The organism is Dyadobacter sp. CY323 (genome assembly GCF_021390245.1).
Lineage (GTDB): Bacteria > Bacteroidota > Bacteroidia > Cytophagales > Spirosomataceae > Dyadobacter.
On record NZ_JAJUXH010000013.1, the window covers coordinates 1 to 57,671 of the forward strand.

38 protein-coding genes are annotated in these 57,671 nt (G+C 49.0%); 13 read left to right on the forward strand and 25 right to left on the reverse strand.

Features of this window, described 5'->3' with window-relative positions; translation table 11 throughout:
* The 6 genes from LZG72_RS18750 to LZG72_RS18775 form a co-directional block, all read left to right on the forward strand.
* The coding region (locus LZG72_RS18750) for a hypothetical protein (RefSeq protein ID WP_233875942.1) at positions 1–274 on the forward strand (274 nt) is incomplete at its 5' end.
* 587 nt (positions 275–861) lie between these two features.
* Positions 862–1,458: an RNA polymerase sigma factor gene (locus tag LZG72_RS18755; protein WP_233875944.1), complete on the forward strand. Its 597-nt coding sequence runs from the start codon at positions 862–864 to the stop codon at positions 1,456–1,458.
* 284 nt (positions 1,459–1,742) lie between these two features.
* Positions 1,743–2,810: a FecR family protein gene (locus LZG72_RS18760; protein WP_233875946.1), complete on the forward strand. Its 1,068-nt coding sequence runs from the start codon at positions 1,743–1,745 to the stop codon at positions 2,808–2,810.
* Positions 2,811–2,873: 63 nt separating this feature from the next.
* Positions 2,874–6,338, forward strand: coding sequence for a TonB-dependent receptor (locus LZG72_RS18765; protein WP_233875948.1), 3,465 nt, complete (start codon positions 2,874–2,876; stop codon positions 6,336–6,338).
* 20 nt (positions 6,339–6,358) lie between these two features.
* On the forward strand, positions 6,359–7,792 hold the full coding sequence (locus LZG72_RS18770; protein WP_233875950.1) for a RagB/SusD family nutrient uptake outer membrane protein: 1,434 nt from the start codon (positions 6,359–6,361) through the stop codon (positions 7,790–7,792).
* 30 nt (positions 7,793–7,822) lie between these two features.
* On the forward strand, positions 7,823–9,208 hold the full coding sequence (locus LZG72_RS18775; RefSeq protein WP_233875952.1) for a sulfatase-like hydrolase/transferase: 1,386 nt from the start codon (positions 7,823–7,825) through the stop codon (positions 9,206–9,208).
* A 20-nt stretch (positions 9,209–9,228) separates the two neighbouring features.
* Here the strand turns inward: LZG72_RS18775 and LZG72_RS18780 are convergent, their stop codons facing one another.
* The 7 genes from LZG72_RS18780 to LZG72_RS18810 are packed head-to-tail and all read right to left on the reverse strand — an operon-like array spanning position 9,229 to position 21,706.
* Positions 9,229–10,389 carry an exo-alpha-sialidase gene (locus LZG72_RS18780; RefSeq protein WP_233875954.1) on the reverse strand — a complete coding sequence of 387 codons (1,161 nt, stop codon included), beginning with the start codon at positions 10,387–10,389 and terminating at the stop codon, positions 9,229–9,231.
* A gap of 2 nt (positions 10,390–10,391) precedes the next feature.
* Positions 10,392–11,618, reverse strand: coding sequence for an AGE family epimerase/isomerase (locus tag LZG72_RS18785; RefSeq protein WP_233875956.1), 1,227 nt, complete (start codon positions 11,616–11,618; stop codon positions 10,392–10,394).
* A 6-nt stretch (positions 11,619–11,624) separates the two neighbouring features.
* The gene (locus tag LZG72_RS18790; protein ID WP_233875958.1) at positions 11,625–13,118 is read right to left on the reverse strand and encodes a sialate O-acetylesterase; all 1,494 of its coding nucleotides are present in this window, start codon (positions 13,116–13,118) and stop codon (positions 11,625–11,627) included.
* Positions 13,118–15,721 carry a sodium:solute symporter family transporter gene (locus tag LZG72_RS18795; RefSeq protein ID WP_233875959.1) on the reverse strand — a complete coding sequence of 868 codons (2,604 nt, stop codon included), beginning with the start codon at positions 15,719–15,721 and terminating at the stop codon, positions 13,118–13,120. Before LZG72_RS18795 ends, LZG72_RS18790 begins: the two co-directional genes overlap by 1 nt.
* Positions 15,722–15,768: 47 nt before the next feature.
* On the reverse strand, positions 15,769–16,710 hold the full coding sequence (locus tag LZG72_RS18800) for a dihydrodipicolinate synthase family protein (protein WP_233875961.1): 942 nt from the start codon (positions 16,708–16,710) through the stop codon (positions 15,769–15,771).
* Positions 16,711–16,737: 27 nt separating this feature from the next.
* On the reverse strand, positions 16,738–18,315 hold the full coding sequence (locus LZG72_RS18805) for a RagB/SusD family nutrient uptake outer membrane protein (RefSeq protein ID WP_233875963.1): 1,578 nt from the start codon (positions 18,313–18,315) through the stop codon (positions 16,738–16,740).
* Between the two features lie 4 nt (positions 18,316–18,319).
* On the reverse strand, positions 18,320–21,706 hold the full coding sequence (locus tag LZG72_RS18810) for a SusC/RagA family TonB-linked outer membrane protein (protein WP_233875965.1): 3,387 nt from the start codon (positions 21,704–21,706) through the stop codon (positions 18,320–18,322).
* Between the two features lie 138 nt (positions 21,707–21,844).
* Between LZG72_RS18810 and LZG72_RS18815 the strand changes: the two genes are divergently transcribed.
* Both LZG72_RS18815 and LZG72_RS18820 read left to right on the forward strand, forming a co-directional pair.
* Complete coding sequence (locus tag LZG72_RS18815) at positions 21,845–22,597, forward strand: FadR/GntR family transcriptional regulator (protein ID WP_233875967.1); 753 nt, start codon at positions 21,845–21,847, stop codon at positions 22,595–22,597.
* A 43-nt stretch (positions 22,598–22,640) separates the two neighbouring features.
* Positions 22,641–23,081 (forward strand): hypothetical protein, encoded by a 441-nt coding sequence (locus tag LZG72_RS18820; protein WP_233875969.1) that lies wholly within the window; start codon positions 22,641–22,643, stop codon positions 23,079–23,081.
* A 94-nt stretch (positions 23,082–23,175) separates the two neighbouring features.
* On the opposite strand, the gene LZG72_RS18825 is transcribed toward LZG72_RS18820, so the two are convergent.
* The 14 genes from LZG72_RS18825 to LZG72_RS18890 form a co-directional block, all read right to left on the reverse strand.
* Positions 23,176–24,738, reverse strand: coding sequence for an arylsulfatase (locus tag LZG72_RS18825; protein WP_233875971.1), 1,563 nt, complete (start codon positions 24,736–24,738; stop codon positions 23,176–23,178).
* A 47-nt stretch (positions 24,739–24,785) separates the two neighbouring features.
* On the reverse strand, positions 24,786–26,546 hold the full coding sequence (locus LZG72_RS18830) for a sulfatase (protein ID WP_233875973.1): 1,761 nt from the start codon (positions 26,544–26,546) through the stop codon (positions 24,786–24,788).
* Positions 26,547–26,550: 4 nt separating this feature from the next.
* Positions 26,551–28,197 (reverse strand): RagB/SusD family nutrient uptake outer membrane protein, encoded by a 1,647-nt coding sequence (locus LZG72_RS18835; protein WP_233875975.1) that lies wholly within the window; start codon positions 28,195–28,197, stop codon positions 26,551–26,553.
* A 3-nt stretch (positions 28,198–28,200) separates the two neighbouring features.
* Positions 28,201–31,296 carry a TonB-dependent receptor gene (locus tag LZG72_RS18840; protein ID WP_233875977.1) on the reverse strand — a complete coding sequence of 1,032 codons (3,096 nt, stop codon included), beginning with the start codon at positions 31,294–31,296 and terminating at the stop codon, positions 28,201–28,203.
* A gap of 285 nt (positions 31,297–31,581) precedes the next feature.
* Positions 31,582–32,667 (reverse strand): glycoside hydrolase family 99-like domain-containing protein, encoded by a 1,086-nt coding sequence (locus tag LZG72_RS18845; protein WP_233875979.1) that lies wholly within the window; start codon positions 32,665–32,667, stop codon positions 31,582–31,584.
* 19 nt (positions 32,668–32,686) lie between these two features.
* Positions 32,687–33,673 carry a metallophosphoesterase gene (locus tag LZG72_RS18850; protein ID WP_233875981.1) on the reverse strand — a complete coding sequence of 329 codons (987 nt, stop codon included), beginning with the start codon at positions 33,671–33,673 and terminating at the stop codon, positions 32,687–32,689.
* 36 nt (positions 33,674–33,709) lie between these two features.
* Complete coding sequence (locus LZG72_RS18855; RefSeq protein ID WP_233875983.1) at positions 33,710–34,831, reverse strand: glycoside hydrolase family 99-like domain-containing protein; 1,122 nt, start codon at positions 34,829–34,831, stop codon at positions 33,710–33,712.
* A gap of 33 nt (positions 34,832–34,864) precedes the next feature.
* The gene (locus LZG72_RS18860; RefSeq protein ID WP_233875985.1) at positions 34,865–35,878 is read right to left on the reverse strand and encodes a DUF5627 domain-containing protein; all 1,014 of its coding nucleotides are present in this window, start codon (positions 35,876–35,878) and stop codon (positions 34,865–34,867) included.
* A 37-nt stretch (positions 35,879–35,915) separates the two neighbouring features.
* Positions 35,916–37,673: a RagB/SusD family nutrient uptake outer membrane protein gene (locus LZG72_RS18865; RefSeq protein WP_233875987.1), complete on the reverse strand. Its 1,758-nt coding sequence runs from the start codon at positions 37,671–37,673 to the stop codon at positions 35,916–35,918.
* 16 nt (positions 37,674–37,689) lie between these two features.
* Entirely contained in the window at positions 37,690–40,686 is a 2,997-nt protein-coding gene (locus LZG72_RS18870; protein ID WP_233875989.1) for a SusC/RagA family TonB-linked outer membrane protein, read from the reverse strand.
* A gap of 29 nt (positions 40,687–40,715) precedes the next feature.
* Complete coding sequence (locus LZG72_RS18875) at positions 40,716–42,557, reverse strand: RagB/SusD family nutrient uptake outer membrane protein (protein ID WP_233875991.1); 1,842 nt, start codon at positions 42,555–42,557, stop codon at positions 40,716–40,718.
* 9 nt (positions 42,558–42,566) lie between these two features.
* Positions 42,567–46,109 carry a TonB-dependent receptor gene (locus LZG72_RS18880; RefSeq protein ID WP_233875993.1) on the reverse strand — a complete coding sequence of 1,181 codons (3,543 nt, stop codon included), beginning with the start codon at positions 46,107–46,109 and terminating at the stop codon, positions 42,567–42,569.
* Positions 46,110–46,277: 168 nt separating this feature from the next.
* Positions 46,278–47,327, reverse strand: a complete 1,050-nt coding sequence (locus tag LZG72_RS18885) for a FecR family protein (protein WP_233875994.1) — start codon at positions 47,325–47,327, stop codon at positions 46,278–46,280.
* 69 nt (positions 47,328–47,396) lie between these two features.
* Entirely contained in the window at positions 47,397–48,050 is a 654-nt protein-coding gene (locus tag LZG72_RS18890; RefSeq protein ID WP_233875996.1) for an RNA polymerase sigma factor, read from the reverse strand.
* 397 nt (positions 48,051–48,447) lie between these two features.
* Here LZG72_RS18890 and LZG72_RS18895 point away from each other — a divergent pair, with 397 nt between their 5' ends.
* Positions 48,448–49,143: a hypothetical protein gene (locus LZG72_RS18895; protein WP_233875998.1), complete on the forward strand. Its 696-nt coding sequence runs from the start codon at positions 48,448–48,450 to the stop codon at positions 49,141–49,143.
* Positions 49,144–49,176: 33 nt separating this feature from the next.
* Here LZG72_RS18895 and LZG72_RS18900 read toward each other — a convergent pair whose 3' ends face one another.
* Positions 49,177–50,136, reverse strand: coding sequence for an amidohydrolase (locus tag LZG72_RS18900; protein WP_233876000.1), 960 nt, complete (start codon positions 50,134–50,136; stop codon positions 49,177–49,179).
* A 144-nt stretch (positions 50,137–50,280) separates the two neighbouring features.
* Between LZG72_RS18900 and LZG72_RS18905 the strand changes: the two genes are divergently transcribed.
* The gene (locus LZG72_RS18905; protein WP_233876002.1) at positions 50,281–50,724 is read left to right on the forward strand and encodes an energy transducer TonB; all 444 of its coding nucleotides are present in this window, start codon (positions 50,281–50,283) and stop codon (positions 50,722–50,724) included.
* Positions 50,725–50,964: 240 nt separating this feature from the next.
* Positions 50,965–52,206, forward strand: coding sequence for an inositol-3-phosphate synthase (locus tag LZG72_RS18910; protein WP_233876004.1), 1,242 nt, complete (start codon positions 50,965–50,967; stop codon positions 52,204–52,206).
* A 49-nt stretch (positions 52,207–52,255) separates the two neighbouring features.
* Here the strand turns inward: LZG72_RS18910 and LZG72_RS18915 are convergent, their stop codons facing one another.
* From LZG72_RS18915 to LZG72_RS18925, 3 genes are all read right to left on the reverse strand, one after another.
* On the reverse strand, positions 52,256–52,855 hold the full coding sequence (locus tag LZG72_RS18915) for a pyridoxamine 5'-phosphate oxidase family protein (protein WP_233876006.1): 600 nt from the start codon (positions 52,853–52,855) through the stop codon (positions 52,256–52,258).
* A gap of 37 nt (positions 52,856–52,892) precedes the next feature.
* On the reverse strand, positions 52,893–53,876 hold the full coding sequence (locus tag LZG72_RS18920) for a type I glyceraldehyde-3-phosphate dehydrogenase (protein ID WP_233876008.1): 984 nt from the start codon (positions 53,874–53,876) through the stop codon (positions 52,893–52,895).
* A 105-nt stretch (positions 53,877–53,981) separates the two neighbouring features.
* Complete coding sequence (locus tag LZG72_RS18925; protein ID WP_233876010.1) at positions 53,982–54,821, reverse strand: AraC family transcriptional regulator; 840 nt, start codon at positions 54,819–54,821, stop codon at positions 53,982–53,984.
* 136 nt (positions 54,822–54,957) lie between these two features.
* Here LZG72_RS18925 and LZG72_RS18930 point away from each other — a divergent pair, with 136 nt between their 5' ends.
* Positions 54,958–56,115 (forward strand): acyltransferase, encoded by a 1,158-nt coding sequence (locus LZG72_RS18930; RefSeq protein ID WP_233876012.1) that lies wholly within the window; start codon positions 54,958–54,960, stop codon positions 56,113–56,115.
* 137 nt (positions 56,116–56,252) lie between these two features.
* Positions 56,253–57,590: an NADP-specific glutamate dehydrogenase gene (gdhA, locus tag LZG72_RS18935; RefSeq protein WP_310590562.1), complete on the forward strand. Its 1,338-nt coding sequence runs from the start codon at positions 56,253–56,255 to the stop codon at positions 57,588–57,590.
* The last annotated feature ends 81 nt before the right edge of the window (positions 57,591–57,671 follow it).

The following is a 57,671-nucleotide window of genomic DNA, read 5'->3' on the forward strand; positions in this document are numbered from 1 at the left end:
GGCGACAAACAGGAGGCCCCGCTGGGGCCATTATCTTCTATGGTGCTATTCGTTGCTAGAAACAGGGAGCCGCTCTGCGGCTGCATGCGTCTTCTTTCTCATTATTTACTTCGTTGTTAATTTTTTCCAGAAACAGGAAGCCGCTCTGCGGCTGCGTGCGTCTTCTTACTCATCATTTTTTTCGTTGTTACTTTTCCAGAAACAGGAAGCCGCTCTGCGGCTGGACGCTTTCGTGGAACCGAAAAGCAGCTCCGGCGGAGCTTCCCGTTTCTAGAAAAAGCAATCCAAAAAGTTACAGGGCCCCGGCGGGGCCTCCTGAAACCGGCGACAAACAGGAGGCCCCGCTGGGGCCATTATCTTCTATGGTGCTATTCGTTGCTAGAAACAGGGAGCCGCTCTGCGGCTGCATGCGTCTTCTTTCTCATTATTTACTTCGTTGTTATTTTTTTCCAGAAACAGGAAGCCGCTCCGCGGCTGCATGCGTCTTCTTTCTCATCATTTTTTTCGTTGTTACTTTTCCAGAAACAGGAAGCCGCTCTGCGGCTGGACGCTTTCGTGGAACCGAAAAGCAGCTCCGGCGGAGCTTCCTGTTTCTAGAAAAAGCAATCCAAAAAGTTACAGGGCCCCGGCGGGGCCTCCTGAACTGGCGACAAACAGGAGGCCGCTCCTAACGCGCCCGATGGGCCACTTCCGCAATACAAACCCTTAACATTACCGTCATCTACGGGAAATGTTTGCGTTATACTTTTGCATTTAGTTAATAACCATAGCTCAAAGAAGGATTAGTTAATAAAAAAGCTAAAAAGTTATTAGTATTTCCCTATTGCCTTCTTTTCCTTGCAGACGAACTTTTAATGCCAAATGCCCGCAGTTGTGATCAGTGATGCCGAGTTGTGGAGTGACCTCGTGATGGGAAGTGAAACAGCTTTTTCTGCCTTGTTCAGAAAATATCATCCCGGACTCGTCAACTACGGCAAATCCATCACCATGCATCATAACATCGTGGGCGATTGCATTCAGGATGTGTTCGCGGACATCTGGCTTTACCGAAAAACCCTCAGCACGCCCGATTCTGTCCGGGCTTATCTCCTTTCGGGATTGCGGAAACGCATTGCGCGCAAGCTGGAACGGGATCCGATTTTCAGTCAATGCGCTGACATTGAAAATGTTGAATTCTCCGCCCCGGTTACCATTCTGGATGAATTGATCACAAATGAAGAAGTGCGGTCGCAGGTGGAATATCTCAACGTGCTGATTAACCAGCTCCCGCCCCGCCAGAAAGAAGCGCTGTACCTACGTTATCATCAGCAACTTTCCATGGAGCAGATCGCCGACATGATGCAGATGAACTACCAGTCGGTAGTAAATCTCCTGCACCGTGCCATCAAACAACTCCGCAGCGTCTGGAAAGGTGAAATCCCGCAACTAATGCTCCTACTTGCCCTGCTATCCATCTAACCCCCCAACAAAAGCATTCCCCACCGCACCGCACCGGCGGCCACAATCTCACATCTTACATCTCACGTCTCACATCTCACATCTTACATCTCACATCTTACATCTCACATCTCACCGCACCGGCGGCCCGGATCTCACATCTCACCGCACCGGCGGCCCAATCTCACAAATACCCCCTGAAAATCAGTAACATATAAACTAATTTAAATTTTTTCTCAAAATATTGCTGCGTTTGTGAGTATCGATTTCGGGAGCTGTCCTCTCCTCCATCACAACCCCATACCATGCAACGCAATCTTTACCAGACCATAGAAGAGTATCTTCAGGATCCCTCGTTCCGCCGCTGGGCACTGCAGGGTATTGACGACGATGGCTGGGAACAATGGATGAAGCAGGGTTCCGGTACTACGAACCTGGCCCGCGAGGCGCAGTTGATTTTGCTCGCAATGGGCTGGCAGGAATCGCAAATTCCGGAAGCAGAAACTGAAAACGCATTACAGGCTACCTGGCAAAAAATCGGGTCATCCGGGTCCGGGATACGGAGCATCGCACCCAAACGGTTCACCTGGCTGTATGCCGCAGCTGCGATGCTGCTCCTGGGGATAGGTTTGGGATGGCATTTTATGAAACAACCTTCAATGCCTGAAACAGCCGTTGAAGTTCTTTCAAAAAACAACCTTACCGTCCGGCTCAATCAAACGAAAACGCCGATGCTGATCATGCTCGAAGATGGCAGCTCCGTAATTCTGCAGCCCGGAAGTCAATTGGAATTCCCGGAAGTATTTGACCGGAATGAACGAAAAGTGTCTTTGACCGGCGAGGGATTTTTTGAAATCAGCAAGAACCCATCCCGCCCATTTCTTGTGTATGCCAACGAAGTTGTAACCCGTGTGGTGGGTACCAGTTTCCGCATTAAGGCTTATAGCAACCAGCCGGCGGTGGAAGTAATCGTCAGAACGGGGCAGGTGAAAGTTTTTGCCAAACAACCGGCTACGTCCGGAATCCCGCAGGAAATTGCATTGCATCCCAATGAATCGATCCGGTTTGTACGGCATGATGCCACCTTTGAAAAACCGGTCATCGCGGCGCCTCATGTTACTGGCCCGATCGAACAACTCCAATTCGACTTTGAAGATACTCCCGTCAGCAAAATTCTGGAAACCATCGAACTGGCTTATGGCCTGAAAATCAATTACCCGAAGGAGATCCTGAAAGACTGCTATCTCTCTACCGCATTGAGTGATCTGCCATTGCAACAGAAGTTGAAGATCATTTGTGAAAGTACCGGTGGAGAAACCAGATACGAAATACGGGCAGAACAGATTACGATTTTTTCAAACGGATGTAACTAAAACCCCAGCCCGAAATTCCTTACCCTCAATATGGATCATGTATAGAACAAATCTCAAAAAACTATGAAAAAACCTTTGACCACCAAACGATTGCATTATCAGATTGTGTCCAAGTCAATGCAACAACTCTTCTTTGCGCTGCTATTTTCCGGACTCGCCATCGGGGCTCCGGTGAATGGGCAAGACATACTGAATCGGAAAATCAACTTCCGGGCCGAGGGTATCAATCTCGAAACTGCGCTGAAACAGTTGGAAGCAGCTGAAAAGATCCGGTTTTCGTATAATTCCAGGACGATCCCATTGAAAAAACAGGTGCAGGTAAACCTCAGGAACGAACCGTTCTCCGTGGTATTGGAACATTTGTTAACTCCATTAAATATCAGTTACAAAGAAGTCGGCAGTCAGATCGTGCTCATAAAAAAGGAGAACGCCACTTCCGAAATCAATGAACGGATGGAGCCGGTATCTCCTGTCAACAATGCCCCGCAGAATGCCGACCGCTCCATCACCGGTGTGGTTCGTGACGGATCGGGAGAGGCTTTGCCGGGAGTAAGCATTGTCGCAAAAGGTTCCCAGCGCGGCACGATCAGTGATATGGACGGAAAATTCTCCCTGACTCTGCCAGACGATTATTCAGTTCTTGTTTTTTCATTTGTGGGTTACCTCAATCAGGAAATCAGCATTACAAACCAGTCTGTACTTGAAGTAAAGCTGCTTGCTGACACAAAATCGCTGGAAGAAGTCGTGGTGGTCGGATACGGTACCGTAAAAAAGAGCGATCTCACCGGCGCCGTTTCGGAAGTGAGCAGCAAAACGATCCGGGATTTGCCGGTTGCTTCCATTGACCAGAAACTGGTCGGACAAGTTGCGGGTGTGCAGATCCAGCAGGTATCGGGTGCGCCTGGCGCAGGTACATCTGTGAAGATCAGAGGTAGCGGGTCGCTTGGAGCCGGAAATGAACCTTTGTATGTGATTGACGGAATGCCTTATTCGTCGGGTTTGAACCAGAGTATCAACCCTTTAACATTTATTAATCCAAATGACATTGATAAAATAACCATCCTGAAAGATGCGTCCTCCACAGCTATTTATGGTTCCCGCGGCGCAAATGGGGTAATTATGATTACTACCAAGAATCCGGGCAAAAACACGAGTCAGGTGAATTTTTCTTCCTATGCCGGTTTTCAGAGCGTACCGCAGAAAGGTCGCCCGGATATGCTGAATGCAAGGGAATTTGCTGAGTATCAGCGCGACAGGATCGACTACGTGGTTCGCACAAGAGAAAAGAGGGCTGCTACGCTCGCCGACTACCCCGAAGCTTATCGCGACCTGGACAAGCTGAACAATGCGGGAACGAACTGGTATGACCTGATCCTGCAGAATGCATTCATCCACGACCATAACTTTGACATACAAAAAGGAATGGAAAAATCCCGGTTCAATTTCGGGTTTGGATATTACAGCCAGGAAGGAACGATCAAAAACACCGGGATCAAACGGTATTCTGCCAATTTCGGCTTCCAGAGCGAGATCCTGAGAAACGTTACCTTGCAGGCTAGTGTGAGACCTACATTCATCGACCAAAACCGGGCGGTCACCGGTGGAAGCAGGGATCCGGACGTGACGGGGATTTCACTTTGGGCCAATCCCGTGATGACTCCCTACGATGACCAGGGAAATTTGAAACCCTACATTGTTACACCTGCCAGCATTTATAACAGTACATGGAGTTTCGCCAATCCGTTGTTTGTGTTGCAGGAAAGCAAACGCAACTATCAGGAACTCCGTAACCTGGGAAATGCGGCATTGGAATGGACGCCCATTGAAAACCTGAAACTCAGAAGCGCCATCAGTACCGTGGTATCGCTTTCAAAATTCAACCAATACATCCCGAGTACAATCGGTGGCTCCAACAACCCGCCATCTGCCGGCCGGGGCGCCTCCAACCGCACTTTTGGTAACAGTTTCAACTGGCTGATCGAAAATACAGCTTCGTATTCCAAAACATTTGCCAACCATAACGTAAGTCTTCTGGCTGGTTACACGACGCAAAAATCCAAAGGAAATGGCATTAACCTCAACGCCGGGCCGTACGCAAATGATCTGATCGAGACCATCAATGCAGCACCGGGTATCACAGGCTGGGGTGAGTCGGTGGATACATGGAGCATGATTTCGTATCTGGGACGTCTGAATTATTCCTTCAAAGACCGCTATTTGTTCACAGCGACATTGCGGAGCGACGGTTCGTCACGGTTTGGTACCAGCAACCGTTTTGCATTGTTCCCGTCCGCAGCCGTAGCATGGAAACTTTCGGATGAAGCTTTCATGAAAGGCATTCCGGCCATCGAACACATGAAACTGCGGGCCAGCTACGGGAAAAGTGGTAACAACAACATTGGTAACTACTCCCACTTGTCGAATGTGAGCATGGGACAGTATACTTTCAATAACAACACCGTTTCAGCAGCTACGGTGAGTTTATTCAACCCGTTTCTGGGCTGGGAAGAATCCGAGCAGATCGATCTGGGACTTGAAACCGCTTTATTTAAAGGCAAGCTTTCAGTTACCGCCGATTTGTACAATCGTAAAAGCGTGAACATGTTGCTGAATGATGTCATTCCGGCCATTACTGGTTTTAACAACCAGCTGGTGAACAAAGGAAGCGTACGCAACCGGGGGCTGGAATTGGGTATTGAGGCCACGCCGGTTTCAAATGAATTAACCTGGGATATCAATTTCAACATCGCCTTCAACCGGAATAAGATCCTGGCAACCAACGAGAAAAACGACCGCATTCTTTCGGGAAGCATGGACGACAGGCCCACCAACGTATCAATTGTGGGGAAACCGATCGGACAGTTTTTCGGGTTTGTGCTGGAAGGCGTTTATTCGCAGGCTGACATTGCCAATCCGGCTGTGGCCAAATATCCGGGTGCTGTTGCTGGTTATCCCAGATACAAGGATATAAATGGCGACGGAACGGTGAATGAAATACTGGATTACACCGACCTCGGCAGTCCGCACCCCAATTTTATCTACGGACTTTCCAACCGCCTGGGTTACAAAAATTTCGATTTTTCGGTCAATGTGAATGGGCAGTATGGCGGATATGTAATGAATGGAATGCGCCAGACTACGGATAACCTGCAAGGGTTTTTTAACATCGGAAAAGAATGGGTAAACCGGTGGAGGAGTGAAGATAATCCGGGTGACGGCAGGCATGCATTTGGCCCGAACTCGGTTCACCGCGTAAATGAGTTGTGGCTCGAAAAGGCAACCTATCTCCGGATCACAAACCTGACGCTCGGCTATAACATTCCGTCAGATGTGTTTGGTCAAAGGAAATTTTACCGCAGCCTGCGGGTTTACATGACCGTTCAGAACCTGGCAACCTTTACGGACTACACTGGAGCCAACCCCGAAGGCCAGGCGACAAACATGGATAACACGCTCGTACCGGGTTATGACATGGGAAGCTACCCCATTCCCCGCACTGTCACCGCCGGCATCAACGTTCAGTTTTAATCTTCTTACAACAGCAGATCATGAAAAAAATAATTATAACGGGGCTCTTACTCAGCCTGTATTCCTGCTCATCCGATTTCCTGAATATTTATCCTGAAACGAGCCTTAATGAAGGTAATTTTTATAAATCCGACGATGAAATTGTCACGCTCGTAAATGGCTCTTACACCGCGCTGCGGGATATCGAAAAAAGTACGCATTGGATCATTTCCGAGTTGAAATCCGATGTTCTGGATCAGCAGATCAGTAGCGTTGCAGGGAATTTCACCACCGGCCGGATGGACGAGGTGATTGCCGGAGCAGACAACATCGCGCTGAACGACTTCTGGAATTTTTCTTACAAAGGCATTTACAACTGCAATAAAGCCATTTCGGTTCTCGAAGGCGGTACCCATACCTGGACCAATAATGCATTGAAAAGCCGCTCATCGGGCGAGGTCTATTTTCTGCGCGCCTTGTATTATTTTAACCTCGTTCGCCAGTTTGGTGATGTCCCCATTGTAACCAAACCCATCACCGGATTGGAAGCGGTCAACATCAAACGGTCTCCCGTAACCGAAATTTACAACCTCATTATCGAGGACCTGAATAAAGCACAAACGCATTTGCAGGCCGCTGCCGGTACCGAAGAAAATGGCCGCGTCAACTACGGAGCGTCGCTTGGTTTAATGGGAAAAGTGTATCTGACCATTAAAAATTACGAGGCGGCGGAAGCAGCATTGAAAAAGGTGATCGAGTCAGGAAAATTCAGCTTGCTGCCCGATTACAAGAACCTGTTCGACCCGGCAAATAAGGATTATAAGGAAACCCTCTTTTCTGTCCAGTACTCCGAGGCGTCGGCGGCATTATCCAACCAGTTCATATTCTTTAATGCGCCATATACCTCGAAAGGTGAGGTAACCAACCGGCCCAACATTGCTCTTTCGCTGGCCGGGAATATGCGTCCAACCAAGGATTTGATAGCAGCTTTTGAGGCGAATGATAAACGCAAAGACGTTTCTATTGCGTACTGGAAGGGACCGGATTGGGATGGTATTGTGGCGAATCTCCCTTATTGTGCCAAATACAAAGCCCCGCGAACCGCCGCGCTCAACTGGGCAGGAGATAATTTCCCCATCCTGCGCTACTCGGATATTCTGCTGATGTATGCCGAAGTTCTGAACAACCTGAACCGCACTGCAGAAGCTACTACATATGTAAATATGGTGCGGCAGAGAGCCGGTCTCGCAGCCGTTTCGGGATTGGCAAAAGCTCAGTTAGACATGTTGATCGAAAAAGAAAGAATGGTGGAATTCTGTTTTGAAAACCAGCGCTGGTATGACCTCGTAAGAAGAGGCCGCGCGTTGGAAGTAATGCGTGCACACGGAAAGCAAGTTACCGACAATCAGGTTTTGGCGGCCATTCCAAGCGAGCAGATCCTGATCAATAAACTCAATCAAAACAGCGGCTATTAATTTTTAGTAATGATAAAAAAACACAGTAAAATGTTGAGAAAACTGAAATGGCGGACGAGCATAATCCTGATCGGTTTTATAGCAATACTGCAAAACCAGGCGCTATCTCAGACCGGGCAATCTGTTTCTTCCAAACATCCAAACGTGGTTTTTATCATTGCCGACAGTCATCGCGGGGAAGCACTGGGCATTAACGGGCATCCGTTTGTCCAGACCCCGCACCTGGACGAGCTTGCCAGAGGTGGCATCCGGTTTACGAGTGCCTACGTCACGACGGCGATCTGCTCGGTGAGCCGCGCCAGTATCCTGAGCGGACAACACCGCGCCCGGCACAAGATCAACGATTTCACGACCACGTTTTCGGACGAAGCAATGCAGCAAACTTATCCGATGGTCTTAAAAAAAGCGGGTTACAAAACGGCGCAGATCGGTTTTCTGGGCGTTGGAAAAACGCCCTTGACCAAATACTTTGACGTGTGGGACGTGCAGATCCCGTGGATGACCAAAGAAGGTTTGCATCAAACGGATAACGTCACTAAAAAAGCCCTGGAATATCTGGATCAGCAAAAAACAGATCAGCCATTTTATCTTGCATTATCATTTACCGCCGCCCATGAAGTAGATGGTCAGAATGGGAATCCGGCGACTTATATGGTGCAGGAGCGGTTCAAAGACTTGTATAAAGATTTAAAGATGCCGGTACCGACCACAGCCGCTCCCGAATACTGGAACAGCTTTCCTGATTTTTTTAGAAACGACAAAAATATTGGACGCGGCCGGTGGAATGGGCTGTTTTCTACGCCCGAATTGTATCAGGAGAATGTCAAAAATTACTACCGGCTTGTTACCGGTGTGGATGAAGCTGTCGGGAAAGTAATGGAGAAAATAAAAGCGCTGAAACTGGATGAAAACACGATCGTGATCTACACCAGCGACCACGGTTTTTCATTGGGCGAGCACGGGATGATGGGCAAATGGTATGGCTTTGAAAAAGGAATTCACGTCCCATTGATCTTCAACGACCTGCGACCGGCTGCAAAATGGCATAATGTAAAATCAGATCAACTGGTACTCAATATTGACATTGCGCCCACGATCCTGACGATGGCGGGGTTTCCGGTTCCGGCCGTAATGCAGGGTGTGGATTTGTTGCAGGTAATGCAGAAAAAACAACCTGTGCGAACGCATTTCTTTTACGAACACACTGTTTTTGCGAGTCCGATGCTGCACAAAGTCGAGGGCCTGGTTTCGAAAGATTATAAGTATTTCAATTACACGGAGCACAACTTCGAATCGTTTTACGATACCCGCAAAGACCCGGAAGAAACCAAAGACGTGGCCCGCGACAAGAAGTACCAGAAGAAACTGGCTGCTGTGAAAGCATTGTATGAAAAAGAAAAACGGGCGATCCAATAATGCCCGTTTTAAATAAAATCTCAGTTTTTCCAGGAAATGTCTTTGAACACTATGGATTTGTATCCGTCAAATTCATACAAAATACCCACACTTCTTTTCCCCGTCTGAACCAGGTCGGAATACGCTGTGTGATCCTTTTCGCCGTTTTTGCTTTTATCAACCAGATATTGCTGCGTCCACGTTTTTCCGTCGTCAAAACTGATCCTTAACGTCAGGTTATCGCGGTTTTTGGGATCGGCCGCATTGGAAAAGGCCAGGATGTTGTGTTTTTTGTTTTTACCAATGGTCAGAATACTTCCCTCGCAAACCGGATCGGGCAGATTGTGATCGAAATAGGTAGTATCCCATTTTACGCCGCCGTCGCTGCTCACCGCCACGATCCTGGCGCGCACATCGCCTTTTTGATTCCGCGCATTAAACATCACCCGACCGCCGGAAATCTCTGCCGCAGTCGATTCATTCGAACCTTCAATGGAGATTGTTTCGCTTAACTTGAATGTCTTGCCATGGTCGTCGCTGTAAAATCCATGTGCCTGATAATCCACTGCTTTCGGTTTCGGATCGCCCGCTGAATGGTTGGCTGCAATGTAAATCCGACCTTTATATGCACCTTCGGTGAGCTGCATACCGTGGCCCGGCGTGTTGGCGTAGCTTCTCCAATCTGCGTCAAAATTGTAAGCTGCATTTACTTCCGGCTGTTTCGGTTTGTGAACCTGGGTGGTAATGTTCACCGGCTCAGACCAGGTTGCACCCGCATCGGTCGAGGTTTTAAACCATACTTCGCGCAGCCCTTTTCCTTTCCGCACTTCGCCTTCATGATTATTTCCAGTGTTGAAAAATAAAAACAACCTTCCTTTCGGAAAAGCAGGATCACTCAAATCGTACACCGGCGCCGGGTTTCCGGCTTGCAGCTTGTCGTAACCCGCCACCACCTGCGACGCCGACCAGGTTTTCCCCTTGTCTTTACTGCGCTTCATCACAATGTCAATGTCGCCAAAATCGCCGCTGCCGGCTACCCTGCCTTCGGCAAATGCAAGCAAATCCCCATTCGGCGCGCGAACGATGGCCGGTATCCGAAATGATTTATAACCTTCTGCGCCCGAGACAAAAACGGGTGTTTGCGCCTGAACGGCAAGCTGGCAGATCAGGAATGCGATAAGGGTCAGTTTTATAATTTTCATGTTCAAGATTTCTGTTTTTCAGTTTCAAATAGGTCACTCCCAACGCCCGTTCCAACCAGTTCCTGCATCAACTGCGCGCAATACCATTCCTGTCGCGGCAAATGGAACGGGCCTTTGAACAAATTGCCTTTTGCCGTTTGCGCCACGCTGCCATCGCGGTGCAGATAGCCAAACCACTCGCCGTTTTCCTGGTCGTGAAACCGCGTATATGCCCAGTCATGCACCCTGGTGTGCCATTTCGCATATTTTTTATCCTGAGTAAGCGTATAAGCGAGCAACGTAGCGATAATCACTTCATTATGAGGCCACCAAAACTTCATATCCTGCCAATATTCCTGCACAGGCTTGCCATACACATCCCTGAAATAAAAGATCCCGCCGAACTCTTTGTCCCAGCCACGCTCCCACATGTAATCGAGCATTTTGCAGCCCAGCGCGATCAGATGCGGATCATTGTTCCGGTATTTTGCCTCGTGCAAAATGAACCACGCGCCTTCTATAGCGTGTCCCGGATTAAGCGTTCGGCCATCAATATGATCGATAATGCTGCCATCCGGCGCTACTTGCTCCATCACGCATTGAATGTCGTCTTTGACAAAATCACTTTCAATTTCGCTGATAAACTGATCGATCAAACCGTCGCAGCGCGGGTCGCCGATGGTTTCTCGGAGCTGCTGGGCCGTGTTCATCAGGATCATCGGCACCCCGATTCCCTTGGCTGGCCTTGTGGATGTAAATTTCGGTTCGAGCAAGCCGGGAACGGTCGCATACTCCATGCATTTGCCAAATAAATAACGCGCTTTTTCTGCGGCTGCTTCATCTCCGCTGGCTTTTGCATACGCCGCATGGGCGATCACCGCGAAGGTTTCGGAGAAAAAATAACGGCGTTTTCGGATGGGTTCTCCGGCACGCGTCATGTGAAAAAACATGCGGCCGTCGGTGTCAAAACAATGTTTATTCAAAAAGTCAATCCCCAGTTTAGCGGCGTCCAGCCATTCTTGTCTTGGCTCAATGGTGTTGTACAAAGTCGCGAGCAGCCACGCCGCGCGGCCCTGGATCCAGACGGCCTTATCATCGTCCAGCAATGTTCCGTCGTGGTCGCGCATCAAAAGATATCCGCCAAACTCCTCATCCAGCGACCGGGGAAACCAAAACGGCAATGTGTCGTTTAAAAGCTGGTTTTTATAAAAATTTCCCAGGTTTTGCAGTTCTGTTTTTGTGTAATGCATTGAATTCTATTTTACTTCCATTGAAAAAGTAGGCGCAGGCAAGCCTGCTTCGTTGTAAAGATTAGCGTGTGTGAACGGCTGATATGCGTACAAAATCGTCTTGATACGCTCGTTTTTCGGGATATTTAAAACAACTTCATTTCCTTTAATGCTGGCATTTACAGATACTCGCTTTCCATTCACCGTGACGATCTCAAACCCAATCAACGGCTTGTTATCCCGCGTCCCAAGCTTCTCCTTTTCACGGAACTCAATCGTGATTGTTTCCTCGTTCACGATTGCTTTGGCCGGGATCGGACCGTTGGCGACAACATTTTTTTTATAGGTATCATGAAGCGCCAACAAAGCGAGCCGCTCGCCCACTTCCGTTTTACGGATGGGATGCACATTTAACGAATCGCCGAAATCGTAGCTCACCGCCATCCCCGAATTCGGGATTTTCGAAAGTAATAATCGTTGTGAATTGCGGAACTCAGGCCAGTTGGGTCTATCGATGCCGGATAATTGCACATAGTAGAATGGAAATTCGTAACCCCATCTTTGCCGCCAGCTTTTGACCAGCATTTCAAAAAGCTGCTCGTGAAGCGGCACATTAAATACATTACTTTCTCCCTGGTACCAGATCACCCCCGAGATCGGGAAGTTGGTCAGCGGTGCGATGCCCGCCTGGAAGTTATATCCTGGCTGGAACGGATGCTTTTGATCACGCGATTTGGCATTACCCGTATTCACAGCGGCGCGTTCTCGGCACCAGTCCATGACCGTTGCTGAATTTTGCCAGTCACCCAGCATTCCGGCAAACTGCTGATCCTGTTTTAAAAGCGAGCGATCAATCCAGGATTCCGTCGGAGAGCCGCCCAATGCAACCTGGATCAGCCCGATCGGGACGTTTTCTTCTTTTGTTATTTTTTTACCAAAATAATATGCGATTGCTGAAAAAGAGGCTGCGGATGCTTTATTCAACGTTTTCCAATTGCCTGCAAAGAACTCATACTGATTGATTTTAGCCAGCGTAGCAGAATCCCACGCCACATTCCCAGTCGAAATTGCACCGCCCATTTTCAGCAAACGCAAATTAGGATTAAACGTACCGGTCCTCAATTCCTCCGGCCCGGTTTGCGCATCCTGCAATGCAAAACCCATATTCGATTGCCCCGAACATAGCCACACATCGCCGATCAGCACATCCTTTAAAACGATTTTCTGAGCTTGTGCAGAAACCGAAATCACATAGGGCCCGCCGTGTTTTAATGCAGGAAAAACAACTTTCCATTTCCCCGATCCGTCCGCCGTTGCATGTAGGATTTTGTTTGCAAAATCAACCTTGATAACACTGCCGGCAGTCCCTGTTCCATTCACTGCAATCGGCTTGTTGCGCTGCAAAACCATGTGATCCGAAAACACCGGGGCTAATGTCAGCTGGTTGTCTGCCGCATTCTGAGCGTTGGCAAAACCTGCTCCAAGAACAGCTAACAAGACGAAAAAGAGAATTCTGATCATTACTCGTACATGGTTAACCCGTTGAGATCACGTTCTGCGGGCATGATTAAACTGAAAATATAGCCAAAAACAACGCAGCTCACCAACCCGGTGAACGCGTACATCAGCAAGTGAATGCTGGTATACTGCTGGATCAGGATCTGCGTGAAGCAGCTGATCGCCATGCCGACCATGACGCCGCTTCCGCTTGCTTTTTTGGTAAAAATACCCAGAATAAATGCGCCGCCAATGCAGCCTGTGAACAAGCCGAGAATGGTGTTAAACTTGTCCCAAAGCGAGGAAACGCCTTTATGCGCCATATACAGTGCGATGCAGGTGACAAAAATCCCCAGCAACAATGTCGCGGTTCTGGCAAAAAACAGGGTTTGTTTTGGGGTAACTTCCGGTCTTAGTTTTTGGTAAAAATCCGTGGTTAGCAATGTCGCGGTGGAATTCATGCTGGCCTCCGTGCTGCTCATGGCGGCGGCAAAAATTCCGGCAATGAGCAATCCCGACAAACCCGCCGGAAGCTGACTCACGATATACCAGGGAAAAATATTGTCCTGATCATTCAAAGCCATATTCACCTCCTGGGGATGCTCGCGGAAGAACAAAAAAAGTAAGGTACCAATGGAGAAGAAGACCAATGTCGATGGCAACGTCAGCCACGCACCGAGTTTCAGACTTTTGATGGATTCCTTTTCGGATTTTGTTGTCAGATAACGCTGCACGGTCGTTTGATCAGTACCGTAAGTCAGCAAGTTGATCGCCAACCCGCCAATCACCACGACCCAGAATGTGGGTTCAGTGAAGTCAGAACGGAAGTCAAACACCTTTAATTTATCCGCATTGTCCAATGCTTTCATGCCGGCATTCCAGTCGTTAATGTGAAAAGGGAGGTAAAACAGACAGAACAATGCGCCCGTCGCCAGGATCAGAACCTGGATTACTTCCACCCAAATCACCGCCTCAATGCCACCTTTCACCGTGAAGAAAATGCTGATCGCACCGATCATAATGATGCAAATGTTGATGTCGATGCCCGTTACCAAGGTGAGCGCTATGCTAGGAAGCAGCACCACAATGCCCATTCGCCCGATTTGGAGCAGCACATAAAGTGCCGAAGCCATCACGCGGGAACCGTAATTAAAGCGTTTGCCCAGATATTCGTAAGCAGAAGTCACGTGGAGCCTCCGGTAAAATGGGATGAAGTAATTTGCCACCAGCGGCATCACCATAATGATGGTCATTAATAGAAAAAAGTACGTCCAATCCGTTCCATACGTTTTGGCCGGAATGCCCATGAAAGTGATGGCGCTGAGTTTGGCACCAAAAATGCTGATGCCCGCAGCCCATTGCGGGATGCGCTCCCCTCCCTTGAAATAATCGTCGGTGTTGCTGGTTTTTCCTGTAAAAAGGAAACGGCCTGCCGTCATTAACAAAAAGCAAATGCCTAAAACCGCCGAGTCGATCCAGGAGAAAAAGGGCTTGTGCTGGATGGTACCTTTCGTGATGATCGGCGTGCGGGTTCCCGGCCTGATTTCGCCGCTTGGGATGAAAATATCGTTGTTCCATTTCACGGCGGTAGTCGTCACCTGCGCCGCTCCGGGAAGCTCGCCGAGGGTTGTCCAGGCATCGGTAATGGTGTTGTATAAGTAAATGTCTTTGCTGAAACCTTCGTGAGAAGTTAAGAGAGCCACTTTTTCTGCTTGCAGCTTTTGTTTCAATTCGGCTGTTTCAGCCTTCGCGATCTCCGCATTGAACGTTTCGATCTGGTGAAATACATTGCCTTTATCACCGCCGATCAGCAATATGTACGAAGCGCCAATGGCGACACCAGTTCCGGCAGACCAGGTTGTGACCGTTTTTCCATCACCAATGTCGCTTAGTTCTTGCCACGTCTTTTTGTCAGGATCATAGCTAAAATTGCTGCTATGCAAATCGCTTATGCCGCTCATCGTCACGCTTCTTCCTCCGAGCACGTAAATCTGCGAATGCTTGCCATTGTTCTGCGACACAACAACGGAATGTGACATTGCCACCGGAAGAGAAGGTAAAATCTCCCATTTGGGAGCAGCATCCGAAAGGTTTAATGCAAAAAATTGACTGGATGGTTTGCCATTATTTTCCCCGCCCGCTACATATATCACGCTACCAATGCTGGTCGCGCCGGCATTCGCCAGCGCAACCGGCATATCCGGCAAAGACTTGAAATCAACTTCCTTTTTCGCCGCATTCCATTGCATTAGAAATGCACTTTTAATTACACCTGTTTCCAGCTCCCCACCCAGACATACAATGCCGTCAGCCACGGAAATACTCGCACCATAAGCCGCTTTTTGCTTCAACTGAGGTGTTTTTGAGGTAATCCACTCGTAGGTATCCTGCTTTTTTTGAAGCACATAAATCTCGTCGCGATATACTTTTTTGCCGCCTTCCCACGGCATTCCGTTTGGGAAATTGGCACCGCCGGCTACCATTAGTACACCGTTGTGCACGCCCGTAAATGCACCCGCAACACCCAGCTGTTTCTCACCTTCTGACGGTTGCGGCAGGTTCGTAAGTTCCGTCCACACGATCTCATTTGCCTTTTGGTCCTGGGCATGCAGGGTTGGTAGCCACATAAAATGGAAGCAAAGTAGAAAACAGAGAAAAGGAATTTTGAGCTGCATTAAAAAGTGGTTTTGGCCGTAGGCTGACCTGATTTAAATGAATCGAAATCAAGCGCAGCCACATCCGACTGGAAAGCTGCAAACTGCTCCTCGCTCATGTTTTTTACCGGCAAACGAAATTTACCACAATCCACCCCAACCACTTTCATATAAGCTTTACCGACCGAAATCCCGCCATATTTACCCAATAACCGGATCATATCAATGGATTTCTGCTGTAATGCACCGGCTTTTTCGATATCATTTTGTTCAAATGCCTCGATCAGATTATGATATAGCGGCGCAGCATAGTTGAACGTGCTGCCCACCGCGCCTTTTGCGCCCACAGCCAGCGCAGAAAGCATGTTTTCATCCCGCCCCCAAAGCATATCGTATTTGCCGTTCTTGAAATTCAGACAAGACTGAAAATCCATGAAATCTTCATGCGTATACTTGATCCCGGCAAAGTTCGGAATGCGGCCGTCAAGAACTTTCAACAGATCGAACATCGGAAAACCGACTCCCGTAAGCACAGGAATGTGATAATAGTAAAACGGTATTTCCGGCACAGTTTCGGCGATGGCGATGATACATTCTGCCAGCATTTCCACATTAGCAGGCCTGAAATAGAATGGACTTGTGAAAGAAACGGCGTCCATTCCAATCTGCTGCGCATGTTTTGCGAGCTCAATGCAATCGGCAATGCAAGTCCCGCCCAGCAGCGGCATGATGGTGAAGGTCTGATCGTTTTTCGCACAATTTGCCCATGCTTCCGCCACTTGCTTTTTCTCGGAAACTGTCAGCGAAACGCCTTCGCCGGTGGAGCCGCAAATGAATGCGCCATTCACTCCGTTTTGTTTCAGAAATTGGTAATACGCGGGTATCAAATCCAGGTTAAGGCTGCCGTCGGCGCGCATCGGGGTAAACGGAGCGGCGATCAGGCCTTTTAAATGTAAATTCATTGGTAATGTGTATTGAAAATGAAAAAATCAATTAGGTCTTGCGGTGGTGTACCCCGGCGTTTGCGCCACGAGCGGATCGTTGGTCCAGATTGCCGCCTCGATCGGCCATAAAATCCGGTAAGCCTGTGTGGATTTGTCGAGCAGTCCATAAGGATGGCTTGCACTTTTAAATATAAGTGGTTCAGCTCCAAATTTCATCCTGCGGAGGTCATACCAGCGTTTTCCTTCGTGCACAAATTCCTTGGTACGCTCCTGAAAAATCGCCAGTTCGTTGGCATCTTTTCCTGCATTTACAAATGGTTTTGGATCCTTGTCCGGGGCAAATGCACGGTCGCGGACTGGCTGGATGAATGGGGCTGGATTCCCGCCTTCCGCATTCACGATCTCGGCAAGCATCAGCAATCGATCCGCTTCGCGATACACCGGCCAGTCGTCGGAAAAATAGCGTTTGTTGGCATCGATCGTTCCTAAAAACTTCACCAATGCCGTGTTTCTGACCGTTACCACATACGGTTTTACATCCGTGTTGACTTTATAAAAATCATAAAAAGTCGCATTGCGTCTGCTGTCAGCCACATCGTAAGACTGGAAAAGGTCGAATGTGTAGGCGTACCGCTGGATCACCTGCTGCGAATTAGGAGCTGCCAGCACGAGCGGATCTACCAGGAAATTTCCAACTCCCGCACTTGCGGTCGAATCTTTGTAATGCAGCCCGTTGAAGTTGAAAGTAGAGTAAGTATATGCAGCCACGCCATTCATTTCGGCCTCTCCTACCCGGAAACGGATCGCGAAAATAACCTCGCTGTTATTTTTCTGTCCGTACGCAAATACGTTGGCAAAATTGGGAAGCAATGTGCTTCCGGTCACCGCATTCAATGCAGTCTTTGCCTCGGCAAGATCGGCGGTTGCGTTATACACTTTGGCTGACCATAGGAAAACCTCTCCTTTTAGCATCAAAGCCGCATTCGGCGACCATTGGCTTTTGTCCGTAGCCGCAGCTTGCGCGCCGAAAAGTGTGATGGATTTATTCACATCCGCCTTAACGGCCGCCAGCACATCCGCCTCGGCAGCCCGCGCTTTTCGCAAAAGCACTGCATCGGTGGTTCCATTCAAAACGTCGGCTTCCAAAACCAGCGGAACGCCGCCGTAGGTGCGCAGCAAATGAAAATAATAGTAAGCACGCATCGCATAAGCCTGGCCCAGCAGATAACTTTTCCGCGTTTCAGGCAGGAAACTAATGGCTTCTACTTTTTGAATAAATAGGTTTATTTGTAAAATAGGCCCATAAAATCCACCCCAGTTGCTCACGCCGGATGATGTTTCTTCCAGCCGCTGCTCAATGACCGGTAGCTCGTTCAGCGAAGTAGCCTGCCTGTCGATCGTGCTATAATTGCCGCCGCGCAGTTCACCAAGGCGCAGAAACTGAAACTGGTTATCACGGAACTGCTTGTGCAGGCCGACCATAAAATTGCTTACCTGCGATTCATTTTGCCAAAAATTGCTGTCCCCGAAATAATCCTGCGGCGTGAGTTCGAGCGCGTCCTGGCAGGAGCTCGCCAGCACCGAAAGCAGTGCCCAGCATAGGTAAATTCTGATCTTTTTCATCATGTCAAAAAGTGAAGTTGGCTCCGATAATTAGGGTTGTAGGAATAGTATAAGCGCTGTTTTGCGAACCGGTGCGTTCGGGCAGGCTCAGCAGTGAGTTGGTCAGATAGCCCAGGTTTTGCCCGGTCGCAGTAAATGTAAGTCCCGCGATTTTGGCACGTTGCAGCAGCGACGACGGAACGGTGTAGCTCAATGAAATTTCGCGGAATGCGAGGTAAGATGAGTTCACCCAGAACATGCTGCTCGGCCGGTCGAAGTTCTTGGAATTCAGCTGGTCGGCCCAGGTGTAGCGCGGGTATTTCGCATTTGGGTTATCAGGTGTCCAGGTATCTTTCACCAACTCGGTCGCGTTGAATTCTCCCTGGAAACTGCCCAGTGACCACATTTGCTGAAAATCCATTTGTTTGTGTCCCAAAGCAAAATCCATACGCGCGAAAAGCGAGAGGTTTTTCCAGCGGATGGTGGTGTTAAAACCGCCCGTCCACCTTGGAATGGTACGGCCCAGTGATACCATATCGCGGGTATCGATGGTATCGTTCTGATCCAGGTCTTTCCACATCATATCACCCAGCTGCGTGGAGATGTAGGTAGTTTTGTTGAGATTTTTGGAGTTAATCAATGCCGTACTCGCGACTCTTTTTCCTGCGGATGCGCCATATTGTACTTCCCCAGCGGCAATGTCGATCTTGTTGTATTTGTCCAGATCCTCGCCGGTGCGAATGATACCTTCGCTCACATAACCGAAAATCTCACCCGGCTCCTGCCCTTCCTGCAAGCCGCCCGCCCAGATCACTTTACCTGACCTCGGATCGTAAACCCGCTGGCCACCCTGACGGTTGTTTTCATTTCCGTTAAAAGGCAGTTTCAAAATCCGGTTTTTGTTCCAGGCCGCATTCGCACCGATTTGTACCGTAAAGTCCTGCTTTTGAACCGCTTTAAAAATGCCTTCCAGCTCCACTCCGCGGTTGCGCATGCTTCCGTTGTTGGTACGAATGCTGGATACGCCGGCCGATGTCGGCAGGAGAACGCTGGCTATTTTATCCGTAGTAACGCGGTTGTAAATGGCGATGTTGGTCGTAATGCGGTTGTTCAAAAATCCCATTTCCACGCCGCCTTCAAGTGTATTGCTCTTTTCCCATTTCAGGTTCGGATTGGCTACGCCGGTTTGTAAAAATCCAATGCTGCCGTTGTACGGAATTTGAGAGCCATAAGATCCCTGCAACTCGTAAACGCCGATCCCGTTGTTTGTACCAATACCAATGTTTCCATTGATACCATAACTGGCGCGTACTTTCAGGAAGGAAAGCCACTGCTGGGTCGCCGCCATAAAGTCTTCTTTATGCGCCAGCCAGCCTGCTGAGAATGCCGGAAATGTACCAAACTGGTTGTTGCCGATCAGCCGCGAATATCCGTCTCTTCTGACCGTAAGTGAAGCCAGGTACTTTCCATCGTAGTCGTAATTCACTCTTCCAAAAGCCGAAATGATGCGCTCCTGCGTGTGGTAGGAATCAATGGAGCGGGTGTTGGCGTCGTTGGTGGTCAATCCCAAATCCTGAAAATCGTCGGTGGGCGCTAACCTTCCCGCGGCACCGAATCCCTTAGTGGCTTCATCGTAATATTCAAATCCGGCCATGGCATCGATGTAGCTTTTGCCGAGAAACGATTTTTTATAATTTAAAATGGCATTGTAGGTCTGGCGGATGGTGCGTTCAAAGCTGGCAGATGAAGCTCTGTCGCGGTTCCAGCCTGTATTTGGATTGGTTGTACTCATGATCCCGATCCGGAAATCACGGTTGAATGACTCGGCTTCCGCTTCATCGTACATCAAAATCCCACCGACGCGCAGATACAAATCATCGCTGAAATCAACTTTAAATGCCTGTCCCAGCGTGAATTTGTCCGACTGGTTTTTCCTTTTGTACTTATCAATATTCAGGGCCGGATTACCGTCGCTGGCATCGCGGCCGAGGATCAGGTCGCCGTTTGCATTGGTCCCACGCATAGTTGGGGGCGCAGAAAGCATTCTTCCCCAGTAATTTGCCTCGCCGTTTTGCAGCGACTGGTCCCGCCAGTTGGCACGTGCGAAGGCCAGACTACTTTCGGATTTCAGCCAGCTTTTGATCTTGTAATCGCCATTTAATGTGAAGGTCAACCGGCGATAGAACGTACCGAGCGAAAGTCCGTCTTCATTGTAGTAGCCGAGATTGGCATAATATCCGCCTTTTTCATTACCGCCATTCATACCAATGTTGTAATCCTGCGAGATAGCAGGGGATTTGAATGCATAGTCCCCGTAATTGAAGTCTTTGTAAATCAGATCTGCATTGGTACCGTTCGGATCGTAGGCACCTGACGCATTGGTTTTAACCGGATCTTTCATGGTTTTCCAGCCGTCGTTGGCATTAAGCAGCTCACGGTTCTGATCGTTCAGCCGCATGGTACTCCATATCGCCCGCGAATCGTAATTTCCGTCGAGAACAACCCCATTTGCGTCTTTATACAAGTTTCCGGTTCCGCGCGGGCCTACGCCACTGAGCAACGAGGAAGTAGTAACTCCGTTTTTAATGGCTTCCACCACGCCCATCCGGGTCCATTTGATGTAGTCTTCTGCACTGAGAAAATTGTATGGAACATTCAGAAAGTTGATCCCTGTTTTGGATTTAAATGTAATCGAAGACGAGCCGGCTTTCCCTCTTTTTGAGGTAATCAAAACAACGCCATTGCTCGCACGCGCTCCGTAAATAGCTGTGGCAGAGGCATCTTTCAACACTTCCATGCTTTCAATATCATCCGGGTTAATGTCGCTGAGCGAGCCGCGCACCTGGCCGTCCACGACAATGAGCGGACTTCCGCTGCCGTCGAAATTGGTCCCTCCGCGCAATGTAATGGTGGCTACCGAACCCGGGCGGCCTGTTGCGGTGGTTACGCGTACCCCGGCAATCGTTCCCGCGAGTGCCTGTGCGGGGTTGGAGCGCATTCCCGTTTCCAAAACTCTGGAATCCAGCTTGGCAATGGAGGAGGTGATTTTGGTACGGCTGGCTGATCCATAACCCGTCACCACAACTTCATTGAGTGAAGAAATATCGGGTTTCAGAGAAATACTAAGCGTTTCGGATGTACCAACCGGCAATTCCTGCATCACATAACCCACCATTCTGAACTGGACCACATCGTCGGCATTTACCTGGATCGAGTACTCGCCATCCACCGACGTCTCAGTGGCAATGCTTTTGCCCTTGAGCAAAACGGTGACGTTTGGGAGAGGCTGTTTGTCATCATCGGAAATCACCTTACCGGTGAGTAACCTGCCCGACTGCGCCTGCAAAGCCAACGCAAGGAGCACCCCGGCGAGGCTTAGCAGCACTTTGAAACGCGTAATATTGAATCTCATAAAAAGGATTAAGTTTAAGAATTTGTATTATGTATGACATAATAAAGGTATGGCGATTAGGCTCTTGATTGCAAGCATCTTGCAATAATTATTTTTTATGGCCTTAAATTGATAATAAAAAAACTACTTGCAGATTGAATGAAAACCGCCATTTTTGTCGGACATAATACGCTAAACAGTTCAATGGACGATATTTTTCAGAGCATCAAGAGCATCGATACCAGCTCGCTGGTGGATAAGGTTGAGAGTAACCTGATCGCATTATTCATTGAGAAGAATTTCAAAGTGGGCGACTCCATTCCAAAGGAACTGGAACTGGCGCAATCGCTCGGCGTGAGCCGCACGGTAGTTCGGGAAGCGATGCTGCGGCTTCGGTTAATGGGATTGGTGGAGTCCAAAAAACACCGCGGGGCGGTGATCACCAGTCCGGACCTGGTTTCCATACTTGAAAAAAGCATGAACCCTAAGATCCTGGATGACAATACATTAAAGGAGATTTTTGAAATGCGTTTGTCGCTGGAAATCGGAATGGCGGATTTCATTATGGAACGGGTGACGCCGGCGGACATTGCGGCGCTCAAAGTCCTGGTCGAAAACGAACCAACTTCCTCAGACCGGATGCTTTTCCAGATCGAGCACGAGATCGCATTTCATGGAAAGCTTTACGAAATCACCCGCAACGAGACGATGAAAAAATTCCAGCGGATGCTTTTGCCCGTGTTTGATTATGTTCATAAAAGCGGATTACTGCGCAAATATCCGGCTAATGCAAACTTTGTTTCGCACAAAGGCATTGTTGAAATCATTGAAAACGGCAATTCGGAGCAATTGCGTAATGCCATGCGAAGCCATTTGGAAAATCACTTTGCCCGGCTTTTTGAAGAATTGTAATCTGATTGAGAAAAGCAGATCGGAAAGATAAATAGCAACAGCGATGAGTGCGACTCCGGGCAAAGACTATAAGAAGTACAGGTGGTTCTGGTTTTGTCTGCAGATGACGATGGGCCTGGCGGTTCTTTTTGCGACCTACAAGGTGTATGAAGCAATGGAGGAAGAAGACGAGGTCGTCAGGAATAGTCCGCTCGTTTGTATGAAGATCAACGCGAGGGAACGCGGTGCAGGGCTGCACAAATTGCCGGATATCATCTATGCCGAATATCAGAACCGCGACTACCGTTTCGAATGCGGGCGCAAATATTTCAGAAGTACGTTCGGGGTTGACAGCATTCAGGTGCATTATGACGTCGAAAAGGATATTGCGGCACTTCCTGTACTCAATTTCCCGCATTACACATTCATGCTGATCATGATGTCGGGAATGGGAATACTGATCCTGGGCGATGCAATCAGAACATTCCGAAAATATAGGAACTGAATTAATTCATGCAAAAAGACCCATCTCTGCTCAGGAGTGGGTCTTTTTGTATTATCAGCGTTTAGCTACCCGTGAAAGAAAGCTGCGTCAGACATCATTCCAGTTTGATCGTCCCGGTTTCTGCTTTGGAATAACCTTTCAGCAACTGATCGTACGTAGCGGTCAATTGTTTCAGTTTCTCGGGCTGCGATTGCGCCAGATTAGTACGCTGTCCGATGTCGGTTTTGACATTATATAACTGGTACTCTTTCGAATTCCCCAACTCGATGTTGACTGCTTTATTCACAGCCGGACCATTGTAGGGCGGAATGAGCACCCAGTCGCCCTGACGCAATGCAGTACGCGAGCTGGCTTCGAGGATCAGCTCATTTCTCCCTTTTTTGCTTTTACCTAAAAATACATCGAGGTAATTTTGGCTGTCCAGGCCTTTCACTTCCTGACCGGCCAAATGCGCCAGCGAACTCAGCAAATCCAGCTGACAAACCACCGCGTCGGACACGGCCGGTTTGATCGTACCTTTCCAATACGTCACAAATGGTACCCGGAAGCCTGCTTCGAACAAGCTGTATTTCCCGCCGCGCAAAGGCCCGGCCGGGGTATGCTTGCCAAGTTTTTCCACTGCCTCATCGTGATACCCGTCGTTGACCACCGGGCCATTGTCGCTGGTGAAGATGATTAATGTGTTTTCTAAAATGGACTCTTTTTCCAATGATTTGATCAATTCCCCGATCGACCAGTCGGCCTCGGCGATGGCGTCGCCGCGTGGCCCCATTCCGGTAGTTCCTACAAAACGCGGGTTGGGCGTGCGAGGTACGTGCGGCTGCTGCAATGCATAATAGAGGAAAAACGGCTTGCTTTTATGATCGGAGATGAACCGCTGCGCTTTTGTTAAAAACACATCCGACATCTCTTCGTCGATCCACTTCGCCTTTTTTCCGCCTTTCATATACCCAATGCGCGAAATGCCGTTGACGATACTCTGGTCGTGGCCATGGTGCCATTTCATTTTCAAAAGCTCCGGGTTTTCCTTTCCTGTGGGTTCACCCTCGAAATTCTTGTCGTAGCTCACCTGAATGGGATCATTCGGGTCGCGGCCGACTACGGAATTATTTTCAATGTAAACAGTCGGTACGCGGTCCTGGGTGGCGGCCATGATGTAGGAATAGTCGAATCCCAGCTCGTTTGGGCCCGGCTTGATCTCTTTGTTCCAGTCGGTATTGCCGTCGCCCAGGCCCATATGCCATTTCCCGACCACGCCCGTAGCATATCCCGCTTTTTTCAAAACCCTTGGAATTGTTTCCTGCTTTGTGTCGATCAATAAAGGCGCTGTTCCTGGCAGGATTTTGGCGTCTTTGTTGCGCCACGGATAAACGCCCGTCACCAATGCAAACCGGCTGGGCGTGCAGGTCGACGAAGTGGCATACCCATTTGTAAACCGTATCCCGCCATTGGCGAGGCGATCCATATTCGGTGTTTTCAATGCCGTCGCACCATAAGCTCCCACGTCCCCATAGCCCAGGTCGTCGAGGTTGATCAGGATGATGTTTGGCGGTGAAGCCTTTTTTTCTCTGGAAGAAAATTGCCAGCCAGTCGCGAGGATCAGCATTACCAGCGATAAGCTCAATCCGATCCGCTGTTTTGTTTTATTTTTTATCATAAGAAATTTAAAAATGTAAATATCGCTGAAAAGTGATCTCAAATCACCTAGGCGGGCCCTACCCGCGGCATCCAGCAGCTTTCTTTGGCCATATCGGCCTGCATAGCGCGCTGCATCATCTGCAGTTTCAGTTCCTGGTGTTTTTTATCCTGCCAAAGATTTTTGAATTCATGCGGATCCGATTCGAGGTCGAACAGCTCTCCTTCATTCGTATTCATATACCAGGTGATCTTGTACCGGCTTTCAATATAGGTTTTTTGGTAAAATTTGGTACGCTGAAAATGATTTTCCGCAATAACCCAATCTCTTACTTTCTCCGTTTTACCCAGCCAAAGCGGTGATACATCCACGCCCGTCATGGTGAGCGGCTTTTCGCGTCCGGCCAGTGTCAGAAACGATGGTGCAAAGTCCACGACGGAAATCAATGCATTGTTTCTTTTGCCCGCCGGCACTTTGTTTTTCCAGGAAACAATAAATGGTATCCGAAGATCTTCTTCCATTGCAAAACCTCCTTTGGCCGACAAATTGTGCGTGCCGATATGGTGCCCGTGATCTGTGGTAAACACAATCATGGTATTATCCAGCTGCCCGGATTGCTCAAGATGGTCGAGTATTTTGCCAATATATTTATCCATCATCGAAATCATGCCGTAATAGAGCGCCATGTCCTTTTTCTGTTTGTTCACATCTTTTTCATGACGTGTAAAACCGTGCACCGCAAAACCATCTTCGATAAATTCCTTCCCCCAGCCTGTCGGACCCGACTGGGTCATCCGGTAATGGTAGGGCATATCGTCCAGATCATCCGCCGGGACTTTGGGCAGCACCATATCCTCGGGTTTGTACATGGACGCCCAGGGTTCGGGTACCAGGTACGGCGGGTGCGGGTCAAAAAAGCTGGCCCAGATGAAAAAGGGTTTATTCCGTTTCACAGCCGCGTCAATTTGCCCGTTGGTCTGCTCGGCGATCCAGGCGTTGAGGTGATAAGGTTCCGGAATGTTCCAGGCGCCGTACTGCGCCTCGCCGATGGCTGCATTTTCTTCCATAATCTCCCGCATCCGTGCATTCGCCTCCTCAGACTTTCCCTTCTCGGGCTTCCTGAACCAGCTTTTCCAGCTTTTGGGATCTTTGCCTTCGCTTTTGAGTTTGCGCTCCATCCAGATTGCATAATGCTGTCCCACATGGGCTTCGTCCCCATGAGGTCTTGCCAGTTCTGCATGTTCGAAACCGTAAAAAGGCCCGTGGTATTTTTTCCAGAATTCCAGGTCCTGCAAAACCGGATATGCTTCCAAAGAAGGATAGGTAGCATTCCCGGCCAGAGGCATAAAATGCGCCTTGCCTATCAGTGCCGAAGAATAGCCGACCTCATGGAGGTAATTGGCGACCGTCGGGATCGTTTCCGGCAATTTGGTACCCAACGCATACGCACCATGCTGCGACGGGTACATGCCCGTGATCATGGATGCGCGGGTGGGTGTACACACCGGATTTACGGTATAGGCGCGGTCGAAAATACTGCCCGATCTGGCCAGCCGGTCCAGATTAGGCGTTTTAATGTTCGGATCATTGTAGCCCATCCGCAGCCAGTGGTGCTGGTCGCTGGTGATGTACAGAATATTGAGCTGATTGGTCACATTCGGCACCACCGGCGCCTGTTTGCCGTAGGCTTTGATATACTCCTGCTGCACCGCCGGTACATTGTTTTGAAACACCTGTGGGATAATGGCAGGCACAACTGCGCCCAACCCAAATGCCCCGATCAGACCTGCGACCCAGAAGCCCGCTGCATTATTTTTATTGATTTTCATAAAATTATTTGGCCAGATTAGGGTTCACATTCACCTCCGTTTCAGGAATGGGCCAGGTTTCATCGGTTCCTTTTCTGAATTTTTTCGAGGTCACATACCAGCGGAATGCGGGGTCGATCTTTTTCGAGGTAGTGGCGTATCGTTTGGAATCAGGGAATGCGGCTCCCCAGAAATCACCGGCCAGTGCCTGGTCGGCGACACCCCAGCGCAGTAAGTCCCACAAACGTGTTCCCTCAAAAGCCATTTCGATCCGGCGTTCCCGGCGAAGAATCGGGCGGAGGGCTGCTGCATTTGTCTCAGTGATCCGGGGTAAATTGACAGACGCTCTGCCGCGCACTGCATTAATGGTTTGATCCAAAAGTGCCTGGGTAATGGGCGTACCCGCTTCCAGTTGCGCTTCCAGGTAGCTCAGCAGTACTTCGGCGTACCGGATCACCGGGAGATTGCCCCCGTAGTCGGCGGTAAGGCTTCCGGTAAACGAGTCACTGAAAAATTTACGCAGTCCGTATCCGGTACGCGTCGCCTGTTTCGAATACGTCAGCTGGTCGACTGAACTGGCGGAATCGGGGTGGCACACATACTTCCGGCCGCCAAATGTTGTCCCGTCCCAAAGAAACGTGTAACGGAAACGGGGATCCCGATTGGCGCCCATATCCTTTGGATTGTATTTCGGACTGCTCAGCGAGAATGCAGTCCCATCGTCAAACCCATAATCATCGGCCAGGCTTCCGAGCGGATTAATAATATGCCAGCCACCGTTGATGGCGGGATACGCATGCTGCGGCATCGCATTGGGCGCCTGCCCTGCCACGTGCTGAAGACTGAAAATAATCTCCTTACTGTTTTCATTGGCTGTATTAAACAGGCCTGCATAGTCGGGATCGATGATATTCTCGCCCAGGTCGATGATCTGCTTGTACGTAGCCGCTGCATCCGCGAACCGTTTTTCACTTAGGTACATGCGTCCCAGAAATGCGAGCGCAGCCTGCTTGCTCGCCCGTCCGATTTCGCTGGCAGCCAGGGATTTCTGGCCCGGCAGATCGCTGGCCGCAGCAGTAAGTTCATCCACCACAAACTGGACAATGGCAGCTTTTGGCGCTTTTTCTACATGATTGGCCTCATCGGGAGTCAACGTTTTGGTGACCAAAGGAACTGCCCCCCAATGTTGTGACATGTAGAAATACTGGGTTGCCCGCAGGAACCTGGCTTCGGCCGTGAGGCGGCGAATGGTCGCTTCGGTGGCAGGCACCTTTCCAATGTTTTCGATAAAATCGTTGGTAATCGCGATCCGGTTGTAGGAACCTACCCAGTACCCTTGTATCACGTTGTTATTGGCCGTGAGGGTACCGTCGGTGAGTTTGTTAAACGTCGAATTATCGCCGCGGCGGTCGTATGCATTATCGGTTGCAAATTCCAGGAAAACACTCCCGAAATAGCTCCACCAATCGTTGGGGACCGTATTGGTACCATAGGTAATGCCGCCCCGGTACATGCCCGACAAGGCGATCATCGCATTGGACTCGGATGTCCAGAACACGTCTTTGGCAAATGCATTGGTCGGGAATTGCTGCAGTTGATCATCGCAGGAAAGCAGCGACAACGGGATGAATGCCAGGATTGATTTACGTGATATGTATTTTAAAATATTCATGACTTAGAATTTGATATTGCAACCGAATGTATAAGTGGATAAGATGGGGTAATACGCTCCGGTGGTATTGACCTCGGGGTCCCAGCCTTGTCTGTATTTGCTCCATGTGATCGGGTTTTCAATGCTCACATACCATCTTACCCGGTCGATCTTGACCTTGCTGAGAATAGCTGCGGGCATGGTGTAGCCGAGCTGCACGTTTTTCACACGGAGATAGGATGCATTAAGTACCCAGAAATCGGATTGTAACGTGTTGGGTGTACCGCTGTTGGTGACCACTTCCAGCCGGGGGTATGCGGGGTAACGCTGCGGGTTGGCAGGGTCGAATCTCTCCTCCATTTGCCAGCGTTGAATATTTCCCTGGTTAAAAAACGCGACACCGGCATAGTTGTTCAGCTGTCCTTGCACTCCGCCCGTTCCCTGCAGGAAGACCGAAAAGTCAAATGCTTTGTATTTCAAATCCAGGTTGAAACTGTACGTGTATTTGGGGATCCGGCTGCCCAGGTAAGTCCTGTCGTAAGTCGCGTCGACCTTTCCGTCGGGTACTCCATTAGGCCCGCTGATGTCGCGGTAACGGATGTCGCCGGCTTGCGCACCGGGAGTAATGGAGGTCTGGTTGGGCCATTGATCTACATCCTGTTTATCCTGGAACACACCGTCGGACAGGTAACCATAGTACATTTCCATGGGGTAGCCATTGAAAAGCGTCGAGCCATTTCCGACCAACCCATTGGGCTGCTGTACGTTGCCAAGTCCCAGGGAGACCACTTTATTCTGAATGATCGAAAGGTTGCTGCTGATCGAGTAGTTCAGCTTTCCGATGTGGTTCCGGTAGTATCCGTCAAACTCCCAGCCTTTGTTCTGCGCCTCCCCGGTATTGGTTTCACTTATCGCGACACCCAAAACGGTCGAAACGCTTGCGGAAGGTTTAAAAAGAATGTCAGTGGTATTGCGATTGAAGTAAGTGACATTGAAGCCCAGTTTTCTGTTGAAAAACTCAGTTTCGATCCCCACATCCGTCGTTTCCGTCGACTCCCATTTAATGTTGGCGTCTTTATAAGTCGAATAAGCCGCTCCGGTGGTGATCGCGTTTCCGAACGGATAATTTCTGCCTGAATTAAGTACCGTCTGATACGGGTAGTTACCGATGTTCTGATTACCTAAAATACCCCAGGATGCTTTCAGTTTAAGGTTTGATAACCAGGTAGCGCTTTTCAGGAATTGCTCCTCCGAAAGTCTCCAGCCGGCAGCCAGGGAGGGAAATACAGCATATTTATTATTGTCGGGAAAACGCGAGGAACCGTCGTAGCGCAGGGTAGCTTCAAACAGGTATTTATCATCTCTGTTAAATTTCAGACGTCCGAAATACGACTGGATCGCCCACTGCTCGGCATACCCGTTTACCTGCTGATTGTCCGCGCCGCCCATGTCAATGGCCGTGTAATCGTTGCTTGGGAAGGACTGCCGGAAACCCGACATATAATCGCTCTGCTCATTCTCAAAAGAATAACCCAGCAGAAAATCCACCGTGTTTCTCCGGAAGGTTTTCGAATACTCTCCGATAAACTGCAGGGTTTTATAAATTTCCTTGTTCCGGTCCTGGTTCAGGGTAGACTGTGCCAGGTTGAAGTTTGCATTGAGGCGCTGGGAAGCATTGTAGGATACGCGCTCCAGCAATGCAAAATTGTACCCGCCTATCGCTGAGAAGTTCAGGCCTTCCAGCGGTTGCCAGTTCAATTTCATGTTTGTCGACAACCGGTTTTGCGGGTTTTTGAAATAAGAAGAAGACGCGATCCACGAAACAGGAGTACCACCGCTCTCCGGCCCTACGCCAAAGTCCCCATTCGAAGCCTGGCCCAGATAGACGGCCGGGTACCTAACCGCATTTTGAATCAACTGATCCGTAAGTTCACCGCCTTTGTTGCCCGTAGCCTGCGGTTCGTTACGCTGCTGCGACGAGGCACCGATTCTTGTTGTTAACCTGAAGTTCTTGCCCAGTTCATTTTCCAGGTTCAGGCGGACGTTGTACCGGCTGAAATCATTCTTTGGAATAATCCCTTTTTGATTGATATAACCACCCGACAAAAAGTATTTTGCACGCTCATTGCCTCCATTAATGCTAATGGTATGGCCCGTCTGGATGCCGTTTTCCGAGAAAAGTTTATCCAGAAATTTGGTGTTGGGAAAATTGTCCGGGTCACTTTGCGAGCGGTATTTCTCAATATCTTCCGCAGAATAGGTTTTGGTCCCGGACGCGATATTGAACATTTCCGCATATTCCCAGGAATTCAGGAAGTCCGGCAGCTTCGTCGCTTTGTTGAAACCGACATATCCATTGTAACTAATCTTTGCTTTGCCCGGCCCCCCGTTTTTAGTCGTCACCAGGATCACTCCATTGGCCGACCGCGCACCGTAAATGGCGGCTGAGGAAGCGTCTTTCAAAACAGAAATAGACTGAATGTCATCCGGACTGATGTCATTGAGCGTCCCCGGAATTCCGTCCACCAAAACCAATGCATCAGGAGTGGCGCCGAAAGAACCCACACCCCGTACACGTATGGTACCTTGGTTTGCTCCCGGGCGGCCCGAACCTACTGTTACGGTAACCCCGGGCATTTGGCCTGTGATGGCATGTGCAACCTGCGTCACCGGCCGGTTTTCAATGGCATCCGAGCCGATCTGCGAAACAGACCCGATCACGTTTACCTTCTTTTGTTCCCCGTAACCGACAACCACGAGCTCTTTGAGTAACCGCTGATCAGAAACAAGCGTAACATCCAGATTACTTCTGTTTCCGACCACAATTTCCTGGGTAACGTACCCGACAAATGAGAAGATCAGGGTGGAGCTTGCATCCAGGCCATCTAATGTAAAAGTACCATCGCCGTTTGATGAGGTTCCCTGGCCTGTTCCTTTCAGAAGGATGCTCACGCCAGGGATACCCTCCCCTTTTTCGTCGATGATCTTGCCGCTGACCGTTTGGCGTGCATAAGCGACACCGGTGGCCAGGACGAAAGCAAATGTGAGGGCGGCCCCGAGCAGCAGGCTGGCCGCCTGTCTTTTCAGGGTAAATAATTTTGATCTAAAATGTAGACACATGGGTTAAACAATTAATACTAGTTAGTCTAGCAAATATATAGAAAATAGAGACTAACGAAAGACAAAAAAAGGTTTGGCTGAGATAATCCGGCAGGCTGACCTGGATCAGATCAGTTTCAAATGCATCAAAAGTAACGTGATGCTACCTGGTATATGCTGATAATGAGCCTGATGGGCATATCAGGCTTGATAAGTATGCGGCGAACGATGGCCGCATACCATTTGAAGATCAATAATTTCTTTAATGCGAAGGGTAAGGGTTTGTCACAACAAGTATATTCCAGGTTACTTGCCCCTGCTCCTCTTTTTAAAAGCTGCTTTCAGGCCGTCCAATGGGTTTAATCCGGTTTTACCGGGGGTGAGCCACGCTCCTTCCCCATTTTCGTTCCAGGCATAGAGCAAGCCTATCCGCTCTGCGGTCATGCGGTTTGGGTTCGCATTCATCCAGTTGATCAGGCCCCTGACAGACGCTTCGGCCGATTTGGCAGAAAATCCGGTGAAGTATGGACGCTCCTGATATTTGTTTTTGTCGTTGGACCAGGGCCGTGGATCCCAACCCATGGTGGATACCGGAATGTACGGTTTCTTCACGGAGCTACCCAGTTTGGTCCAAAGCCGCTGCTCGGCAGCTTGCAAAGTGTCGATCGGAATGGCCTGATCTTTCCCGATAAAACCGACACTGTGGTAATTATAACCTGTAATGACATCCGCCCCGGCCTCTTCGGCCTTCGCAATGCCGTCGGCAGAACCTGCACAAACGGCAATCGTAGCACCTGCTAATCCGGCCTCCCTGGCACTCTTCCTGAGCTTTTCAAATGCCTCGCTCACCGCCAGGCCGGAGCCAAAGTTTTTGAGTAACGATGCGCTTTCAAAGAAAATCAGCAGTGGCTTTTTATCCACTTTCAGGTACTGGGGATTTTTAAATTCCTCCAACCATATTTTGGTGAGCTTGTCCCAGTTCTCCGGCCCCACGTCGAAGCCGCCATGGTTAGCCACCAAAAGACAATATTCAAGCTTCTTCACATTTTTGGAAGATTTATAGAACGAGATTGCCCTGTTTTCCGGCAGTTCTTCCACGGTTTTACCGTTTCGGTGATACCAGCAAAAACTAAAAAAAGAAAGACCCGCATCTGCGGCGAGCGCAATCTGCTCATCCACAATATTCTGCGTGCTGGTCACCCAGCCCCAGACTGGCTCCCGATCGGGATAATTGGCTTCCAGGTCTTTGGTAATGTGAAACGTCGTACCGCTCCATCCATCAAAGTAGTAAGCGCCGATTTTATTTTTCCCTTTTTGTGCAAAAGTCGCGCCTCCTCCGTCCAGGATCAGCGTAGTTAGAAAACAGAAAGTAAAGAGGTTTAGGAATTTCATGTCCGGTGTTTTGTGATGGTTATTTATCCGCAGGTTTAGTCCGGGATCGGTCTTCCGATTGTTTGATGAAATCAATCCCTTCAATGCCAAATTTGGACGAGTCCTCCTTCGTCTTTTTATAAAAGGGAGAATACATACTGGCTGTTACCGTCTTCTTGTCAATATCAAAAGACAGTAACCGGATGTACCCGCCGCCAAGATCTTCGTTCTGATAGTTTTGCAGGATCTGGTACACAGTGTTACCTTTTTCACCCTTGTCCACTTTCAATGCCGAGCTCATCACGTGGCCGCTGAGCACAAAGCGGATGTTTGAATATTTTTTTATTAACCTGTCAAACACCACCTGAGGGCTGAAATCTCCGTAACCTGCAGTGCTGGAGGCAACTTCACCTTTGGGTGTGAGGTGATAATGGGTGATGATGATCACGTTGTAATTAAAAAACGCTTTTACTACATCCCCGGCCCAGTTGATCGGGCCCATCCGCGGACAGAATTCCAGGCTGATCACCAGCCAGTTCGTGTCACCGACCTTGAATGTATAATACGCATTGTCACTTTTTCCGGCCTCATATCTTCCCCGCTGATTCGAAAAACGGCTCACAGGGAAATAGGAGTTGAATTTTTCAGTCTTCCGCAGATTTTGGTTCACATTACCCGGGGCCGCGCTGCCGCTGTTGAAACCGACCGCCTCCGTATCGTGATTACCGAGCGCGATGGCATATGGAATGTGATTCTCGTCAAATGCCTCATATCCTTTGCTGGCAACCTCGTAATGGTCATAATTATCAAAATTGACGAGGTCGCCCACGTGCAGGACCATGGGAATGTGAAGGGAATCTTTGTGATCCACCACCCATTTGATCCGGCTGTCGAACATCCTGTGGTTACCGCCAACCTCGCTCTGGGTGTCGGGAAAAACAGGTATCGTGAATTTTTGGGCCGTGCCCGGAAAAGCCAGCGCAACGCCGAGCAGGGGCAGGAGAAATGCTTTTTTTATTTGCTTCATTTTAGATCAGGATAAACAGGTGCAATATTCAGTGAGCTATTTGACTTTCTTTTTCTGATCCTTTACCACCTCTTTCACAACTTTCAGATACTGTGCTTTCGGATCACCTTTCGTGGGGACCAGATACCCGCCCTCTCCCAGTTCGTTCCAGGCATAAATGAGCAGCAGGCGCTCGGGAACAGTCTGGTCGGGATGTTCATCCATCCATCGCACCGCGTCCTGAAGAAAGGTTTTGAACTGGCCCGGCGTACGTCCGGTGTAATACCAGCCCTGCTTTGCCCCTCCTTTTCCGTTTCCGCCGGCATCTTCCCAGGGACGTTTATCCCACCCCGCAATCACGGTAGGAATGTAAGGCTGCTGGCTTGTGCCCTGCCATTTGGCGCGTTGCGCATTTGCGAGTTCCTCGTATTTATGTTCTTCGTGACCAGACGAATAACCCGGCACTACATTGTAATGCGTGGTAACCTCGAAGTTCTTACCCTCGGTATTCCCGCATCCCGCGATGGTCAGTCCCTGCTTCAAGCCCTGCTTTTTTGACACTTCCTGCATTTTTGCAAGCGACTCATTTTCTATTCCTTTTGAATTAAAAATAACCACCATCGGCTTCCCATTCACCTGCATATACTGCGGATCGTTGAAATACTGCATCCAGTGCCCGGTTGCCTTTTCCCAGTTATCGGGACCGACTATTTCAGCCCCCTGATGATTGGCTACCAATAAGGCAAATTTGATCCTGTTCTTGTTTTTTGCTTTGAGGTACCGGTTCATGCTTTCGTGGCCGGGAAGTTTTGCAATGGCTTCAAGATTGATCGGCCCCTGTGTATCTCGCCAGTACCAGCAGAAAAGGAAGAACTCCACACCATTGTCCGCAGCCAGGTCGATTTGGCGTTCCATGATCTCCTGAGAGTCATTTCGCCAGCCCCAGACAGGCTCGCGGTCCGGGAACTCGTCCAGCATTCTTTTGGTAACCTGGCGGGGCGCATTCTTCGCCCAGGGTTGCGTGGGATCGTCTGCCTTGGCGTTCTTGCCTCCCCAGCCGTCGTAATAATAGGCGCCAACTTTAACCGGCTTCCCGGCAGACTGGGCCATTGCCGGCAGGTCTAAACAAAACAAGATAACCAGCGCAGCCGAAAAGCTGCTCAAAAGTGATTTTTTCATAGAATAATTACTAATCTGCGTTCCGGGGAATCGTTATTGGGAAATTAAAGGTGTGAACAGCTCCATGACCACTCCCCGGTCTCTTACGACCAGCGTATCGGTGGCCGTGTATTTCTTGCCTGCTTCGCTGAATTCATAGGTCAAATGGATGGCATCACGCTTTTTATTGCCCCAGTTATCCGCATCGTCGAGGAATTTGCCGGTGCCCGTAATTACTCCCGAAGTGCCCGCTGTACCCTGGACGGTACAATTGTCTCCATTGAAAGTCAGAAGCATACGCAGGGCTCCGGTCATGCCTTTGGAACGGATTACCCCGTCTACCGCAACCTTATTTTTAGCCTTCGTATTCAATGTCCATACTTCGTCTTTTTCTACGTACTGCTGACGGTACACATTGGTTTCCAGTGCTTTGCCCGCCGAATCGATGGTACTTCTTCCCCGGTGAAAATAGCTACCATGAAAAGGGTTCACATATTTGACGGCAAACATGGTAAAGTCTTTTGGCACCACTTCCCAGTTGGCAACAATCCTCGGATCCGGACGCTCCATGGTTGATTTACCTCTGAGCAACGAGTCGAGATTCGCGACTTCCTTGATGCGGACCGGCAATACGTACGCCAGCCTGCTGGCCAGTGTATCATCAAAAAAATCGTCGGATAACTGCACTTCGATACTGCCATTGAATTCTCCCGCCGGAATGATCAGCTGATTGGCTGCGCTCAGTTTGTAATATTTTTCGGGAAGCGGGTACATGGGTTGACCGGTAGAAGCGAACCGGGCCTGATTACAAAGGCTGTTGTCGACTTCAATGGTAAAGATCCGGTCCTTATCGTTCTTGTAAACGCCGCCCATCGCTGCTGAAATCTGAAATTTGTGGGCATTGTCGTTCGTATTATCGTAAATATAGTCACCCAGCACGAGTGTCCGGATCGGATATTGATATGGGAAATAACCAGTGGTGTATTCAAAGTCGGGGAATTCGATCTCCTGGTTTTTGCACCCTGTCATGATCGCCAGAAGAACCAGTAGGAATGATATCTTTTTCATAGTAAAAATGATTTGATTGTCGTCAGTACGCGGGACGTCACCATCCTTTGTTTTGAAGAATAGCCGGATATTTTACGAGTTCTGTCTGCGGTATGGGGCCATAATGCATGTAATCATTGTTGAAGGCACGTGGCTCCACATCCACGACGGTGTAAATTCCATTGCGGATGTTGACGCCCCTGGCTGGTTCGGTGAGGTTGCTTTTCCAGCGGCGCAAGTCCCAGAACCGGAATCCCTCAAAGCATAGTTCGAGGCGGCGTTCGTTGCGGATCAGCTCTCTCATTGCTTCTTTGGAGTTGATCGTGGCCAGGTACGGATCGGCTTTGGGTATGCCGGCGCGGGCACGTATCGCTGCAACAACATCCCTGGCAGAAAAGCCCCACGTTCCCGCTCCGGTTGGCCCCCAGGCTTCATTGGCTGCCTCGGCATAGATCAGGAACATCTCCGTGTAGCGCATATGTGTCTCGTAATGTTTCTGGGTAGTAGTCGAAACCGGGTTCAGATTGACTTCTTCCACAAGCAACTTTTTGAGATAGTAACCGGTGCGCGTCGAAGACTCAATGGAATCCTTCGCGTTCACACCACCTCCAACCTGCGTTTTAATGGCGTTCCCGGAAATTGTATTCCCATTATAGATGATGTACTGGCGCAGCCGGGGATCGCGGTTCGCATAGGGATTGGAGGGATCAAACAAACTTGCTGGATTTGAGATCGGGTATCCGTTAAGCGCAGGAAATGCATCTACCAGGTTCTGTGTCGGGTTCACATTTCCTTTACCAAAAAGTGAGGGAGGAAAATTGGCGGCCTCGCGGGTATTGCTGGCCACCACCGATCTGCGCCACAAAATTTCCTTTTGGTCAATGGGGGCGGCGGCCGAAACATTCAGTACATCCACCAGTGATTTCTGATAAAACCGGTTCCCGTTCGGGTCCAGGCCGGATATTCCTCCAATGCTTTCAATGACTGCGCCCGCATAATTGGCTGCGTCTGCCCATTTAGTCTGATCCGTATTAAAAGCCGGGCTCGCGGCCAGCAGCGCCACTCTTGCTCTCAGCGCTTTTACCACTCTGGCGCTGATCCGCTGGTTGAGCTCTGCGCCAAAAACGATATTGTAGTTTGTAACAGCCACCTTATCGTACCCGGCAGGAAGCTGGCTTGCACTCGTGACATTGATGTAATCGTTCATAGTCAGGTAGTTCAGCGCCTGATCGATATCGGAATAAATGCGTTCAACAGATTGTGCGAAAGTTGCCCTGGGAATATTGAAATTCGCATTTACATCCAGAAATTGATCATACAACGGGATGCCGAGCATTTGGCCATCCGCTCCCGGACCTGCCACTGCAACCAGCAAATGATACTGAAGCAGCGCCCGGAGCGCAAATGCCTCGCCCTTAAAACGTTGCGTGTACAACCAGTTCAGTTCAGGTACCGAACCTTTCCAGTTGACGGTGTCGATCAGGGTAGTGAACTGGTTCACGGTCTGGATCCCAGAAATGCAATTGCTCCACTGGTCTACCGGATTGTAAAGCGCCGACCATTGGCCGGTGGCCATTCTCAGGTAATCGTTGAGCTTGTTGTTACTGACGGCGTCATCCGTTGCTACCTCATTGAAGATGAGGTTGTTGGTTGGAATTTTGGCATACGCGTTCATTAAAATACCCTCAGCATAAGCTGGGTCTGCGTAAACCCGCGCGAGGGTACTATGGTTGTCATCGACAGGTTCAAGCAGCGTACAACCTGCCATGGCGCCGGCAAAAATCAAAAACAATATATGATTGATCGATAATCTCATGATTTTTCGGGTGTATTTAGAATGAGACATTAAGGCCCAGTGAATACGAGCGGAACTGAGGCTCAGCACCGATGTTCAGCTCTTTGATATGTCTCACTTTCGACAGCATCACGAGGTTGGACGCGTCGGCGAAGACGGAGAGTCTTTTCATTTTCAGCTTGCCGGCAAGTGCGTCGGGAAACTCATAGGTAAGCTGCACACGGTCCACGGTAAAGAAGTTGTCGCGGTAAAGCCAGAAACTTGAACCTCTGTAATTGTTGGTATTCGCAATCGAGCTCAACCTTGGCAATGTGGCGGTAGCTGCCGTTGCTTCTGTCCACCGGTCCAGAATAAAGGCCGAATATTTATCGTCCCCATCTACCCAGAAATAATTGTTGGACAACATTCCGTCCGATCCCGCGCGGCCATTGCCACGAGCGAACAGGCTCAGGTTTTTATAGGAAAGCCGGACATTCAAACCATAAGAAAAAGGTGCCAGCGAACGTCCGATGCGTACCTCGTCATTGGCGTCGACGATACCGTCCCCATTCTGGTCTTTGTATTTGATATCACCGGGTTTCACCGTTCCAAATGCCTGCAAGGCATGGCCTTCAATGTCTGCGGTGCTGGCAAACAGCCCTTCGGACTCCATACCGAACATGGCGTCCACCGGATGCCCGGTCCGATTGCGGGTGCTCACAGCATACAGCTCATCCTTCTTAGTTACTTTTGATCCTGCAAGCAGCATATTGGCCCCGAAGGTCAACGAAAAATCGCCCCAGCGTTCGCGGTAAGAAAGGCCCAGGTCGACACCACGATAGGTCGTTCTCTCAAAATTACGATATGGTATAAACGTACTGAAATAGTTTGGATAGAGTGTCTGTGGCCTTGTGATCTGATCGGAATAGGCACTGGTGAACACATTTGCATTGACCGACAACCTGTTTTTGAACAACACGCTTTCTACCCCGAAATTGATCTCGTTGCGCTTTTCAAATGCCAGGTTCGGGTTTCCTCCATTTACAGGTACCACACCAGCCCGTGATCTCGTACCCTCGTACCACGTGTAGCTCCCGGAACCGCCATAGCGCTCGTCGTAGTTGTAAACGCCGGTAATGCCATAGTCCGAGTTCATTGATCCTGCCGACAAGCGAACTTTCAGATAGTCAACAAATGACGCGGATGACATAAATTCTTCCGAACTCAGCACCCACGCCACACCCAGCGAAGGTGAGAATGCCGTACGGTTGCCCTCTGGCAATTTTACGGAATTGACGTAAGCGCCGCTGAAATCGACCAGATACTTATTTCTGAATCCATAGGCGATTCTCAAACCCAGGTTTGCATTTTTCGATCCCTGCCAGTCACTCTGAACTTTATCGTTGGTTGCAAAAGCAAGCAGCGACCCGCTAAAATGATGTTCTTCATTAAAGGTACGGTCGTAGTCAAGCATTCCGTAGAAACCGATCCGGCGGCGGTACGACGCATTGCCCACATTTTGGGTACCCGTCCGTACATCCTCCCCGAACTTGGTAAGGCCGGTAATCTTGTCCTCAGTTGGAGACCAAATCGGCGCATACACCGCGTAGGTATTGCTGATAGATTGATCGTAAAGGGTGAGGTAATCAAAGCTGAGGTTGGTATGGAAAGCCAATCCTTTTACAGATCTGCCCAGATCAAAGTCGATTCTGTTATTGAATGAAAAATTGCGCTGCACGCGGCGATTGGTTCCGCCGGAATAGCTCGAAGCAATGGGATTGGTCAGATAATTATTCGCGCCTCCCAGCAGGTAGGTGTCATTGATATCATTTTTACGGCCTTGCAAAATTCCATTTTCAGGATCGATCATAGAAATAGGAAGCAGCGGCGAAAACAAATGCGGACGGAGTGTTGCTGCATTCGTGAAGTAATCTCCTGCCGGGCTATTCGCATTGTTCAGGACTACCACTGCATCCATTGCGCTTTTAATCCACCGGTTGACTTTGAGGTCGATGTTTCCACGCACATTGAAAACATTGGATTTAAGGGATTTGCCTTCTCCAAAGTTGTACAGGCTGCCTGTTTGCGACCATCCTACATTGGTATAGTAAGAAGCGACATGATTCCCACCCGAAAAGTCCACCATCGCCCGTGAAAATGGTCTCACGTTTTTCAGGTATTCGTCTGAGTAATAATCAACACTTGGGTAGCGGTACTTGTTACCGGTCCGGTACTGCCCGATCAGTTCGGGCGCAAACTGGATTCCCAGGCCATCGTTTTTCCTGGCCTCATTATACAGCTCCATATATTGGGCGGAAGGAAGATATTCCGGCAATGCGCTGGGAGCCGACATTCCGTAATGCATAATGGCATTGACCTGCTTTTTCAGTGGCTGCCCGCGACGCGTTGTGATGAGAACCACACCATTCACTGCATCGTTACCATACAAAATCGCAGAGTTGATGTCTTTCAGAACGGTGATCTGTTCAATCTCCGACAGGTTCAGCGTACTTACATCACGGGGAAGTCCGTCCACCACAAACAGGGGCGCTCCTATCCCGCGCAGGTTCGTGCTCCCGATGAGGCCGGGGATCATCCCGGTAATGGCGGATGTGACGGACTGGGTGTTATCCAGTTTCCTCAGCTCCACCGGATCCAGTATGCTTACCGCATTCACCAGGTCACCTTGTTTTACTTTCCCAAACGCCACGTTTACCAGATCTTTCTGTCCATACAGAAACCGGGATTTCTTCAACGGAAGTGTTTCCAGGTTTCTGTATTTATCCGCGCTGAAAACCTCTGACTCGTAACCCGGCGCCTCCACGAGCAGGTCGCTGAGCTCGGGTGTCAAAAGGATGAACTTTCCCTGCGCATCTGTTTTGGTCGATGCAATTCCTTCATTTGCGTAAACGAGCGCGCCGGCTATGGGGCTGCCATTTTCATCCACCACCACAGATTCAATGGTCATCGTCGTCGCGGCTGGCATTTTCTGGGCCTCGGCCATGACAGGCCAAAGCATTAACATATAACTCAGGTACCAATATATCTTCTTCATATAGATTTACTTTTAAAGAGGTCAAAGGACTACCAGCCCGGATTTTGCGGGAAGGCCTCATACAGCTTCACATCTTTCAACTGGAACGGCAGCCAGTTGTGCTTTTTTTCAAAAATCCTGGTCACGACCACCCGTTCTTTGATGTTCGAAGGTTTTCCATTGGCGCCACGGTCAAAATCGACGGCCGTTTTGTTCAGGTACTCAGGATTACCGGAAATGTTCCAGCGGCGAAGGTCAAAGAAACGGTGTCCCTCGAAGGCAAATTCGACGGCGCGTTCGCGAATGATCTGCTTCATGAATGCATCCTTGGTGGCCGAGTACTTGGGGGTCAGGTTGGGCAGTTGGGCCCTGTTCCGGATCACATTAACCGCGTCAATGGCGGTGAGTGCGATTGCGTCCGATTTGGACACGGGAGTACCCCAGCCATTAAGAACTGCCTCCGCATACATCAGGTAAACATCCGCAAGCCGTATGATCGGATGGTAGGACTGAAAGTTGCCCCAGCGGTTATCCCACGGATTACAGCCTTTCGGTGTCCATTTTTTGTAAAAATAACCTGTTACACTGCCTGCCACACCTGCGCTCGCCGTTGTACCGTTGCGGTGAAATCCATTGTTGTCAAGCTGTGCGAATTCGTTGGATTTGGCAGCGGCTGCTGACGCATTGTCCACCAATCTTACCCCGTCGTAAATGATATCGACATAAAAGCGCGGATCACGGCCTGTCCAGGGATCGTTGGGATTGAAACCAGACTCCGGATCGTCGATCGGCAATCCGTTCGCCATTCCGTAGTTTTTGATAAAATTATGGGTCGGCACTTCGACACGGTTGTTTCCGGCACCGTATTGAACCGGGTTACTCGTACGGTTTGTCGTAAACCTTACATAGCTTGGAATGATGATGGTGGGGTTCATGATTACCTCCGTACCACCCGGCCGGTCGCGGTTACTTGGCGACCAAACCCAGAAATTGTCGGTCCAGGAAGTCCAGGGTTGCAGTTTATAAGTCCCGGTCTCACTGCATATCTTGATGACCTGTGCAAAAGCCTCGGCTGCGCGTTTACACAATTCAATGTCGTAGGTATTGCTTCCGGTAGACGATTCGTTCATCATCGGACTCGCTGCGTACAGCAGATTTTTACCCAATAAAGAAAGCGCATGGATCTTGGTGATGCGTTGTCCGTTATTTCCAAGGGTAGCTTTCCCGACCTGCGTGTCATCCCATTTCAGCGGCAGCAATCCGGAGGCCTGTTCGAGGTCCTGCGCGACTTTCAGCGCCGTTTCATTGTATTTCAGTCGGGGTAATTTCAGCTCTTCGGAGGATGAAAGCACCTCGTCGACATAGGCAAGGCCGCCATAGTAGCGCATCAGTTCAAAATGCAGGAAACCGCGGAAGAAAAGCAGCTGGCCTCTGATCACATTCTTTTGTTCTTCGGTTGCGTCCGTCAGCAGATCGAGCTTGCTCAGCCCCAGGTTCGCCTTCCTGATGCCGTACCAGGCAAATGGCCATACGCGCATTCTGGTCAGGTTTGTGCTGTATGCGAAGTTTGGGCTATCGCCATAAAGGAAGTTACCCTGGTTCCAGTAATTGCCATCGTCCCAAATGAGTGGCGTATTCGATAGCAGTTCGTCGGAAGCACTGAAATTATAGTACTGGTTGCCTCCCAACACTTTGTGCACATCGATGACACAATCATATAATTCTTCGACGAATCCCTGAAAGCTCACAAAACTCCCGAACGCGTCGGTGTCTGTAATAGTTGCCTGTGGAGATCTATCCAGATAATCCTCGCAACTACACAGTAACAAGACGGCCAGAAAAAAACCTCTGCCGAGCACCTTGCTATATCTGTTCAATATATTTCTGATCATATCCGTAGATTAAAAAGTTAAGTCAACACCAATATTGAAGCGCCTCGGCGTAGGATAAGCTCCTGCATTTGCCGCCCCGCCAGAGGAAGCTGACTCTCTGTCATCAGGCAACTTCGACCAGAAAATCAGGTTGTTGCCATTTACAAACAGGCGCAGAGATGAGAAACCCATTCTGCCCAGAGCTGGCTTCTGGAAACTGTACGAGACCTCAGCGGTTTTAAGGCGTACGTAAGAAGCATCATACAGAAAATAATTTCCGATGAACTGTCCCTGCGATTTCCACCTTGGCAGAAATGAGGTCGCATCCGGGTTGTCCTTGGACCAATGGTCCCGCACATGGGAGAACAGGACGTTCTGGTACAGGTAAAAGTTATCCAGCGGAACGCTTCTCGACACATTATTTACGCCGTAAAACTGCACCATCACGTTGAAGCCTTTGTACCCCGCTCCGACCGTTGCATTGTAGTTGTTTTGAGGTACTTCGGAATATTGATATGGAACTGTATCATCGTTTCCTGTGATCATTCCGTCCCCGTTGAAATCCAGCATGTTATAGTAGCCCGGAAGCTTCGCCAGATCGTTGGTCTGCTGAGGTACGCTGGCAAACACATCATCCCAGGTATTATAGAATCCGGTGCTGAGCTGCGTCCTCGCCTGCCCGATCTGATAACCGGCCTGTTTCAGATATGCCACCTGCAAAGCCGGATCGTCCCTGTTCAGAATGGAGTTTTCGGTATGGGTAAAAGAGAAATTACCAAAGAGCGTCAGGCCGGAACCGAACCGTTTATTGAGTTTTAACTCAAGTTCAAATCCTTTTGATTTCACATGTCCCAGGTTCGCAGCAGGCGGGGTCGCACCAAAATACGGAGCGATCGCCCGCTGTGTCCCGCCTATTACGATGTCGGTCCTGTCTTCTGTAAAATAGTCGAAATTGACCGTCATCAAATCGTTCAGTACGCCGAGCTCCGCACCATAATTCACCTTGCGCGCTTTTTCCCAGTGAATGTTCGGGTTACCTACACTGGATTCTTTGTACCAGATGTAAGGACTTTTCTCATTTGGGTTTGCATTCAAAATCCCTGAACCTCCGTAGCTGTATTGAGATTGATACGCCCAGCGAGATCCGCCGGCATCATCACCCACAGTTCCCGCGCTGTACCTGAATTTCAAATGGTTAATCCAATCGACTTTGAAGAATTTTTCATTGGATACCAACCATCCCAGTGCATACGATGGGAAAAAATCGAACCGATAGCCTGGTCCGAACTTCTCCGAACCGTTATATGCGCCATTGAACTCAAAAAGGTACCGCGAGTCGTAGTCGTAAGTTACCCGGCCGATCCAGTCTTCACGGAAACTCGGAAACATGCTGCCGACAGCCGACTGCTCTCTTTTAAATAAGGCTAAGCCCGTAAAATGATGCTTTCCAAAGTCACGGGCATAATTGGTCTGTAGCTGGAACATCAACCTCCTGCGTATCGGCAAATAGCCCGTGAATGTGGAATTGACCTCTTCCGGCCTGACCGTCCACGGGTTTACCACCCAGTCGAATGCATTAGCTGCTGTCACCGGCGTCGTTTGGGTGTATTCACTCGGATCCTGATCTCCGCCCGTGTAGAGTCCGGGATAGACTATTTTTCCGAGCAGGTTACTTTCCGGCCTTACATTGTCGCTATCCCCGATGCCGCCCACCGTCTGAACACTGTTGTCATAAAACAAAGACCCGGTGAAACTCAAACCTTTGGTGATAAAATCCAGTTTTTGCTCAATGGTAAAATCCGAGTTCAACGCCACTTCGCGACGCTGCCAAACCCCGGTATTGTAAATCAGCGCGACCGGGTTTTGCAGCTGCTCCGGAGGCAGGGCATAGTTCTGGCCCCAGCTGCCATCCGGATATTGCGGCAAAATCACATCCGGCGGAAACCGGTATACAGCCGCCCAGGCCAGCGGATTGCCGCCGGATGTGGTATTGGAATAGGTATAACTGGTATTTTTCTGACTGAAATATCCCGCCAGATTGATCTTTACATTGGTTGTGGGAGTGAGCCGGACGTCGAGGTTACTGCGGAAGTTGAACCGGTTGAACCCGTAGCTCGGATCGTAGTTTTTGTGATTGTCATACTTCTTGAACATGTCACTCTCATTGAGATAAGAGAGAGAACCAAAATACTTGACAAACTTGGTACCTCCGGTCACATTCATGTTGGCACGGTGCGACCAGGAAACATCCTTGAACATCGCTTTTTTCCAGTCTACATTCGGATAAAGGAGCTCATTTGCTGTCGATTGAGGCCTTTTGTAGCGTAATGCGACCTCGTAAGGCACATAGTCGCCCCACGACACCGGACTGAGTAATCCTTCCCGCTCGATCATTTCGTTTCGCAACATGATCGCTTCGTAGGAATCGAGTTTTTCGGGGAGCTTGGACACGGTCAGCGCAGTTGCATTATAGGTGACCGAAAGCTGCGGCTTCGAAACGGAGCCTCTTTTGGTCGTGATCAAAATCACACCGTTAGCACCTTTTACACCAAAAACGGCTGTCGCCGATGCATCCTTAAGTACAGAAATGGTGGCAACCTCACTGACGTCCACATTTTCCATTGCACGTTCTACCCCATCCACCATAATCAATGGCTGCCCGCCGTTCCAGGTATTGCGTCCGCGGATAAAAATCTGCGTCGCGCTTTCTCCGTTTGCCGTTCCGCCGGGCTCACCGCTCGACGTAATGGTCGTAAGTCCCGGCAGCTGTCCTGTGAGGGCTTGTTTCAAATCCGTTACGTTACCAGAGCGTTTGAGTTGCTCATTGGTGGTCTGCACAATGGAGCCTACCACGCTTTGTTTTTTCTGGGTTCCGAATCCTACCACCACTACCTCATCGAGTATTTTCTCATCCACTTTAAGCAGCACCTCCATTTTGGTCCGGTTTCCGACCGTAACCTCCTGGGTCAGGTAACCCACAAATGAGAAAACCAGTACCGCGCCGGCATTTGGAACGGACAGGCTGAATTTCCCGTCCACATCCGAAGTAGCTCCCTGCTGGGTCCCTTTGATTAAAATACTTACACCCGGAAGCGCCTCCCCTTTGTCGGTGGTCACACGGCCCGTCAGCATGAAATCCACAACACTACCCGAACTATTCGGGGATGTGTCAAGCGGGACATTTTCAGAGCTTTTAGGCTGTGCATCGGGCGAAGGCTCCATAGCCTCGGGACTGAGCACGATCTGATTTCTGACAACCCGGTAGTTGATACTCATTGGTTTTAAAACCATATCCAAAACCACTTTTAATGGTTGGTTCTGAACATTCAAGCTGGTTCGTCTTTCAGCTTGAATGGCTTTCGGCGAGTAAACGAATTTCACTGAAATCTGATTTTCAATGGCCAGGAACACCGATTTAAGTGACTTTTCAGTCATCTGAATGGAAAGAGATTTTTCCAGCAGCTCCTGCCCGGGGGCTACTGTCGCATAGCTCAATCCTGCGAAGATCATCGCCAGCATTATCTGCTTAAACGATGTCCTAATGATCAGCGGGATCAGTAAATTTCTGTTCATAGATTAGAATTGTCTGGGTTAGGTGGTTTATTTTGATTGGTAAAATTTGAGACAAGGATGTACCGTTCACGCGCCGGCGGCAGGTGTTATAAAACAGGATATTTCCAGGGTTAGCGGCCGGGCTGCATTGCCGGCAAGTTCTGTTTGGTTATAAATTCATAGACAGTATCAGTTACATTTTCTGGCGTAGATTACTACCTGGCCGTCCACAAGTTCATATCGGGCCTGGATCGTTTCACAAATCATATGGAGCTTTTCAAATAAGGGTTCGTTCGTTAAGCTTGCAGTGAAATTGCAGTTTTCCAGGAGCTGTTCGTCAAAGACGATTTTCACGCCATATGCATGTTCCAGCTTATGCAACACCTGTGGAATGGGCGTATCTGAAAATTCAAGCACCTCCGCGAGTTCCTGCTCTTCCAAGACGATGGGATTCTCCACAAGTGTTTTTATCAAACGCTCACTCTTTTTCTCGAACACCGCCTGCTGGTTGGGTACCAGTATGATTTCCCCGGAAAGTCCGGTCGGCGCATTGCCGTTCAAATCCTGTTTAAATACCGTGACCTTGCCCTTCCGTACAGCTATTGATACCTTTTCGTCGGAAGTGAAAGCCTTCACATTGAAGCTCGTTCCCAACACTTTTGTGACTACCTCTCCCGCATAAACGTAAAAGGGTTTTTCTGTATTCCGGGCGACATGAAAAAATGCTTCTCCCGTCAGGAAAACCTCCCGGCGGGCTTTTCCGAAGTCAGCGGCAATGCGCAGTTCGCTTTTTGGAAACAGGGTAACGATGCTGCTATCGCTTAGCCTGATCGTCCTGGGCAGCGACCCGTCATTTACTTCCACATCAGTGGCTGCCATTTCAGTGGCGTTCGCTCCGCCCCAGTGCAAATACCATACACTCAGGCCGGCGATCAGCAGCAGGGAAGCGGCGATCTTAAAGACCCGATTCTGATAGAGGCTTTGCAACCGGTATCTTTTTGATTCGGTCAAAATTGCATCGATAGCGGTCCGTACCTCCACCGGGTCTGTCACAAACTCCTCGCATTGAAACGCAATGACCATATTTCTTGCCTGCTCAATGTCTTCAAATTGTTCCGAATGCGCATCCTGCCAGGTAACCCAGAAACTGTCTTCCGGGGCAAGTTTCCCCAGCGCCCATTTTCTGAAATAATGATCCTGAACAAAATCTTCTGTCTTGTAATTGGTGTAATTTTTCATCTTATATAGCATCGTGACTGCGGCCCGGGTTTCGAACTTGTCTTACTACTGTTCTTTTCTAATTGGTGATCAGCCCAACGGTCCGCCAGGCAGATTTGCATTTAAAAACAACATGGGAATGGTCGCAGCTGCTAAAAACCAGTTTCTACGCAACAATTTGAGCGCTTCATAAACCAGGTTGACTGCCGAATGCTGGTGGATCGACATGATCCCCGCAATGTCCTCATACTCCATTTCCTGATGAAAACGGAGATAAATCGCTTCCCTCTGTCGTTTCGTAAGCTTTTCGAGATTAACCTGAAGTTTCATCAGATCTTCGTGTTTTACCTCGTTGGAAATCATGTAGGATTCGATTGCAAACTGCACCTCGAATGCGTAGTCCTCCGTCACCTCGTTGGCCTCTCTGAACCATTTAAGGCGCTTCGACTCGCGCAGAAGTTTTCTTCGAAGCGACTTCAACAGGTACACCCTCACCAACCGTACGTCATCGAGCTTTTCACGATGGTTCCAAAGGTCCAGTATGAGATCGTGCAGGCAATCTTTCACAAATTCCCGATCGTTCTGAAACCGTACCCCGTAATTCAGGAGCAATGGATAATACATGTCCAGCATGGAGCCAAAGGCCTTTCTGTCGCCTTGCTTGAACGCCTGCCAAAGATCAGCCTCTTCTTGCCAGAGAAGTGCCTCTGATGGGCGGAATGACTTCGTATTTTGATTAAGCATCGGTACCTACTCCCTGAAATACAAAATATTTTATAAAAATTCTTGACTGAAGCTAATCAACCTCCAATTCAGCTATAAAGAGACAGGTTAGTGCTATAAGTCCTGAAAAAAAATAGAATATTTTTAACTTTTTTTTGGGTCATACCTGCAAATAACTTCTACATTACTATTTAAACATTTGCTTATCAGTCTATTATAACAATTTTATTGACAGTAAATATTTTCAACTTAACGCGATAAGGAGTCGGGCACGCTACCCGGATCTGATCTTCTGTGGTCGACAACGGGCATTTGTCAGTTCGAAATACTGGTCTTATTACAAAAATAGCAACCAGAGGTTACAACCAATTCAGACATGATCACGTCACCAGGAAGTTATCAGTCCTAAATCTTAATTATGAAAAACCATTTTATTGCAGGCGTATCAATCTTTGTTATACTGGCGGCAGGTGGGTGCAGTACGGATAATCCGGGCCCGGAACTTACGGGTCCAGAGCCCACCTACACGGTCAAATTCTTAGGCCGGGATAGCATTTCAACCGGAAGTTACCGGGGCATTTCGATCGGTAGTCCGTCTGATGCTGTTTTTACCGTATTGGAAGATTACCGGGAGAAGAAAATAGTAACCTATCTGGGTGGGGTCAATAACTACTTTTCCGATGTGACTGATCTGAAAAACCGCATTCCCCATTTTGACTGGCTTGTTCTTGACGGAAAATTTGATTCTGAAACAGGCGTCCAACTTCAACTCGAATCCGGAAAGGTGAAAAGCATCACGCTGAATAATCGCAAAGAACTCACGCAATGGCCTGAAACGATAGATCGTCGGGAAGCCATTGTGATCGGCGATCAATCCGAAGTGCTATATGACAAACTTCTTGCGATCAGTAAAAAGCCTGAGTTTGCAAACAAATTCGAGCGCATGGTGCTCACTACGCGGCTTACCTACGCATTGTACGACCCTCAAAAAGCAAGTCTTCCATGGACCTTTACTTACCGTCCCGAATCGCAGGACACGATTGATCAGGTTGGTGTTTATTTCAAGGATAAAAAAGTGGATTACATCCTCGTAGATCACTTCGAAAACAAGTAATCGACGAAAGCAAAAAGGGTTCCAGGCTGCTGACTAAGGTTGAGTCGCGTCGCGTTTCTGCCAGTTATATGCGGCAACTGAATTTTTCCAGAAATACTTTTCTGCGGCAGCCTGGCCTTTTTCCATGAAATAAGTTCGCACGAGATTCAGTCCATCTTCAAAAGGCAGCCAGTGATCACTATTCGGCCAATCGCTGCCGAACAGCAGCCGGTTCTCACCAAATATATCGTAAAGTCCATCGAGGCGTGCGCGGTAGAAACTCAATGCCGTGGGGATCTCTCCATTCACCCTGCGTAAAACCTCAGAGATTTTTACATACACTTTTGGCCTTTGCCCGAGCTTCCGCAGATCGGCTTCATACGTTTTTTGTACCGCTTTATCTTCCGGAATGGCCATCTGGGGCAAGTGATCTATGACGACTTTCAAATCCGGCACCTGATCGGTAAGCTTCACAATCGCAGCCAGCAGCTTGGGATTCGGGTTTGCAGTGTCGAGTACCAATCCATTCTGCGCAAGCGATTTCATGTCCGAGATAAACCTGGGATTACTCAGCTTCCCGGAAAAATCATTCCCCCAAAGATTCCCATTGCGAATGCCACGGAAAAGTGGGTTTTTCTGAAAGCGTTCCAGATGTTTTGGAAAGTCCGGGCTACCTGGTTCGAGGTTACCAATCACCCCGACGATAATCTTATCATTTGCTGCCGTGTCCAGGACCCATTGGTTGTCTTCAAGCCACGGACTGGCCTCCACGACAATGGCACCCACAACCCCAGCCCGCCCGGCAATACTGCGGTAACGCTCAGGTAGTGCCGGTTTGTAAAGGATTTCATCTTTTTTATCCGGCCACGGCACACCTTGGGGACGCGTCGGATCAAACAAATGTATGTGCGTGTCGATAATGGGAATGGACGCGTTTGGTGCCGAGGTCAGCGATGGAAGGCTGGCAGCAAAAGGGATACCGGCGGACAAGGCAAGGAATTTTCTCCGGTTCATGGGCAAAACAGTAGGTGGGTAAATGTCAGTTAACAATTCAAAACGATTTCCTGCCGGAGTTTACTCACTGGTAGCAATATTCTGTTTTACCAGTTGTAATTTCATTTTTAAAGAAACAGGATTGTACATATAACTTCATTAGGTATGCTAAAAACTAAAAAATCGCTTCAACCCGGCCCAGGCAGCCGGTTCACAGCCACGTTCTTGTTTGTGCTGGCCTCCGTACTTTCGGTCCATGCACAGTCGGACGCTGACGGACGTGCTACGTCCAATCCGCCCAAGATTTTTACTGTAGTGGAACAGCCACCTACATTCCCGGGTGGAAACGAAGCATTGCAAAAGTACCTGGACGACCATCTGAAACTTCCCGCCGATGCTGGCAAAAAGTCGAAGAAGCGATGGGTTTTGACCAGATTCGTCATCACTGAAACCGGTGATATCGAAAGTATCGAGGTATTGAAAGCGAAAAACGATGCCGTTGCCGCAGAAGTCGTAAAAGTGATTGAAAATATGCCTGCCTGGCTTCCGGCCAAACAAAGAGGTCGCACGGTCTCATTTAGGTACGACCTGCCTGTTCAGATCCGCTGACACTTTTTTTTTCGCTGTCCTTATTTAATCCTCTCAAAAAAACCTGTGACCGCATCAGCTTGGCTTATACTAATAGTGCAACTTTCAGAAAATTAATGCAAACGTTTGCATTAATTTAGGTTAAAAATTGAAACTCTCACATAAAGCGACTTTATTTGCATTTAGAGGCACATTTTGTTCGAATTAAAATGAAGAAAATCTGCTTTGTTTATAAAATCAAAAATTAAACAAATAATACAAATGTCGCATAGATCGGGAAGGATCAAAGTTGCCATAGTCGGCGTTGGAAATTGCGCCAGTTCATTGGTCCAGGGCGTTGAATACTATACAAAATATACGGATCAGAAATCGGGGTTAATGGCCGATGATATTGGCGGTTATAAAGCTGCCGATATTGAGTTTGTCTGTGGATTTGATGTGGATGAAAGAAAGATCGGGTTACCTCTGAAAGACGCCATTTTCGCAAAACCCAACTGCACGATCGTCTTAAACAGCGACATTCGGTCCGAGGCTCCGGTTTACGCTTCACCGGTCCTGGACGGCGTTTCTCCACAAATGCAGGCCTATCCGGAAGATAACCGCTTTTTAGTGAAAAAATCTTTGGAACAAACTGATATGCTGACGCAAGACGCGCAGTTTGACAAAGAAAATGTGGCGTCACTACGCGGGCAGATCGTTGCGCAATTGAAACAACATGAAGCTGAGGTTCTGATTAATTACCTGCCCGTGGGCTCACAGCTTGCTACGGAGTTTTATGCGGAGATTTGTCTGGAACTGGGCATTTCGCTGGTCAACTGCATTCCGGTTTTCATTGCTTCGGATAGTACTTGGGAGCAGCGTTTCGTGGAAGCCGGCATCCCGATTATCGGGGATGATATGCGTAGTCAGTTTGGGGCAAGCATTGTATCTCAAATGCTTCAGGAACTGGCATTCGAGCGCGGACATCACGTAAAAGCACACATTCAGCGCAACGTGGGCGGTAATACCGATTTTCTGAATATGGAAGATAAGGCACGACTAAAATCTAAAAAGATCTCCAAAGAGAATGTGATCCGCGCTCAAAATGACATTCGCGGCATATCCACGCATGACAGTTTTTTACATGCCGGACCTTCGGAATACATCGCATATTATGGGGATAATAAAGTGGCCAATTTCCGCCTGGAACTGGAAGGTTTCATGGGTTCACCGGTGATTCTGGATGCGCAGCTTTCGGTTCAGGATTCGCCCAATTCGGCGGGAGTGGTGATCGACGCGATCCGTTATGTGTATGTGGCGCGTGAAATGGGACTGGTCGGTGCATTGCGCGGGCCGTCGGCTTCGACCCAAAAAACGCCGCCCGAGCAAATGATGTTCAGCGACGCGATCTACGAATGCCACGCATTGGCCAAACGTCAATTGACCGAATCGACCAGAAAGCAGCTTGCCAAGGTTTTTAGCTGTCGAATAAAATCTTTCAGGCCCATGTTTGCAGGTCTGTAATGCATGGATTGGGGGATATAGAAAAACGGTGCCGTCAGGACAAAAACACTCAACTTTTAAAAGCTTCAATTTCCTTTTCCAGCTTCCTGATATATGCATTTTGTTCTTGCAGCATCGGCTCCATTTCCTGCTCCGTGTATCTGGGCGTGATATGCTGCGGGCAGTTCCAGTCATAGGCTTTGATGTGAAAAATCAGCATTCTTTCGGGCCGGAATTTGTAATCTTCGGGTTTGAGCAGATCATAGAGATCAGGGTTCTCGCTGATCTCTATGATTTCTGCTTCGGCATAAATTTTCAGTCGGGCCTGCATCGGGTATGAGACCAGGATCAGCGACACTTTCGGGTTCCTGACGATATTTCCAACGGATATATATTGCCTGTTCCCACTAAAATCGACGATTCCAATGGTCTGGCTGTCCATTATTTTGATAAAACCTTTCGGCCCGCCGCGATGCTGGATGTACGGGAAGTCGTTCTCCCCGTGCGAAGCCATGTAAAAGCTGTCCATCTGGCCGATAAAATTGGCCTCCACGGCCGTCAAACCATCTCTGAAACTCGTTTTTTCCACCCGCTCGTAGCTATTGCGGCTACCCATTCTTTGCTGGATCTCTTTAATTCCGTCGGTAAATGCAAGCTTGGAGTAATTCATGGCAGTAAAGTTTGAGTCAGGCCGGGCCCGTTTTGCATTAAAGTGACTGGATTTGTCTGATCATCTGATTGGTAAAACCCCATTCATTGTCATACCAGGCCATTACTTTCACTAAATCGCCATCTACCACCCGCGTCATTTCCAGGTCAACAGTCGCGGCAAAAGGACTTTTTACGATGTCGGTAGAAACCAGCGGCTCGTCGGTTACGGCCACAACCTTTTCATACCGTTCCGTCGCAGCCTCTTCAGTGAGGATCTGGTTGATCTCCTCAACCGTCGTCGGACGCTCGGCTATAAACGTAATGTCGGAAATGGAACCTACCGGCACCGGCACCCGAACGGCGATGCCGTCGAACTTACCTGCGTATTGCGGCAATGCTTTGGTAGTCGCAATAGCTGCTCCCGTGGCTGCCGGGGCGAGGTTAATGCCCGCTGCACGGCCCATGCGCGGCTCTCTTTTGGAAGGTGCATCCACCAAAGTTTGCGAGGCAGTATAAGCGTGTGTAGTGTTCAGAATGGCTTTTTTGATCCCGAGCCTGCGGCCAAGGATCTCGATCACCGGGCTGATACTATTGGTGGTACAGCTCGCACAGGAGAAGATCGAAACCTTGCCGGCCTCGGTATTCACGCCATGCACGATGGTTGGCGTGTCTTTGGTCGGGCCGGAGATCACCACGAACTTCGCGCCGGAAGCAATGTGCTTTTCGGCATCGGCATTGGTGGTGAAAAAGCCTGTACTTTCGATCACCACATCTACGTCCAGTGCTTTCCAGGGCAGGTTTTCGATTTCTCGAATGCTGTGATATTTGACCGGTTTACCGCCGACAATGAGCGTATCGCCTTCGATCTGGACTTCCTTTTCATATTTACCATAATTGCTGTCATATCGAAGAAGGTAGGCGGCATTTTCAATGCTCATCAAGTCATTGATACCTACCACTTCCAGGTCATTGTTTTCAAAGATGACTTTCAATGCGGCTCGCCCGATACGACCAAAACCATTAATTGCTATTTTTTTCATGATGCTGTTTTGAGTTAAAAATCACGTTGATTTAATCACTCAAATTTGCATCCTGTTTAAATACTTATGTTAGTCAACAATTCCCGTCCAGTTGGCAATTTTTCCCTATTGTAACATCGGCTGCTGCAATCGCTCCCGGTAATGCCCAGGCGACACGCCTTCTTTGCTTTTAAAAAAACGACTGAACGTCTGAATATCGTCGTAGCCCAGCTCGTAGGCGATTTCTTTTATAGACAGGTTGCTGTAATTGATCTGCCGCCGGGCGTGGATCATGATCCGGTCGTGGATGATGTTCAACGGCGTGCGGGTCGATACCAGCGAAAAAAGATTGGAAAGTGTTTTAGGCGATTTGTTAAGCTGCGATGCATAAAAAGCCACATTATGGTGTGTGGCAAAATGCTTATCCACCAGGTAATTGAACTCCCGGACGATTTCGCTCTGGGTTTTGTCAAGCTTACTGAGATTGTTGGATCGTCTCAATATCCTTACCGAAAGAATCAGCATTCGCTTCAACATCGCTTGCAGCATATCCTGTTGCAAAATGTCGTTTTTGCCCATTTCCGAGATCATCATCTCCCACGAAAGCTCAAAGTCCCGCACACTGCTTTTATCCACGGTGATGACAGGCACGCCCGTCGCGCCAAAGAATAAAAGTCCTTTGCTGCCTACTTCGTTGTCGTGATTCACTACGCAGTAAAAAGGCTGGTTAAACCTGACCATCCGCGCAGACTCGATTTCAATATCGTCGATCCGGTGAAACTCCGTCAGAAAGACGATCTGATTTTTGGAGAGTCGAAAAGGGACCTTGTCGATGGTAATGTCCATGCGCTCGGCCACATTCCAGATGAATGTCATATCCGTGTCGCGCACGTTGCAAACTAAGTCGCTATTGCTGGCATCAAGCTCGTAAAGACTCAGGATTTCATTCGAATTCTCGTAAACCATAATACCTTTTTTCTCAAAAATAATTTACTGCGTCGAAATTGCAAGGTAACAAGTGGCTGGAAAGTGACCAGGGACAAGGGTATGCCAAAGTTGGCTGTCTTTTTGTAATTTGGAGCTCGGCTATAACCTTGTAATCATGTCCGCTCCCACTACTCCATCCGCGTTGGTTCCCGAACATCCCGGAGGCAAAATCGTTTATATCGACCATTTGAAAGTGCTGCTCACTGCTGTCGTGATCGTGCATCATGCCCTGGTAACTTACGGAGCGCCCGGCGGCTGGTATTATTTCGAGAAAACGGAACGGATCGGCGCAGTCGTCCCGATGACCATGCTCGTAAGCACCGACCAATCCTTTTTTATGGGCTTTTTCTTTTTTCTTTCCGCACTTTTTATTCCCGCTTCCCTGAAACGAAAAGGAACTGCGGTTTTCGTTAAAGACCGGTTTTTCAGACTGGGCATTCCATTGATCTTCTACTCGTTCGTCCAGGCGACGATCATGAATTTTCTTGTCTATAGGTATGCAGGGGAACACGACATTACTTTCACCCGGTTTTTATCGGGTTATGATGGGTGGATCAATGTCGGTGTCCTTTGGTTTGTAGTAGCCTTGTTGCTGTTTACATTGTGTTACGTCGCCTGGACAACGATTTTCAAGCGTGAATTGAAAGATTGGAAACTTCCATCCATTACTCAGGTTATGACTTTCTCCGTTTTGCTGGCAGCAGTGACTTTTTTGGTACGGACCGTTTTTCCGGTCGGCTGGGTTTTAGAGCCGCTGGGTTTCCAGCTCGGGCATTTTCCGCAGTACATTGTCGTATTTATCTTTGGATTAATCGCTGCCGCAAACAAATGGATCGAGCAGGTCGACCAGCAGCATTACCGGAAGCTGGGAATATTCATCGTTTGCATGATCGTCATTGGATTTCCGGTTATTTTTTCTCTCAAGATCGTCTTTGGTCAGCCACTCGAATGGTTTGTCGGCGGATGGCATATCCCAGCATTTCTCTACGCATTCTGGGAACAAATGGTTGGTATAGCGATCATGGCCGCATTGCTCGCGTTTGGAAAAAAAAGGTTGAACATACCCTCCGGATTCATGAACAAAATGTCCCGTTGCGCCTTCGCCGTGTACATACTGCATCCGTTCGTGCTGGTTGCATTATCACTTTTATTGAGAAGCTGGACCGTAGATCCGGCCATCAAACTTTTGATCGTGGCGCCACTCGGCGTTGCATTCAGCTTTTTGCTGGGTAACCTGGTTTTGAAGATTCCGGGAGTCAGCAAAGTCGTTTAGAAAACCTCCGGAAGGATTCTTTCCGTGGGATCAGGGAGGAGATTGTCACTTCATTCATGCATTATAGTTTTTCGGTGGTCATAAACTATCTTAGCCGGTGGTACAAGAAAAGATTCCGATAACTAACCACTCAAACAGTGACTTCAGTACAATCCTTCATGAGCCGGATCATCGACCGAAATCCTGGCGAAAATGAATTTCATCAGGCAGTCCGCGAGGTCGCCGAGAACATTATTCCTTTTATTCAGGATAAACCGCATTATCAGAAAGCCAAAATTCTCGAGCGGATCGCAGAGCCTGAGCGCGTTATTATTTTCAGGGTACCCTGGATGAATGACAATGGCGAAGTGGAGATCAACCGGGGTTACCGCGTTCAGATGAACAGCGCGATCGGTCCGTACAAAGGTGGTCTGCGTTTTCATCCTTCTGTAAACCTGAGCACACTCAAATTCCTTGCTTTTGAACAAATATTTAAAAATAGCCTGACGCAGCTTCCAATGGGCGGAGGTAAAGGAGGATCCGATTTTGATCCGAAAGGACGCTCCGATCGTGAGGTGATGTTTTTTTGCCAAAGTTTCATGACGGAGCTGTTCCGTCACATCAGTTCTGACAACGACGTGCCAGCCGGAGATATCGGCGTTGGCGCGAGGGAAATCGGTTTTTTGTTTGGCCAATACAAGCGTCTCAAAAATGAGTTCACGGGTGTTTTGACAGGCAAAGGCGCAAGCTATGGCGGAAGTCTGATCCGTCCCGAGGCAACCGGGTATGGCGTTGTTTATTTCGTGGAACAAATGCTGAACCAGCGGCGCGACAGCATCAAAGGCAAACGGGTGGTTATTTCGGGATCCGGTAATGTGGCGCAGTATACGCTGGAAAAATGCATAGAGCTGGGCGCAAAAGTCGTAACGCTTTCTGACTCATCGGGTTATATTTTTGATGAAAACGGAATCAATTCAGAGAAGTTCGCCTACATCATGCATTTAAAAAATGAAACGCGGGGCCGGATCAATTCATATGCCGATCGGTTTGGTTGTGAATTTATAGCCGGAAAAACACCTTGGGAGGTCCCATGTGATATCGCCTTGCCGAATGCCACGCAAAACGAGCTGAATGTGGATGATGCCGGCCTGCTGGTTAAGAACGGTTGCATTTGCGTGGCCGAGGGGGCGAATATGCCTTGTACTCCGGAAGCCATTGAGGTATTTGAAAGTAACGATATTCTGTACGCTCCGGGAAAGGCGGCAAATGCAGGTGGCGTGGCCGTTTCAGGTCTGGAAATGTCACAAAATTCGCTGCGTTTGTCGTGGTCGCGCGAGGAGGTGGATAAAAAATTGCAGGAGATTATGTTTAATATCCATTCGACATGTCTGCGTTATGGACACAAACCGGACGGTCGCATGAGCTACATGCAAGGCGCCAATATCGGGGGATTTGTGCGGGTAGCCGATGCCATGCTGGCGCAGGGACTGGTATAAATAACAGCCCCGGTTGCGCGCAGCCGGGGCTTAAGTAAAAAGCCGCCTTAGAGTTCCTTAGCAGATATCTTTACATCCAGA

Coding starts and splice junctions, on each gene's coding strand:
- LZG72_RS18810 (WP_233875965.1), bottom strand. CDS start 21,706: ATGAGATTCAATATTACGCGTTTCAAAGTGCTGCTAAGCCTCGCCGGG.
- LZG72_RS18900 (WP_233876000.1), bottom strand. CDS start 50,136: ATGAACCGGAGAAAATTCCTTGCCTTGTCCGCCGGTATCCCTTTTGCT.
- LZG72_RS18820 (WP_233875969.1), top strand. CDS start 22,641: ATGAGTGCGACTCCGGGCAAAGACTATAAGAAGTACAGGTGGTTCTGG.
- LZG72_RS18915 (WP_233876006.1), bottom strand. CDS start 52,855: ATGAATTACTCCAAGCTTGCATTTACCGACGGAATTAAAGAGATCCAG.
- LZG72_RS18830 (WP_233875973.1), bottom strand. CDS start 26,546: ATGAAAATCAATAAAAATAATGCAGCGGGCTTCTGGGTCGCAGGTCTG.
- LZG72_RS18805 (WP_233875963.1), bottom strand. CDS start 18,315: ATGAAAAAGATCAGAATTTACCTATGCTGGGCACTGCTTTCGGTGCTG.
- LZG72_RS18875 (WP_233875991.1), bottom strand. CDS start 42,557: ATGATCAGAAATATATTGAACAGATATAGCAAGGTGCTCGGCAGAGGT.
- LZG72_RS18760 (WP_233875946.1), top strand. CDS start 1,743: ATGCAACGCAATCTTTACCAGACCATAGAAGAGTATCTTCAGGATCCC.
- LZG72_RS18815 (WP_233875967.1), top strand. CDS start 21,845: ATGAAAACCGCCATTTTTGTCGGACATAATACGCTAAACAGTTCAATG.
- LZG72_RS18845 (WP_233875979.1), bottom strand. CDS start 32,667: ATGAAATTCCTAAACCTCTTTACTTTCTGTTTTCTAACTACGCTGATC.
- LZG72_RS18775 (WP_233875952.1), top strand. CDS start 7,823: ATGTTGAGAAAACTGAAATGGCGGACGAGCATAATCCTGATCGGTTTT.
- LZG72_RS18765 (WP_233875948.1), top strand. CDS start 2,874: ATGAAAAAACCTTTGACCACCAAACGATTGCATTATCAGATTGTGTCC.
- LZG72_RS18930 (WP_233876012.1), top strand. CDS start 54,958: ATGTCCGCTCCCACTACTCCATCCGCGTTGGTTCCCGAACATCCCGGA.
- LZG72_RS18790 (WP_233875958.1), bottom strand. CDS start 13,118: ATGATCAGAATTCTCTTTTTCGTCTTGTTAGCTGTTCTTGGAGCAGGT.
- LZG72_RS18920 (WP_233876008.1), bottom strand. CDS start 53,876: ATGAAAAAAATAGCAATTAATGGTTTTGGTCGTATCGGGCGAGCCGCA.
- LZG72_RS18885 (WP_233875994.1), bottom strand. CDS start 47,327: ATGAAAAATTACACCAATTACAAGACAGAAGATTTTGTTCAGGATCAT.
- LZG72_RS18770 (WP_233875950.1), top strand. CDS start 6,359: ATGAAAAAAATAATTATAACGGGGCTCTTACTCAGCCTGTATTCCTGC.
- LZG72_RS18865 (WP_233875987.1), bottom strand. CDS start 37,673: ATGAGATTATCGATCAATCATATATTGTTTTTGATTTTTGCCGGCGCC.
- LZG72_RS18835 (WP_233875975.1), bottom strand. CDS start 28,197: ATGAATATTTTAAAATACATATCACGTAAATCAATCCTGGCATTCATC.
- LZG72_RS18890 (WP_233875996.1), bottom strand. CDS start 48,050: ATGCTTAATCAAAATACGAAGTCATTCCGCCCATCAGAGGCACTTCTC.
- LZG72_RS18795 (WP_233875959.1), bottom strand. CDS start 15,721: ATGTGGCTACCAACCCTGCATGCCCAGGACCAAAAGGCAAATGAGATC.
- LZG72_RS18780 (WP_233875954.1), bottom strand. CDS start 10,389: ATGAAAATTATAAAACTGACCCTTATCGCATTCCTGATCTGCCAGCTT.
- LZG72_RS18800 (WP_233875961.1), bottom strand. CDS start 16,710: ATGAATTTACATTTAAAAGGCCTGATCGCCGCTCCGTTTACCCCGATG.
- LZG72_RS18870 (WP_233875989.1), bottom strand. CDS start 40,686: ATGAAGAAGATATATTGGTACCTGAGTTATATGTTAATGCTTTGGCCT.
- LZG72_RS18785 (WP_233875956.1), bottom strand. CDS start 11,618: ATGCATTACACAAAAACAGAACTGCAAAACCTGGGAAATTTTTATAAA.
- LZG72_RS18855 (WP_233875983.1), bottom strand. CDS start 34,831: ATGAAAAAATCACTTTTGAGCAGCTTTTCGGCTGCGCTGGTTATCTTG.
- LZG72_RS18925 (WP_233876010.1), bottom strand. CDS start 54,821: ATGGTTTACGAGAATTCGAATGAAATCCTGAGTCTTTACGAGCTTGAT.
- LZG72_RS18880 (WP_233875993.1), bottom strand. CDS start 46,109: ATGAACAGAAATTTACTGATCCCGCTGATCATTAGGACATCGTTTAAG.
- LZG72_RS18895 (WP_233875998.1), top strand. CDS start 48,448: ATGAAAAACCATTTTATTGCAGGCGTATCAATCTTTGTTATACTGGCG.
- LZG72_RS18840 (WP_233875977.1), bottom strand. CDS start 31,296: ATGTGTCTACATTTTAGATCAAAATTATTTACCCTGAAAAGACAGGCG.
- LZG72_RS18860 (WP_233875985.1), bottom strand. CDS start 35,878: ATGAAAAAGATATCATTCCTACTGGTTCTTCTGGCGATCATGACAGGG.
- LZG72_RS18905 (WP_233876002.1), top strand. CDS start 50,281: ATGCTAAAAACTAAAAAATCGCTTCAACCCGGCCCAGGCAGCCGGTTC.
- LZG72_RS18825 (WP_233875971.1), bottom strand. CDS start 24,738: ATGATAAAAAATAAAACAAAACAGCGGATCGGATTGAGCTTATCGCTG.
- LZG72_RS18850 (WP_233875981.1), bottom strand. CDS start 33,673: ATGAAGCAAATAAAAAAAGCATTTCTCCTGCCCCTGCTCGGCGTTGCG.
- LZG72_RS18755 (WP_233875944.1), top strand. CDS start 862: ATGCCCGCAGTTGTGATCAGTGATGCCGAGTTGTGGAGTGACCTCGTG.
- LZG72_RS18910 (WP_233876004.1), top strand. CDS start 50,965: ATGTCGCATAGATCGGGAAGGATCAAAGTTGCCATAGTCGGCGTTGGA.